53 protein-coding genes and 3 pseudogenes (2 of these 56 running past the window's edge) are annotated in these 54390 nt (G+C 70.7%); 33 read left to right on the top strand and 23 right to left on the bottom strand.

The features are described from left to right. A protein-coding gene (locus tag ACFWZ2_RS08495) for a PadR family transcriptional regulator (protein WP_384543684.1) crosses the window boundary here: on the bottom strand, positions 1 to 6 show its beginning. It extends 333 nt beyond the left edge of the window; the window shows 6 of its 339 coding nt (coding positions 1–6); it begins with the start codon at positions 4 to 6; its stop codon lies beyond the left edge, outside the window. A gap of 359 nt (positions 7 to 365) precedes the next feature. Then, positions 366 to 941: a CGNR zinc finger domain-containing protein gene (locus tag ACFWZ2_RS08490; protein WP_384543682.1), complete on the bottom strand. Its 576-nt coding sequence runs from the start codon at positions 939 to 941 to the stop codon at positions 366 to 368. 82 nt (positions 942 to 1023) lie between these two features. On the opposite strand from ACFWZ2_RS08490, the gene ACFWZ2_RS08485 reads away from it, so the two are divergent. The 3 genes and pseudogenes from ACFWZ2_RS08485 to ACFWZ2_RS08475 form a co-directional block, all read left to right on the top strand. Next, on the top strand, positions 1024 to 2196 hold the full coding sequence (locus ACFWZ2_RS08485; protein ID WP_384543680.1) for an epoxide hydrolase family protein: 1173 nt from the start codon (positions 1024 to 1026) through the stop codon (positions 2194 to 2196). A gap of 287 nt (positions 2197 to 2483) precedes the next feature. Next, positions 2484 to 2801, top strand: a complete 318-nt coding sequence (locus tag ACFWZ2_RS08480; protein ID WP_384543678.1) for a hypothetical protein — start codon at positions 2484 to 2486, stop codon at positions 2799 to 2801. Then, positions 2692 to 3060: pseudogene (locus ACFWZ2_RS08475) on the top strand (CHAT domain-containing protein); the annotation flags it as partial. The gene ACFWZ2_RS08480 and the pseudogene ACFWZ2_RS08475, both read left to right, overlap by 110 nt. Before the next feature lie 264 nt (positions 3061 to 3324). Here the strand turns inward: ACFWZ2_RS08475 and ACFWZ2_RS08470 are convergent. Continuing rightward, positions 3325 to 4689 (bottom strand): 8-oxoguanine deaminase, encoded by a 1365-nt coding sequence (locus ACFWZ2_RS08470; protein WP_384543676.1) that lies wholly within the window; start codon positions 4687 to 4689, stop codon positions 3325 to 3327. Positions 4690 to 5442: 753 nt separating this feature from the next. On the opposite strand from ACFWZ2_RS08470, the gene ACFWZ2_RS08465 reads away from it, so the two are divergent. Then, positions 5443 to 6024, top strand: a complete 582-nt coding sequence (locus tag ACFWZ2_RS08465; protein WP_384543674.1) for a snapalysin family zinc-dependent metalloprotease — start codon at positions 5443 to 5445, stop codon at positions 6022 to 6024. 228 nt (positions 6025 to 6252) lie between these two features. Here ACFWZ2_RS08465 and ACFWZ2_RS08460 read toward each other — a convergent pair whose 3' ends face one another. Further along, complete coding sequence (locus tag ACFWZ2_RS08460; RefSeq protein ID WP_384543672.1) at positions 6253 to 6627, bottom strand: MerR family transcriptional regulator; 375 nt, start codon at positions 6625 to 6627, stop codon at positions 6253 to 6255. A 92-nt stretch (positions 6628 to 6719) separates the two neighbouring features. Here ACFWZ2_RS08460 and ACFWZ2_RS08455 point away from each other — a divergent pair, with 92 nt between their 5' ends. Further along, on the top strand, positions 6720 to 7925 hold the full coding sequence (locus tag ACFWZ2_RS08455; RefSeq protein ID WP_384543670.1) for an MFS transporter: 1206 nt from the start codon (positions 6720 to 6722) through the stop codon (positions 7923 to 7925). Between the two features lie 50 nt (positions 7926 to 7975). Here ACFWZ2_RS08455 and ACFWZ2_RS08450 read toward each other — a convergent pair whose 3' ends face one another. Next, positions 7976 to 8398 (bottom strand): hypothetical protein, encoded by a 423-nt coding sequence (locus ACFWZ2_RS08450; protein ID WP_384543668.1) that lies wholly within the window; start codon positions 8396 to 8398, stop codon positions 7976 to 7978. A gap of 40 nt (positions 8399 to 8438) precedes the next feature. Next, positions 8439 to 9267, bottom strand: a pseudogene (locus ACFWZ2_RS08445) (IS5 family transposase); the annotation flags it as partial. 144 nt (positions 9268 to 9411) lie between these two features. Here ACFWZ2_RS08445 and ACFWZ2_RS08440 point away from each other — a divergent pair. The 3 genes from ACFWZ2_RS08440 (at position 9412) to ACFWZ2_RS08430 (ending at position 11839) form a co-directional block, all read left to right on the top strand. After that, positions 9412 to 10470: a phosphotransferase gene (locus tag ACFWZ2_RS08440; RefSeq protein WP_384543666.1), complete on the top strand. Its 1059-nt coding sequence runs from the start codon at positions 9412 to 9414 to the stop codon at positions 10468 to 10470. Between the two features lie 181 nt (positions 10471 to 10651). After that, positions 10652 to 11599 carry an SDR family NAD(P)-dependent oxidoreductase gene (locus tag ACFWZ2_RS08435; RefSeq protein ID WP_384543663.1) on the top strand — a complete coding sequence of 316 codons (948 nt, stop codon included), beginning with the start codon at positions 10652 to 10654 and terminating at the stop codon, positions 11597 to 11599. 108 nt (positions 11600 to 11707) lie between these two features. Further along, entirely contained in the window at positions 11708 to 11839 is a 132-nt protein-coding gene (locus ACFWZ2_RS08430; protein ID WP_384543661.1) for a hypothetical protein, read from the top strand. On the opposite strand, the gene ACFWZ2_RS08425 is transcribed toward ACFWZ2_RS08430, so the two are convergent. Further along, positions 11826 to 12419 (bottom strand): dihydrofolate reductase family protein, encoded by a 594-nt coding sequence (locus ACFWZ2_RS08425; protein ID WP_384543659.1) that lies wholly within the window; start codon positions 12417 to 12419, stop codon positions 11826 to 11828. The genes ACFWZ2_RS08430 and ACFWZ2_RS08425 overlap by 14 nt on opposite strands. A 498-nt stretch (positions 12420 to 12917) precedes the next feature. Here ACFWZ2_RS08425 and ACFWZ2_RS08420 point away from each other — a divergent pair, with 498 nt between their 5' ends. After that, on the top strand, positions 12918 to 13244 hold the full coding sequence (locus ACFWZ2_RS08420; protein WP_384543657.1) for a thioredoxin family protein: 327 nt from the start codon (positions 12918 to 12920) through the stop codon (positions 13242 to 13244). A 480-nt stretch (positions 13245 to 13724) separates the two neighbouring features. Here ACFWZ2_RS08420 and ACFWZ2_RS08415 read toward each other — a convergent pair whose 3' ends face one another. Together ACFWZ2_RS08415 and ACFWZ2_RS08410 are read right to left on the bottom strand one after the other, a co-directional pair. Beyond that, positions 13725 to 14303 carry a sigma factor gene (locus ACFWZ2_RS08415; protein ID WP_384543813.1) on the bottom strand — a complete coding sequence of 193 codons (579 nt, stop codon included), beginning with the start codon at positions 14301 to 14303 and terminating at the stop codon, positions 13725 to 13727. A 58-nt stretch (positions 14304 to 14361) separates the two neighbouring features. After that, positions 14362 to 15216, bottom strand: a complete 855-nt coding sequence (locus ACFWZ2_RS08410) for a hypothetical protein (RefSeq protein WP_384543655.1) — start codon at positions 15214 to 15216, stop codon at positions 14362 to 14364. A 260-nt stretch (positions 15217 to 15476) separates the two neighbouring features. On the opposite strand from ACFWZ2_RS08410, the gene ACFWZ2_RS08405 reads away from it, so the two are divergent. Next, complete coding sequence (locus tag ACFWZ2_RS08405; protein WP_384543653.1) at positions 15477 to 15638, top strand: hypothetical protein; 162 nt, start codon at positions 15477 to 15479, stop codon at positions 15636 to 15638. On the opposite strand, the gene ACFWZ2_RS08400 is transcribed toward ACFWZ2_RS08405, so the two are convergent. Continuing rightward, the gene (locus tag ACFWZ2_RS08400; RefSeq protein WP_384543651.1) at positions 15628 to 16515 is read right to left on the bottom strand and encodes an XRE family transcriptional regulator; all 888 of its coding nucleotides are present in this window, start codon (positions 16513 to 16515) and stop codon (positions 15628 to 15630) included. The two genes, ACFWZ2_RS08405 and ACFWZ2_RS08400, sit on opposite strands and share 11 nt — an antisense overlap. Before the next feature lie 306 nt (positions 16516 to 16821). Here ACFWZ2_RS08400 and ACFWZ2_RS08395 point away from each other — a divergent pair, with 306 nt between their 5' ends. After that, positions 16822 to 17253: a hypothetical protein gene (locus ACFWZ2_RS08395; RefSeq protein WP_384543649.1), complete on the top strand. Its 432-nt coding sequence runs from the start codon at positions 16822 to 16824 to the stop codon at positions 17251 to 17253. Between the two features lie 449 nt (positions 17254 to 17702). On the opposite strand, the gene ACFWZ2_RS08390 is transcribed toward ACFWZ2_RS08395, so the two are convergent. Further along, positions 17703 to 18221, bottom strand: a complete 519-nt coding sequence (locus ACFWZ2_RS08390) for a hypothetical protein (RefSeq protein ID WP_384543647.1) — start codon at positions 18219 to 18221, stop codon at positions 17703 to 17705. A 465-nt stretch (positions 18222 to 18686) separates the two neighbouring features. On the opposite strand from ACFWZ2_RS08390, the gene ACFWZ2_RS08385 reads away from it, so the two are divergent. The 6 genes from ACFWZ2_RS08385 to ACFWZ2_RS08360 are packed head-to-tail and all read left to right on the top strand — an operon-like array spanning position 18687 to position 25997. Then, positions 18687 to 20054, top strand: coding sequence for a KamA family radical SAM protein (locus ACFWZ2_RS08385; protein WP_384543645.1), 1368 nt, complete (start codon positions 18687 to 18689; stop codon positions 20052 to 20054). After that, complete coding sequence (locus ACFWZ2_RS08380; protein ID WP_384543643.1) at positions 20051 to 21961, top strand: GntG family PLP-dependent aldolase; 1911 nt, start codon at positions 20051 to 20053, stop codon at positions 21959 to 21961. The genes ACFWZ2_RS08385 and ACFWZ2_RS08380 overlap by 4 nt, the downstream gene beginning before the upstream one ends. Before the next feature lie 28 nt (positions 21962 to 21989). After that, positions 21990 to 23090, top strand: a complete 1101-nt coding sequence (locus tag ACFWZ2_RS08375) for an EamA family transporter (RefSeq protein ID WP_384543641.1) — start codon at positions 21990 to 21992, stop codon at positions 23088 to 23090. Next, the gene (locus ACFWZ2_RS08370; RefSeq protein ID WP_384543639.1) at positions 22994 to 24016 is read left to right on the top strand and encodes a diiron oxygenase; all 1023 of its coding nucleotides are present in this window, start codon (positions 22994 to 22996) and stop codon (positions 24014 to 24016) included. Before ACFWZ2_RS08375 ends, ACFWZ2_RS08370 begins: the two co-directional genes overlap by 97 nt. 8 nt (positions 24017 to 24024) lie before the next feature. Further along, the gene (locus tag ACFWZ2_RS08365) at positions 24025 to 25083 is read left to right on the top strand and encodes an Ldh family oxidoreductase (RefSeq protein WP_384543637.1); all 1059 of its coding nucleotides are present in this window, start codon (positions 24025 to 24027) and stop codon (positions 25081 to 25083) included. Positions 25084 to 25085: 2 nt separating this feature from the next. Further along, the gene (locus tag ACFWZ2_RS08360) at positions 25086 to 25997 is read left to right on the top strand and encodes a branched-chain amino acid transaminase (protein ID WP_384543635.1); all 912 of its coding nucleotides are present in this window, start codon (positions 25086 to 25088) and stop codon (positions 25995 to 25997) included. A 27-nt stretch (positions 25998 to 26024) separates the two neighbouring features. Here ACFWZ2_RS08360 and ACFWZ2_RS08355 read toward each other — a convergent pair. After that, positions 26025 to 26502 (bottom strand): annotated as a pseudogene (locus ACFWZ2_RS08355) (SDR family oxidoreductase); the annotation flags it as partial. Between the two features lie 403 nt (positions 26503 to 26905). On the opposite strand from ACFWZ2_RS08355, the gene ACFWZ2_RS08350 reads away from it, so the two are divergent. The 3 genes from ACFWZ2_RS08350 (at position 26906) to ACFWZ2_RS08340 (ending at position 28791) form a co-directional block, all read left to right on the top strand. After that, positions 26906 to 27070, top strand: coding sequence for a hypothetical protein (locus ACFWZ2_RS08350; protein ID WP_384543634.1), 165 nt, complete (start codon positions 26906 to 26908; stop codon positions 27068 to 27070). Positions 27071 to 27412: 342 nt separating this feature from the next. Next, on the top strand, positions 27413 to 28243 hold the full coding sequence (locus ACFWZ2_RS08345) for a hypothetical protein (protein WP_384543632.1): 831 nt from the start codon (positions 27413 to 27415) through the stop codon (positions 28241 to 28243). Positions 28244 to 28377: 134 nt separating this feature from the next. After that, positions 28378 to 28791 carry an SsgA family sporulation/cell division regulator gene (locus ACFWZ2_RS08340; protein ID WP_384543630.1) on the top strand — a complete coding sequence of 138 codons (414 nt, stop codon included), beginning with the start codon at positions 28378 to 28380 and terminating at the stop codon, positions 28789 to 28791. A 41-nt stretch (positions 28792 to 28832) separates the two neighbouring features. On the opposite strand, the gene ACFWZ2_RS08335 is transcribed toward ACFWZ2_RS08340, so the two are convergent. The 6 genes from ACFWZ2_RS08335 to ACFWZ2_RS08310 form a co-directional block, all read right to left on the bottom strand. Beyond that, on the bottom strand, positions 28833 to 29339 hold the full coding sequence (locus tag ACFWZ2_RS08335) for a hypothetical protein (RefSeq protein ID WP_384543628.1): 507 nt from the start codon (positions 29337 to 29339) through the stop codon (positions 28833 to 28835). Between the two features lie 46 nt (positions 29340 to 29385). Beyond that, positions 29386 to 29547: a LuxR C-terminal-related transcriptional regulator gene (locus ACFWZ2_RS08330; RefSeq protein ID WP_384543626.1), complete on the bottom strand. Its 162-nt coding sequence runs from the start codon at positions 29545 to 29547 to the stop codon at positions 29386 to 29388. Continuing rightward, positions 29547 to 30239, bottom strand: coding sequence for a hypothetical protein (locus tag ACFWZ2_RS08325; protein WP_384543624.1), 693 nt, complete (start codon positions 30237 to 30239; stop codon positions 29547 to 29549). Before ACFWZ2_RS08325 ends, ACFWZ2_RS08330 begins: the two co-directional genes overlap by 1 nt. A gap of 191 nt (positions 30240 to 30430) precedes the next feature. Further along, positions 30431 to 31630 carry a serine hydrolase domain-containing protein gene (locus ACFWZ2_RS08320; protein WP_384543622.1) on the bottom strand — a complete coding sequence of 400 codons (1200 nt, stop codon included), beginning with the start codon at positions 31628 to 31630 and terminating at the stop codon, positions 30431 to 30433. Positions 31631 to 31830: 200 nt separating this feature from the next. Then, positions 31831 to 33546: a chitinase gene (locus ACFWZ2_RS08315; protein WP_384543620.1), complete on the bottom strand. Its 1716-nt coding sequence runs from the start codon at positions 33544 to 33546 to the stop codon at positions 31831 to 31833. Positions 33547 to 33731: 185 nt separating this feature from the next. Continuing rightward, positions 33732 to 34850 carry a hypothetical protein gene (locus ACFWZ2_RS08310; protein ID WP_384543618.1) on the bottom strand — a complete coding sequence of 373 codons (1119 nt, stop codon included), beginning with the start codon at positions 34848 to 34850 and terminating at the stop codon, positions 33732 to 33734. 586 nt (positions 34851 to 35436) lie between these two features. Between ACFWZ2_RS08310 and ACFWZ2_RS08305 the strand changes: the two genes are divergently transcribed. The 4 genes from ACFWZ2_RS08305 to ACFWZ2_RS08290 all read left to right on the top strand — a co-directional run bounded on the left by ACFWZ2_RS08305 (position 35437) and on the right by ACFWZ2_RS08290 (position 40861). Beyond that, complete coding sequence (locus ACFWZ2_RS08305; RefSeq protein WP_384543616.1) at positions 35437 to 36927, top strand: xanthine dehydrogenase small subunit; 1491 nt, start codon at positions 35437 to 35439, stop codon at positions 36925 to 36927. After that, positions 36924 to 39374 carry a xanthine dehydrogenase molybdopterin binding subunit gene (gene xdhB / locus ACFWZ2_RS08300; RefSeq protein ID WP_384543614.1) on the top strand — a complete coding sequence of 817 codons (2451 nt, stop codon included), beginning with the start codon at positions 36924 to 36926 and terminating at the stop codon, positions 39372 to 39374. Before ACFWZ2_RS08305 ends, xdhB begins: the two co-directional genes overlap by 4 nt. A gap of 1 nt (position 39375) precedes the next feature. Continuing rightward, positions 39376 to 40209, top strand: coding sequence for a xanthine dehydrogenase accessory protein XdhC (xdhC, locus tag ACFWZ2_RS08295; protein WP_384543811.1), 834 nt, complete (start codon positions 39376 to 39378; stop codon positions 40207 to 40209). Positions 40210 to 40327: 118 nt separating this feature from the next. Further along, positions 40328 to 40861, top strand: coding sequence for a hypothetical protein (locus ACFWZ2_RS08290; RefSeq protein WP_384543612.1), 534 nt, complete (start codon positions 40328 to 40330; stop codon positions 40859 to 40861). A 46-nt stretch (positions 40862 to 40907) separates the two neighbouring features. Here the strand turns inward: ACFWZ2_RS08290 and ACFWZ2_RS08285 are convergent, their stop codons facing one another. Continuing rightward, complete coding sequence (locus tag ACFWZ2_RS08285) at positions 40908 to 42548, bottom strand: nitronate monooxygenase (RefSeq protein ID WP_384543610.1); 1641 nt, start codon at positions 42546 to 42548, stop codon at positions 40908 to 40910. Positions 42549 to 42831: 283 nt separating this feature from the next. Between ACFWZ2_RS08285 and ACFWZ2_RS08280 the strand changes: the two genes are divergently transcribed. The 3 genes from ACFWZ2_RS08280 to ACFWZ2_RS08270 all read left to right on the top strand — a co-directional run bounded on the left by ACFWZ2_RS08280 (position 42832) and on the right by ACFWZ2_RS08270 (position 45431). Beyond that, complete coding sequence (locus ACFWZ2_RS08280; protein WP_384543608.1) at positions 42832 to 44463, top strand: FAD-dependent oxidoreductase; 1632 nt, start codon at positions 42832 to 42834, stop codon at positions 44461 to 44463. A gap of 65 nt (positions 44464 to 44528) precedes the next feature. Next, entirely contained in the window at positions 44529 to 45104 is a 576-nt protein-coding gene (locus tag ACFWZ2_RS08275; RefSeq protein ID WP_384543606.1) for a rhodanese-like domain-containing protein, read from the top strand. Positions 45105 to 45161: 57 nt separating this feature from the next. Further along, positions 45162 to 45431, top strand: a complete 270-nt coding sequence (locus ACFWZ2_RS08270) for a metal-sensitive transcriptional regulator (protein ID WP_384543604.1) — start codon at positions 45162 to 45164, stop codon at positions 45429 to 45431. 79 nt (positions 45432 to 45510) lie between these two features. On the opposite strand, the gene ACFWZ2_RS08265 is transcribed toward ACFWZ2_RS08270, so the two are convergent. Continuing rightward, on the bottom strand, positions 45511 to 46104 hold the full coding sequence (locus ACFWZ2_RS08265; protein ID WP_384543602.1) for a GNAT family N-acetyltransferase: 594 nt from the start codon (positions 46102 to 46104) through the stop codon (positions 45511 to 45513). Positions 46105 to 46244: 140 nt separating this feature from the next. Here ACFWZ2_RS08265 and ACFWZ2_RS08260 point away from each other — a divergent pair, with 140 nt between their 5' ends. Next, the gene (locus ACFWZ2_RS08260; RefSeq protein WP_384543600.1) at positions 46245 to 47483 is read left to right on the top strand and encodes a hypothetical protein; all 1239 of its coding nucleotides are present in this window, start codon (positions 46245 to 46247) and stop codon (positions 47481 to 47483) included. On the opposite strand, the gene ACFWZ2_RS08255 is transcribed toward ACFWZ2_RS08260, so the two are convergent. Together ACFWZ2_RS08255 and ACFWZ2_RS08250 are read right to left on the bottom strand one after the other, a co-directional pair. Next, entirely contained in the window at positions 47387 to 48538 is a 1152-nt protein-coding gene (locus ACFWZ2_RS08255; protein ID WP_384543809.1) for an MFS transporter, read from the bottom strand. The two genes, ACFWZ2_RS08260 and ACFWZ2_RS08255, sit on opposite strands and share 97 nt — an antisense overlap. Positions 48539 to 48570: 32 nt before the next feature. Then, positions 48571 to 49131 carry a Chromate resistance protein ChrB gene (locus ACFWZ2_RS08250; protein WP_384543598.1) on the bottom strand — a complete coding sequence of 187 codons (561 nt, stop codon included), beginning with the start codon at positions 49129 to 49131 and terminating at the stop codon, positions 48571 to 48573. 109 nt (positions 49132 to 49240) lie between these two features. Between ACFWZ2_RS08250 and ACFWZ2_RS08245 the strand changes: the two genes are divergently transcribed. The 5 genes from ACFWZ2_RS08245 to ACFWZ2_RS08225 all read left to right on the top strand — a co-directional run bounded on the left by ACFWZ2_RS08245 (position 49241) and on the right by ACFWZ2_RS08225 (position 54321). Beyond that, on the top strand, positions 49241 to 49945 hold the full coding sequence (locus ACFWZ2_RS08245; protein WP_384543597.1) for an ABC transporter ATP-binding protein: 705 nt from the start codon (positions 49241 to 49243) through the stop codon (positions 49943 to 49945). Then, positions 49942 to 51291, top strand: coding sequence for an FtsX-like permease family protein (locus ACFWZ2_RS08240; protein WP_384543595.1), 1350 nt, complete (start codon positions 49942 to 49944; stop codon positions 51289 to 51291). The genes ACFWZ2_RS08245 and ACFWZ2_RS08240 overlap by 4 nt, the downstream gene beginning before the upstream one ends. Before the next feature lie 74 nt (positions 51292 to 51365). Then, the gene (locus ACFWZ2_RS08235) at positions 51366 to 52832 is read left to right on the top strand and encodes a sensor histidine kinase (protein WP_384543593.1); all 1467 of its coding nucleotides are present in this window, start codon (positions 51366 to 51368) and stop codon (positions 52830 to 52832) included. A gap of 54 nt (positions 52833 to 52886) precedes the next feature. After that, a complete protein-coding gene (locus ACFWZ2_RS08230) occupies positions 52887 to 53534 on the top strand; it encodes a response regulator (protein ID WP_384543807.1) in 648 nt (215 codons plus the stop codon). Between the two features lie 157 nt (positions 53535 to 53691). Further along, positions 53692 to 54321 (top strand): DUF4232 domain-containing protein, encoded by a 630-nt coding sequence (locus ACFWZ2_RS08225; protein WP_384543591.1) that lies wholly within the window; start codon positions 53692 to 53694, stop codon positions 54319 to 54321. On the opposite strand, the gene ACFWZ2_RS08220 is transcribed toward ACFWZ2_RS08225, so the two are convergent. Beyond that, positions 54318 to 54390, bottom strand: partial view of a MerR family transcriptional regulator gene (locus ACFWZ2_RS08220; RefSeq protein WP_384543589.1) — the final stretch only. Its footprint extends 674 nt past the window's final position; the window shows 73 of its 747 coding nt (coding positions 675–747); its start codon lies off the right edge, out of view; the stop codon is at positions 54318 to 54320. The genes ACFWZ2_RS08225 and ACFWZ2_RS08220 overlap by 4 nt on opposite strands.

Genomic DNA, 54390 nt, shown 5'->3' with positions numbered 1-54390 from the left:
AGTCATTCTCGGACTACCCATACTCGTACTCTACATAGCCTGTATACGAGGTGTCTAGAGCTAGGCGCGCGGGCCGCCCGCCGGTCTTGACCCTGCCGCCGTCTCGTAGCCCATCGGCACCGCGTACCGGGCGCCGAGGATCTCCGCGGCTGCAGGTGCGGTGCGTCGACCACCGCGCCGCTGGCGGTCGCGGCCGCGTACAGGCTTCCTGCCAGAGAGGCACGTGACGTGAGTACACGAAGCACGAACGACCTGGCCTCGAAGACGAACGCCCCGGCGGGCACCTCCGCCCGTGCCGTCAAGCGCACCCAACACGGCATGTGTGTCGCGGGCGTGGGGCCCACGTGGACGTACCGAGGTGACGATCACTCCGCTGATCTGGGTTCCCTGCGCTGGTTGGCGTGGAAGCGCGCCTTCTTCTGACGATTCCCGCACGTGTTCATGTCACACCATTTGCGGGTGCGGCTTTGACTGGTGTCGAAGAAGGCGGCTCGGCAGGTCGGTGATGCGCACAACGCGAGCTTTCCGTCCCGTTCGCCCGCGATGATGCCGATCGCGTCGGCGGCGATCACGCCGAGGGCATCTTCCACGCAGGAAGCCGGGCTGAGCCGCCATTGCCGCTTGCCCTCGGGCGTCAGGATCGCCGCGGCCCGACCCTGAGCACTGCGGTCATTGATGACTTGGACGGCAGTTGCAGGGAGAGCGTCCCCGACCGCGGCCGCCGTCGCGGCGGCGTGAATCGACTCCCTCAGTTCCCTGGCGAGGTCGAGCTGGGCGGTGGTGCAGGAGTCCACGGCGAGGCCGCTCACTGCCAGCCAGTCGACGAGTCGATGCGGCACGGGAATGCGCTCCACGGCGTCGCCATGACGCTCCGACAGAGTCCCCGTGAAGCTGGTCGCCAACACGTTGCCGAGGCGGAAGTCAGGGAATCCGGCGCGCATGGAACCACCTTAGCTGGTTGCTGTGTGGCTCAGAGAGCTGCTAGAACCGTCTTAGCCGGTTCCGCGATGGCCAGGAGGTCTCATGTCCCGTCCAACCAGCGACGTGCAAGCATTTGAAGCCCACGCAACCGACGCCGACCTCGACGATCTGCGCGCGCGGCTGGCCGCGGCGCGACTGCCGGAGGCCGAGACGGTCCATCGCGCCGCGCCCGGCCCTCCCCGATGGGAACAGGGCGTCCCGCTCGCCGACCTCGTCGATGTCGTGAACTACTGGCGCACCGGGTACAACTGGCGGTCGTTCGAAGAGCGCCTCAACCAGATCGGCCAGTTCCGTACGACCATTGATGATCTGGGAATCCACTTCCTGCACCGCCGATCCGCGCGCGCGGACGCCACTCCGCTGATCTTGACGCACGGCTGGCCGGACAGCATTGCCCGGTTCATCGATGTGGTGGACGAGCTGGCAGATCCGAAGGACGCAGCCGCACCGGCGTTCCACGTCGTGGTCCCTTCACTGCCGGGCTTCGGCTACAGCGACAAGCCGGCCACCACCGGGTGGGGAACCGAAAAGATCGCGGCCGCATGGGTGGAGCTGATGGGAAGGCTCGGCTACGGCAGGTTCGTGGCCCACGGCGGCGACTGGGGCGGCAACATCACCACGGTTCTCGGCGGCAGGTTCCCGGAGCACGTGCTCGGCATCCACACGACGTTCGCGGAGGGGCCGCCCGGTCTGACAACGGACGGGCTGACGGCGGTCGAGCGCACATGGGCCGAGGAAACCCGCGATTTCTGGCGCCATCGCGCGGCGTACGCGAAGCAGCAGGCGACCCGACCGCAGACCATCGGCTACTCGCTCGTCGACTCACCGGTCGGGCTCCTTGCCTGGATCCTCGACAAGTTCGCCGAGTGGTCGGACACCGAGGACAGCCCGTTCGAGACGATTTCCAGGGACCGCATTCTCGACGACGTCACCCTGTATTGGCTGACGCGGACCGGCGCGTCGTCGGCCCGCATTTACTACGAGAGCCACAACTCGCTCGATCCCGAACTTCGGGTCACCGTCCCGTCAGCGATCACTATGTATCCCCGCGACGTCGAGAAGTGTCCGCGCCCCTGGGCACAGGCGCGGTACCGGCAGATCGTCCGCTGGGGGTCGCCCGAACTCGGAGGACATTTCCCGTCGCTGGAGGTTCCCGAGCTTTTCGTCAAGGACCTGCAGGAAGGCCTCGCGGCAGTGCTGGCCGCCGATCGGTGAACGCGGGGTGTGACCGTCGTCGTACCGGCACGGCCCACGACCCGGCCCCACTGACATCGATCGGGTGCGGCCCCGAGGCGAGCAGCGGGTGTAAGTCCCAACTCCCTGGCCTACGCTGAGGTATGGCACGCGCAGGCCGCCTTCGTCCAGTCGTTCTCGCGGCGGCGGGGATGCTGGTGGTCGTCTCATGCACCGACCGGCCGACCACGTCAGCTCCGACGTCGGCCGCTTCGAGTACTGCGGCCTGTCGGCCCGGCCCGCGAAGCACCAACTCCGGAACCGGGCTGGTGGAAGTCGAGGGATCGGGCCGGAAGGCCACCTTGTGGGCACTGGTGTTTGGTACGTCCGACATCAGGCGGGGCGAGGAGGTCAAGGTCGCCTTGCGGATGGCCGGCGCCGGGCAACTCTCGCTCCGCGCGACCGGTCCCGGCGCTGCCACCCTGGGCCCGGACTGGGGCCCCGAACCGCACGGCTCGAGCAACTGGCATCGCCCCGGTGACGAATGGGGCACCGGGTGGACCTTCCCGACCCCCGGCTGCTGGACCATCCACGCAACCCGCGCCCAGAGCGGCGACGGCGAGGTCAGTTTCGACGTCGCCGCCTGACGGGCCCCGCCTGCACCCCCACGTCCGCGCCCTCCGCCACGCCCCTCTCCACCTCACCAGCGCATTCCAATTGGTCGGGTTCCCCCACGTCATCGGAACGCTGTGGCCCATCGACGACCGCCTGGCCGTCGAGATCGCCGCGTCCTTCTACACCCGTCTCTCCACCGGGGAACCGGGAACCCTCACCCCCGAGCACGCCGCCACCGCTCTGCACCACACCATCGAGGCGGTGCACGATCGCTACCCCGCGACCCCCTCGCTGTGGGCCGCCCAGAGGACGGCACCTGAGCCGTACGGGCACCGCTCAAGGACCGGCTACCGCAGGCCACTTGCCAGCCGGTGGCCCGGGAGAGGGCCTCACTCGTCCGGCGTGCCGTCCACCGCTGCTCGCCGGTGGGGTCGCGCTCGTGGGCGGGTTGGGCGTACGACGGCACGTCGCGACATCCGCGCGCAGCCCTGGCACAGCGTGACCCTCGTGACCCGTACACCCCCGGACTTCCTGATGCCGCGCACGCGATGCCCCTCACCGGTCGAGGGCCTGGAGGCGGCGGGAGATCCGCGCGTGCTCGGTGAGCATGTCCCGGACGTGCGGGAGGGTGAGCCGCCCGTCCTCGACGATCGGCCTGCCGTGCACGAGCGTGTGCCGCGGCCGCACGGGACCGCAGCGCAGCCATGCCTCGACCAGGTCGGTGTGCGCTCCGGCGAAGGCGATCTCGTCGAGTTCCCAGACGACGAGGTCAGCGGGCCGCCCGGCGCGGATCCGTCCGAGTTCGTCGGCGCGGCCGAGGCAGGCCGCCGACCCGACGGTGGCGATCTCCAGGATGTCGCGGGCGGTCATGGACGCGGAGCCGCCCCGGCCTTTGGCCACGAGCAGGGCAGTACGCGCCTCGAGCCACAGGGAGGCGTGGTCCGTCGACGCCGAGCCGTCGCAGCCGAGGCCGACCGGAACCCCGGCCGTCCGCAGGTCCTTGACCCGCGCGGTGCCCGCGCCGATCAGCATGTTGGACGAAGGGCAGTGCGCGACGCCGGTACCCCACTGCCCGAGCCGGGCGATCTCGTCGTCGTCGGGATGGACGCAGTGCGCCACCCAGGAGCGGTCGCTGCCCCAGCCGACGTGCTCGAACTGCTCGACGGGCCGGCGTCCGAACTTCTCCAGGCAGAAGGTGTCCTCTTCGCGGGCCTCCGCGAGATGGGTGTGCAGGCGCACATCGAGCCGCTCGGCGAGTTCGGCGGTGGCGGTCATGAGCTCGGGCGTCACGGAGAACGGGGAGCACGGGCCGAGCGCGATCCGCACCATCGCACCCGGTGCCGGGTCGTGGTGGGCCCGCACGGCCCGCTCGCAGTCGGCGAGGATCTCGTCGTCGCTCTGGACGACGGAGTCCGGGGGCAGCCCGCCGTCCTTCTGCGACAGGCTCATGGAGCCGCGGGCGGGATGGAAGCGCAGGCCCACCTCGCGCGCGGCGCGGATCTGGGCGTCGATGAAGCCGGGCCGGGGGTGGACGTAGAGCAGGTCGGTGGTCGTGGTGCAGCCGCCGAGGGCGAGTTCGGCCAGTCCGACCCACGTGGACACCTCGATGGCCTCCTCGTCGAGGTTGGCCCACACCGGGTACAGCACGGTGAGCCAGTCGAAGAGTTCGACGTTCAGGGCGGGCGCGAAGGAACGGGTGAGGTTCTGGTAGATGTGGTGATGGGTGTTGATCAGACCGGGGGTGACAAGGCTGCCGCGGGCGCTCAGTGTCCGCGTGGCGGCGGGCTCCTCCCCCGGGCGCCCGACGGCGGACACCAGGCCGTCGCGGATCGCGACCCAGCCGCCCGGGATGTCCGCACGGTCCAGGGTGACGACAAGTTCGGCGTCGCGTACGAGGGTGTCGGCGGGGGCGTCGGTCATGGTGGGCACTCCTCGGCGGTCGCGTCGTGGGACACGGCGTACGGCGCGCGTCGCGTGAGCGAGTACGCGCCGCGCCGCGATCCGCGGATACCGCGAAGGATGCCCTGACTCGGCCGCGGCATCACGCGTCTCCCCGACACACGTCGCCGGTGGCCGGGACTCGACGGTGTACGCCGCGAGGCGGGCGTCGACCAGATCGCGGGCAACTCCGCGGCACTGCCGCCGCGGTGAGGGTCTGATGGGCCTGGCACCCGGCGGCGTAGGCATCGGCGCCCCCGCCCACGCGCCGTCCGCAGGATTCCGGATCAGGTTCTGAACACGGCTCGGCAGAGGGCGAGTCGGGCGCCGGAAGGCACTCGTGTGCGGACTCCGGTTCATCCTTCCTGCACGACTGGGTGCCGTACGGAAATTTCTCAGCCCTGGAGCCAGCACCGTTCGCACTTGACGATGTACCGTCATGAATGAGCGTTGGTGGCACGGCGCGGAATGGAGCGGCTCATGCCCGGTCTCCTGCACCGAGTTGGCATCTCGACGACGCACTCCGCCCGGCGGACGACGCCATTCCGGGCGCCCTCCTCGCCTGCAGCAGGCCGACGACGTCACGTTCCGGTCCCGGCACGGCACCCCTACCGCCGCCACAACGGTTCAGCTTCCGCCAACCCCCCTGCCCGACCGGCGAGTTGGGCCCTCACCAGCACCCCCCACTCTCGGCTCCGGACGGAGCCGAGCCCTTACGCAACCGAAAGGACAACGATGCTGCACTTCAGACGGCTGGCCATAGCCATCGCGACCGCAGCGGCCGCCTTAACCATGGCACCTGCGGCGAACGCCGTGTCCGCCCCGGATACGACCGCGACCGAGACCACGTCCGCCGTGGTGACGCTTCGCTACGACGACAGCCAGGCCAGGGGCTGGGAGACGGCGATCTCTGCCGGAGTCGCCTCGTGGAACGCCAACGTGGAGAACGTCAAGCTGACCGAGGCCCAGCCCGGCACCCGGGCCGAGATCCAGATCGTGGCCACCACCGGCTGGCCGCAGGCCACCATCGGCCCGGTCCGGCCGGGCGGCCGCGGCCGAGTCGAGCTCGGCAGCCAAGCGGTCACCCAGGGATACGACAAGACACGCATCGCCGCCCACGAGATCGGCCACAACCTGGGCCTGCCCGACACCAAGCCCGGCCCGTGCTCCCAGCTCATGTCGGGCTCCACCGCGGGCACCAGCTGCAAGAACGCGGTACCCGACGCGGCCGAGCAGGCCCGCGTCGAGAGCTTCTACGCCAACGGCGCCGCATTCCACATCCCGACTGACGGCCGCCTGATAGTCGACGCGCCCTAGCCACTAGTACGTCCCCGGCGCACCGGTGCCCGGTCATGAGGCCCATGGCCGGGCACCTCGAGGGGCGGGGAGCAACTGGCCTCGCTCTTAGTGGGTGTTCTGCGGGTGTTCGGCAGAGTCGTAGTGCTTGAGGGCTGGTTGTCCGGTTCGAGGGCTTCCCGGCCGAGGCTGCCTCGCCGAGACCGGCCTTACGATCACCGGCCACCTCCCGACCCCACACCGAAAACCTCAGGAGGAGGCTCGGATATCGCGGGGTACGGCGTCGAGGTATTCGGTGATGGCCCGGTGGTTCTTGGTGAGGAATTCGATTTTTTCGGCCATGCGGTCGCGTTCGTGCTCGAGCGTTGCGACCATGTCTGGCGTGACGTAGGGCATGTGGATCGTGCGGGGGGTGTTCAGGCAGGGCAGGATCTGCTTGATGATCCGTGTGGGCAGCCCTGCGTCGAGCAGGCCTCGTACCTGGAGAACCCGGTCAACGACGTACTCCTCATAGTCCCGGTATCCGTTGGGCAGTCGATCTGAGGCGATCAGTTCCTGCTCCTCGTAGTAGCGCAGCAACCTCACCGGAGTCCGCGTGCGCGTCGACAACTCACCGATCCGCATATCCCTCTCCTCGCCCTCTGTGGCTGGCGTTGCGTGACTCAGCGGACACCGATTTGACCCTCACACTAATGTCACCCTTCGATCATAAGGCCATGACACGAACACGTGCTGTGCCGTCTCCCTCGATAACGAACGCCCGGCTCCCACTGGCGGGTCTTCTGGCCTTGGCCGCCACCGGGTTCATTACGCTCCTGACCGAGACGATGCCCGCCGGGTTGCTTCCCGGGATGAGCCGAGACCTGGGTGTGAGCGAGAGTGCTGCCGGGCAGAGCGTCACCGTCTTCGCGATCGGGGCGATCCTCGCCGCGATCCCGCTCACCAAGGCGACGATCGGCTGGCCGCGCCGACACTTGCTGCTGGTGGCGATCGCAGGATTCGCGATCGCCAATACCGTCACCGCGCTCTCCGAGAGCTTCGCACTTACGCTAGCCGCCCGATGCCTCGGCGGCATCGTCGGCGGGTTGCTCTGGGCGCTGTTGGCCGGGTACGCGGTTCGGATGGTTCCCTCACATCAGCGCGGCAAGGCAATGGCGATCGCGATGGGGGGCGCAATCGTTGCCCTGTCCGTCGGAGTTCCTGCTGCGGCGTTTCTGGCCAAGCTCGTCGAGTGGCGATACGCGTTCGGGATCATGACCGTCCTCACGCTCGCGTTGATCGTGTGGGTCGTCGCGGCGGTGCCGAACTTCCCCGGACAGCCCAAGGGCTCACGGCTCCCGCTCACCCGTGCCTTCCGCATTCCCGGCGTAGCGCCCGTGCTCTTCGTGACCCTCACGTTCGTGCTCGCCCACAGCATCCTCTACACCTACATCGCCCCGTTCCTCAAGCCGCTCGGCATGGCTGGTCAAGTCGACGCCGTGCTGCTCACCTTCGGTCTGGTGTCGCTGGTGAGCATCTGGATCGCCGGAGCGCTCGTCCATCGGCGCCTGCGCCTCCTCATGATCCTCGCGTGTGTGCTCTTCGCGACATGCGCGCTGCTGCTCGGCATCTTCTCCGGCGTGCCTTCGCTCGTCTACGCCAGCGCGGCGCTCTGGGGGCTCGCGTTCGGCGGCACCTCTACCCTGTTGCAGACCGCAGTCGCCGAAGCAGCAGGCGACGCCGGCGATGTCGCCCAAGCACTCCTCACCACCGGATGGAACGTCGGAATCGCCGGTGGTGGCATCATCGGTGGCATCGCCCTCAGTGGATTGGGTGCATCCTGGCTGAGTTGGGTCACGCTCGCACTGCTCGTCCCTGCACTCGCCACTGTGCTCGCGGCACACAAATACGGGTTCACCAAGGGAGAGCTCGGCAGCCGCTAAACCACCGCTGCCCCTGACTGAGTGGGTGTTCTGTGTTGTTTCGCTGGACTTCAGGTTGAGTTGGGGGCCGGGGTGGCCGGTGCGGGCCGGGCGGGGGTGAACAGGCCGGGTTCGGGTTCGGTGAGGATGTCGCGGTCGACCAGGCGTTTGGGCTTGGCGCGGACGCTCTCGGTGTGCCGCGGCTCGGTGCCGATGCCCAGGATCTCGCAGATCTCCTTGACCCGGAGGCCGTGCCCGGCCTGCTCGAAGGCGGCGAGGACCTCGCGGTAGCCGGGCGGCAGCGGCTCGGGCGGTTCGATGCCGTCCTCGGCGGCCACTTCCAGCATCGTCTCACGGGTGATGTCCAGGCGTTGAAGGGTGCGTTCGGCCGCGGCAAGCTGTTCGGTCAGGAGCGCGATCTGCTCACGCAGGTGCCCGGCTGTCTCGCGTACCAGCTGCTGCCGGGCCTCGATCTTGTCCAGGAGATGCTTCATCGAGGCTCCTGCCCGTCGGGAGTGCAGGGTGCTGGGCGGGCGGGTCGCGCCAGGTCGTGGTGGTGGTGCGGGTCAGACGGCGGAGCATGACGCCGGTCATGGACCAGTGGATCCACGCCACTGAACTGGCCGGCCTGCTCTCGTAGTCACGCACGAGACGCCTGTGCAGCATGAGGGTGCCGAGCGTCTGCTCGACCACCCACCGCTTCGGCTCCGGCGTGAACCCCCTTCATCCCCGGATCGCGCTGAACGATCTCCACATCAATGCCGAGACGGGCGCCGTGCTCCACGACGGTCTCCTTGAACCCGGCGTCCACCCCACGCCTTCGTCACCGCCGGCGCGGCGCGAGCGACCTTGTCCAGCAGGGCGGTTCCGATGGCGTTGTCGTGCACGCTCGCGGCGACGACAATCACGGCGATGACCAGGCCGAGGACATCTGTGGCGATGCCTCTTTTCCGCCCCGGGCTCCGTTTGCCCGGATCCAGCCCGGTCGTCTCCTTCGGCGCGTTCACCGAGGCCCGCACCGTCTGGGAATCCAGCACGACAGCGGTGGGGTCCTCGCGCCGCCGACGCATCTCCCGGGCCAGGCACGCAGCAGCTCGTGGATGGTCTCGGCGGTCCCGTCATCACGCCAGAGGCCGAAGTAGTAGTACACCGCACTCATGGGAGGCAGGTCATGGGGCAGGTAGCGCCACTGGCAGCCGGTCCGCGCCTGATACAGCAGCGCGTTCACGATCTCCCTCATCGCGTACTGGCCCTCGTGCCCGCTGACCGAGGGATGCCTCGCCTTCCACGCAGTGATCACCGGCCGGACCAGCTCCCACGCCTCATCCGACAGGTCGCTCGGGTACGGCTCGCGTCCGTCCACACTCACAGCGCACCGCACCCCCGGCTGACCGGGAAGCCCTCGAACCGGACAACAAGCCCTCAAGCACTACGAATCTACCGAACACCCGCAGAACACCCACTTAGGGTGATGCGCCCGTACTGTGTCTCAACGTAGATTCACCCAATGCAGATAGGACAGTTGTTGGGCTCTGGGCGCAGTGCCGATGTGTTCGAGCTCGATGACGATTGGGTGCTACGTCGCTATCGCCATGGCGGCGACGCCGCGGCAGAAGCGGCCGTGATGGCGCACCTCTCGGCGCGCGGTTTCCCGGTCCCGGCCGTACGTTCAACGGGCACGCCCTCAGAGCTCGTGATGCAGCGGCTGTCCGGGGCGACGATGTTGCAGGCGTGGAGGGACGGCGCGATCACCGAAGAGGATGCGGCCGCGGTGCTGGCCGAGCTGCTGCACCACTTGCATTCGGTCCCGGCCCGGGTCTCCGCCCTTCCCGAAGACCGGATCCTTCATCTCGACCTGCACCCGGACAATGTGATGCTGACGCCGCAAGGCCCGGTGGTGATCGACTGGTGCACTACGGAGGAGGGCCCGCCAGGGTTGGACTGGGCGATGTCAGCTCTGATCCTCGCGCAGGTCGCGGTCGGCCCGTCGACCGAGGTGGCGGCAGGAGCCCGTTCGATGCTGACAGCCCTCATGGGGCATGCGGGCACCTTTGTGGATCTCGGTGATGGGCAGGCCGGTCCTCTCGCGCAGGCCCGGGCGAGGAGGGCCGCCGATCCCAACCTGAGCTCCCAGGAGCTGGCACTTCTGGACGATGCGGTGGCCCTGGTGAGCTCACGCAGAATTGTGGCCATGACCGTCTTCTCGTGCAGTGCCTGTCAGCAGCGAATCACTTCCGGCCTCCGGGAAGTTCCCCTGCCGTCTCCCGTGACGGAGGACGTGCCGGGACACAGGTTTCTGCCGTCCCTGATGCCGCGCGGGTCGTATGCGGTCAGCCCGCACACCGGCGTGTTCGTCCTCGATCCCGACGACATTTCGGGGGTGGCCAGGCACCCTGACCGTGGGCGCCTCAACGGCTGTTGTGGGCTCGACGGCTTGGACGGTCCCCATCTCGTGTGCGATGCCTGCGGAGCCGAGGTCGCGACCCAGCAATCGGATTGCTGGTCCCAACAGCTCGTCGCGCTGATCCCCGACGCGGTGACCATGGCCGTTTCGTCCTCCGCCTGAATTCGTGGAACGAGCACCCCGTCGGCAGGATGTCGGCCGGTCGGCGGGCTGTCGGTGATCCGTAGGCGATGTGTCGAGGGCCGTTGGAACTGTGAGCTGTAGGTGCCGGGCTGTCCTGTAGGGCAGCCGCAGCCACAACCGCAGCCACAGCCGCCTTCAACAGCGAGGGAGCCTCGCCTCCATGTCGTCCACGTCCTCCACCCCGCCCTGGGATGTTCACCGGCTGCCCCGTGCCGATGGCAGCGTCTTCCTGGTCACCGGCGGCAACGCCGGAATCGGGTACTTCGTCGCGGAGCAGCTGTCCACGACCGGAGCCACTGTCGTACTGGGCAGCCGGAATCCCGCGAAGGCCGACGTCGCCACGGCCTCGATCCGGTCGCGGGTCCCTGGTGCGCGGGTGCGGGTCGTACGGCTGGATCTGGCCGACCTCTCGTCGCTCAGAACAGCGGTGGAATCACTGGGCGTTGAGCACCTCGACGCGGTGGTGCACAACGCCGGTGCCGCGCTCGACGCCCCGCCGCGCCGGGAGACCGGGGACGGTCACGAGCTCATGTTCGGCACGAACCACCTCGGGCACTTCGCGCTGACCCACTGGCTGATGCCGCTGCTGTCGGCCGCACCGGCGGCCCGCGTCGTGACCATGGGCAGCTTCGCGGCGAAGTCCGAGCGGCTCGACCTCGACGATCTGCAGTCCCGGAACGACTACCGGCCCAAGCGCACCTATGGGCGTTCCAAGTTGGCGCAGATGCACTTCGGCCTCGAACTCGACCGCCGCCTGCGTGCCGTCGAGAGCACGGTGGCCAGCGTGGTGGTCCATCCCGGCGGCGCGCTGGACTCTCTGACCCCGTCACGGCCGCCGGTCCATGTGCGGACCGCTGGTGCGCGGCTCTGCGGGGCGCCGGCCGCTCTCCTCGTCCAGGGCAAGCACGCCGGCGCGTGGCCCGCGGTCCGAGCGGTGCTGGACCCCGCCGTGCGCGGAGGGGAGTTGTGGGGGCCGCATGTCCTCGGTCTGCGGGGCAGGCCCCGGCGTGAACGGGCGTGGAACCACCTTGCCGACGCCTCCGTAGCGGCGCGGTTGTGGGACGCCAGCCGTGATCTGACGGGTGTCGACCTCGGCATCGCCTCCTGACCTGCCGCCTTCTCTGCGCCCGATGGTCGGTGCCGTGCTGCGCGGCGTAGACATGACCGCGTTGAGGGCTTCGGACATGCCGCTCTTTGCCGTGGCGTGGTGGATGAAGTGTTCCATCCACGTCCGGGTGGCCTCGGCGGCCGGGTGCTCGGCGATGGCGGCGGGCGCAGTGTCCAGCCCCTGCTCGGCGAAGACCTGCGCGGCGACCTCCAGCAGGCGCTCCTGCCTAGCGGCGAGTGAGGCGGGTGAGGGTGACTCCGTTGGCGAAGGTGGTGCGCTCGGCAACGTCGAAGACGGTGGGGTCGAAGGGACCGTCGACTACCGGGATCCCGGTTCCGGCAATGACCGGATACGTCTTGATCAGCAGCTCGTCGATCTCGGGCAGCAGGGCGCCGGCGAGCTTGCCGCCCCCGCAGAGCCAGATGTCCAGGCCGGTACCCGCCTCGCTCTTGAGTTCGCGGACGAGGGCGAGCGGGTCGCCCGGCACGATGGTGACGGCTGGGTCGGTGTCCGGCTTGAGGGTGCTGGACACGACGTACTGGCGCAGGTGCGCGTACGGGCTGGTGATCCCGTTGCCGAGGGGCAGGCGGTAAGTGCCGTGGCCCATGACGACGGTGTCGAAACGCCGGTTGGGTGCGTGGCCGACGCCGGCGGCCGAGCGGTAAGCCGTCGGGACGGTCTCCGGGTACAGCGAGTTCATCCAGGCCGAGTAGGCGGCGGCCTGCTGCTCGTCGCCCTGCGGAAAGAAGTCGAACTCATCACTGGGGCCGGCGATGCGGCCGTCGAGTGAGATGCCGATGTAGTAAACGAGTTTTCGCATAGCGTTCCCCCATGCACAGCACTCTACTTGTAGTGGCTTGAATGTAGTACTACGCCTAGAGTGGTGTCAATGGTGAGGCGCGCGAGCTGGGCAACTGGTGACGGCCGCAGTGGAGCGCATCGTGACTGCGGAGTAGCCGCCCGGCACCGGGCTGGCTCCGGGCGCCTGCGGTGGGCTCCGCAATCGCCGCCCTGGGAAGTACGCCCCCGGGCCCGCCAAGGCGGTCTGCAACACCGTCTTTCTGGACAGTCCTGCGATGACCGAGAACTCGCCCTGACACTCCGTGAGTTCCCACCTACGGTGAGGGCGCGCCGTGTATGGCGATCTAGGCCCGGACTGCCGCTGCGTATCTGCACCCACCAGATCCACCCGGCCGGGGGCGGGCATTCCTTCAACAGCAAGGGCGCCATCCGGAACGACACGGGCGACATCGCCGAGGCCCGCAACTCCGAGGGCTCAGTCGTCGCCCGCTTCCCCCTAGACCGAAAGGATCCCCTCGTGGCAGGCACTGTTGTCGACGTGACCGACGCGGACTTCGAGACCAAGGTGGTCAAGGCCGCCGGGCCGGTCCTTGCCGTCTTCCGCGCCGAATGGTCCAGCGTGTGCCGGGCACTCGACCCGATCCTGGCCGACGTCGCCAAGGAGTACTCCGGTCGGCTGACCGTCGCCCGGCTCGACATCGACCAGAGTCCCGAGACACCTCCCAAGTACAACGTCACCGCCATTCCGACCCTCTACGTCTTCAAGGGCGGCAAGATCGTCGCCACGCGCATCGGGCCCGCCACCAAGAGCAACGTGGTCGACCTGGTCAAGCCCCACGTGTGACCAGAGGTGCCAGGTGGTGTCGGCCCGTTGGCACGTCGGCCGCGGGCGTCCCCAGTAGCGGAGGTGGCGGTGACCTGCGTAGAGCCAGGTGAGGGTCAGTGTGATCCCGAACGCGGCGATCACTCGGGCCGCGTTGTGTGACTCTGCGGTCGTCGTGCTGCAGGCGACGGTCAGGAGCGACTGGGCGACGAGGAACAGGTTCCCCCGCTGGAAGAGCATGGTGTCTTCGTGGAGGCCGTGCTGCCAGAGGCGGTCGTTCGCCGCTACCTCCGTGCGGGGATCTCCTGGTGCGGGTTCTGCCATGGGCTGGGATTTCCCCTGCGGAAGCCGGAGGTACCGCGTCCGCGCGTCACTGTTTCCGCGAAGTCCTCCCTGTGCACACTGTCGCGCCGAACCGGTCGGCATATCGACCACTCCGGCCTCATGGCCGCCGAACACGCAGACCGCCGGAGGCCCTGAGCGCCTGTCAGGTACCTCTCCCTACTCCTCGGCGAGCGCCCGCAACCGGCTCAGCGCGCGGTGCCGGGCCACCCGCACCGCCCCGGGCGACATCCCCAACATCTCCCCGGCCTCCTCCGCGGTGAGCCCGACGGCGCTGAGCAGCACGCGCTCCTCGGGGCCGAGAGAGTCGTCGGGCCGCTCCGGCATCTGGTCGGAGGGCACGGCCGTGGATCCCGGGTGCCGCATCGCCGCCCGTTGCAGATCGGCCACCTTGTGGGCGGCGATCGCGAAGACGAACGCCTCGAAGGGACGCCCCGTCTTCTTGTAGCGCGGCAGCGCGAGCAGCACCGCGACACACACTTCCTGCGCCAGGTCCTCCACGAAGTGCCGTGCGTCACCCGGCAGTCGGGACAGTCTCGTACGGCAATAACGCAGCGCCAGAGGGTGCACATGCGCCAGGAGATCGTGCGTGGCCTGCTCGTCACCCTCAACGGCGCGAAGGACGAGGGCGTCGACCGAAGAGCTCGTCTCCGTGGTCGCGCTGGGGGTGGCGTGCCCCGTCGCATCGGCGGGATGCGACGCTTCGTGGGCCGTGGCGGCGGAAGTGCGCGCGCGCAGTGCGCGGGCGGCGTCGCTGCCCAGGGACGAGTCCTGGAGCAGCGCATCAAAGTCGTCGTCACGCGCTGGCATCGCTCTCCCCCTTCCTGTCCTTCTGCCCTTTCGTCCTCCACCGATACAACAAGCCTTCGACGGCGCGGACCGTGGGTATGCCCACTATCTCCCGGATCTCTTCCTGGGAGTAGTCGTCCAGGGTCAGGGCCACGACGGCGCGCAGGCGCGGGTTCTCGATCGCTTCGAGTTCGTCGAGGACAGCCAGGTTGTCCAGGACCTCTTGAGCGACCGTGCAGGTGCTGACGGGCGGCTGGTAGAGCTCCTTCTCGCGGGACACGGCGCGGCGGTGGCGGGCTTCGCTGGTGCGGTGGCGGCGCCACTCGTTGGGGAAGTAGTAGGCGCATTTACCCATGAAGTAGGTGGTGATCCGGGCCCCGCCCTCGATGTTCCAGCCACCGTCGACCAGGGAGTCCTTGCGGAAGCGGGGCAAGGCTCGGGCGATGGTCATGTGGGCCAGCTCCTGCCTCAACTCGCTGTCGGTGGCCAGCTCTTCAAGGTCACGTTCGTGCGGGCTGAGGCTGAAGCCGCGCTGCGTGACGAGGTCGAAGATGTAGCCGGAGCGCATCCAGCCGCACAGGACGGAGATCCCGTAACGGACGAGTTCTTCCTGGAACCGGTCGTAACGCGGCCCCGCGAAACCGTCTTTGGCCAGCAGCGCCACCAGTCGGCCGTCCGCTGCTCGCCGGTCGATGTCTTCCTGGGCCTGCCAAGTCGTCCTGGGCCGACGGTCGTCCACCGTATGCAGGTGGGGAGCGAGGGGCGCATCGAGCCGGGCGCCATCATCCATCGGCTCCGCGGCAGGCCGCAGGTTGTGGGCATGTGCAGCGGCGGACATCTCTCCCGCACCGTCGCCCTGCATGCACGTCCCCCTTCCGGTGGTCGTCGTCCGCGCCCTGCCCTGCGCGAGGGGGGCTCCTTCGAACCTCCTCTCCTTGTACGTGCGGTGCTCCCGGTCGCCCCACGGACTGTTTCAAAGTTCTTTTCCGGCGCGGAAAACTACGGTCCTGGCCGTGGGGCGGGCTGTCCGGCGGCACTTAGGAGCAGGCGTCCGTACGAATCGACACGCGGGGAGACACCGTGAGCTCGCCCATCCCGACACCGCCGGACCAGGCTCCGTTCATGACCGTGCACACCGCCATCGTCCTCCTGATCGCGGTCGTCCTCGGCCTGATCGTCGGAGGTCTCACCTTTCTCAGCGCACACGGCATCGCCCCAGCGGTCCTTGCCGGCCTCACGGCGGCGGGCACCAGTGTGCCGGTGCTGCGATCTCTCATTCAGTAGCCTCCGCCCGGACGAGGAACCGCTGGTCCCCCGCGCCGGTGCAGCGTTCCTCGATGGCCTCGGCGCCCACGGTGGTGTCGTCGTCGACGATGCCGATGCATCTGCCGCTGGTGACGGGGTGCAGGAGGAAGGCTCCCGCGGCGGGCTCCACGCGGAAGAGGGTGCCTTGGGCGCAGTTCCGGCGGGGTTCGAGCATGCCTTTGATCTGGTCCTCGCCCATGACGGTCAGGCATCCCTTGCCCATCTGGGGGTGGTGCCACTGGATGCGGTAGAGGCCCTCCCCCATCGGTTCGAGGTAGGTGCGCGGCACAGGTGCCTGGGCGCAGGGAAGTTGGACGGCCACCGCGCTGTCGTAGGCGCCTTTGCGGTCGCGGCCGTCGGTCAGGCAGAGGTCAGGGGTACGGGCGGGGCGGATGGTCACCCAGCCGTCGTCGGGAGAAGTCGCAGTGCCCGACTTGGCGGAGTCCCCGGAGAGCACCCACCAGGCGGCCAGGGCAAGCAGCGGGACCGCGAAGGTGGCGCTGGCGACGGTAGGGCCCCTGTGCCGGCGGGATCGTGTGAGCGCAGCCGACTCGGTGTGTATCGGGAGGTCGGTTTCGGCGTCGCGTGCCGGGGCGGGTGCCGTAACGGTGCGGGCCGGGGCGGGTGCCGCTGCGGTGCGTGCCGCGGCGAGGCGGTCCCTGACGGCCAGCCAGACATCGACCCGCGCGCCCTCTCCGCAAGCGCGGACGAACGCGGCCAGGACCTCGGGGCGTGGCAGGCTCTTCCGGTTCAGTACGTCGGCGAGCGTGCTGCGTGCCAGGACGTCGCCGCGGCGGGCGGCTCGTTCCTCCAGCTCGCGGTACGTCAGCCCCGACCGTTCCTTGAGCCGTTGCATCGACGCGATGAAGCCGGCGTTGTCCCGGACTTCGTGCGGAGCCCCGTCTTCGTACGGTGGTAACTCCCCCAGGTTCCCCATGCATGCCATCCTGCGGCGCCTTCGTAGAAGAGACAACGACGCATTCCGTCATGTCCGGCTGTCCGGGCCGAGGTTCGGACAAGGCTCCGACCAGCCCGGACAGCCCGCGCCTGTCCGGGACACGGGCTTTGACTGTGCTGCCGCTTCGGCGTCGGCAAGCCTGTTCCCCGTCCAAGCGCTGACACCACAGCGCACCGCTCGCACACGTCACACGAGGGAGCAGCAGTGGAGAAGAAGACGGGTTTGGCGTCGCGGATGGGGAAGGCGGGTATCGGGGTCGGCCTGGCCGCCGCGGTCACCGTCGCCTTTTCAGGCACGGCGCAGGCGGCCAGCGTCTACGGGGAGACCACCAACGGCTGCGCGGACGCCGGGGGCACCTACAGCTACACCTGGACCGGCAGTGCCCAGGGGCGTGACACCTACAACGCCTATTTCAACATCACGGTCCGGGACAAGTGCCCGGGCGACGGCTGGGCGGGTGGCCTCTACCTGAGCTACTGGAAGTACCAGAACGGCCAGTGGAGCTGGACCTCCGGGAAGCGGGTCAAGGTCAACGGGACGTACACCACTCCGCTGTCCAATGTGGAGGGCGTGCAGATCAACGTGTGCAACTACTACCCGGAGAAGGCCCCTTCCGGCTGCAGTCGCGTCAAGTGACCTCTCCCACCGGGGTGTGCGTGCCGTACGCCCCGGTGGTGACAGGTCCTCGCATGCACAGGAGATTGGATGAACCATGCGCATTCGTCATGTACTTGTCGGCGCACTCGCCGGGACCGCTCTCGCATTCAGTTCCATGGCTGTCCCGGCCCAAGCGGCCCCCGCGGCCGGTGGGACCGCGCCCGCCTGCGTCAAGCGCGATGTGTCCTACACCAGTCAGGGCTTCTTCGTGTTCCTTGAGAACACGTGTTCCCGCGCTATGACCGTTCAGATCATCCGGTACAACGCTCCCCCCAGCTCGTGCATCAGCCTGGGGAAGGGCGCCACCGCGGCGCCCTTCTTCACCCAAGGCACCTACGCGCAGACGGCCGTCTGCTGACCGGCACGCGCACGATGCGGGAGATCGGCCGCGGACCGTGCACCGTCGCAGGTCGGTCTTCCGCACGCCATCAGCGCAGGATTTCGGCGCGCAGCCTCTCCTTCGGCGTGCCGATGTCCCAGTAGCGGGCGGTGCCGCGGGCGCCGTTGAAGGCGCCTGTGCCACCGGTGATGGCCATGTCGAGCGACGTCTCTTCGTTTTTCCGCAGCGATTGCATCGTCAGGGTGCCGCGGTCCAGATCTATCGTGATCACGGACTGCTCCGTGGTGTTTCCTCCGTCGAGGGAAACGACTTGCGACGTCCCGGAGCCACTTCCGACTTCGCGTCCGTTCTCCAGGGCGGTGCCGCAGTAGACGCCCATGTCACCGAGGCTCGGCCCCTTCGCGCCGACGTCCACGGCCTCGTACTTGAGGTCCTTTATCTGGAGTTCGACGACCTCGACCCGGTCTCTTTTCGAGGTATTCGAGGTATTAGAGGTATTCGAGGTATCGGCATCCGCGCTGCCCACGGCGAAGACGCCGACCGCGGCGGTGACCAGCGACAGGGCGCCGAACTTCCTGAGCATGGGCCGGATGTTGTTGTTCCCCACGTGAAACCCCCTCGTTGAGATCTTGATGTGCGATCAACTTGACGCTATGGGGCACGAGTTAGGGCGTCCAAGACCAATGCCGCTATGACGTCATTGCGCCGGGGGCATGAGGCGTGAGGATGCCCCACTGGTGCTCTCGGCCTGATCGACGAAGTTCTGGGTTCAAGGAATCCGGACAGGTTGCTGTCGGCACAGGGGTCACGGCAGGCGTGCTGCGGCTCTGCCGTCTCCGGTCAGCTGGGCAAAAGCGCCGGGGGTGGGTATCGGTCGGCGCCCGGTTTGTGCGGGGGGTGGTGGACCAGTGGGGAGGGAGTGCCTAGGCTCGGGCGCCACTGTGTTCCTGTCCGGCGTGCGGCGTGAACGTGGACGGCGTGAAGCGTGGGCGCAGACATGGACGTGCAGGTGTGCAGGCCGCAGCCGCGCTGCCGATGAGGGCCGCGACGTGAGCGGATGGGGGCCGCTTCGATGACTGAGCCGCGTCCGGGCGGAGATCCTGTCGAGCGTTTCCACGCCTATGGGCCCGGCGCGCTCGACCGGTTGGCCGCGCGCTATCCGATCCCGCGGGAGACGCTGGAATCGGTGCGGGTGGTATCACTCGTGCTGCCGTTCCGCGTCAACCGTTATGTGCTGGACGAGTTGATCGACTGGCGCGCGGTTCCGGACGACCCGATGTTCCGGCTGGTGTTCCCGCAGCCGGGCATGCTCGATGCCGCAGAGCGCGGGCGGCTGCGGAAGCTGGCCGGGCTGCCGGGGCGGAGGGCGGAACTCCGCGCCGCCGTCCGGGAGATCCGTGAGCGGCTCAATCCGCATCCGGACGGGCAGCGCGAACTCAACGTGCCCGCCGGGGCCGACGGGGCCGTTCCGGGTGTTCAGCACAAGTACCGGGAGACGGTGCTGTACTTCCCCGGGCAGGGGCAGACGTGTCACGCCTACTGCAGCTACTGCTTCCGGTGGGCCCAGTTCGTCGGCGAGCCGGAGTTGCGCTTCGCCGCGCCGAACCCGGCCGGTCTCATCGCGTACGTACGCGGCAAGCCGGAGGTCACCGACGTGCTGATCACCGGCGGCGATCCACTGGTCATGTCCTCCGCGCGGCTGCGCGACCACCTCGAACCGCTGCTGTCCCTGGACACCGTGCGCACCATCCGGCTGGGCACCAAGGCGGTGGCGTACTGGCCGCAGCGCTTCACCACCGACCGGGACGCGGACGACTTGCTTGCCCTGTTCGAGCAAGTGACCGTCGGTGACCGGAACTTGGCGGTGATGGCGCACTACAGCCATCCCCGCGAGCTGGACACGCCGGTCGCCCGGCACGCGCTGCGCAGGATCCGCGCCACCGGCGCGCTGGTGTACTGCCAGGCGCCGCTGATCGCCGGGGTCAACGACAGCGCGGGCACGTGGGCGCGGCTGTGGCGGGCCGAGGCGGCGGCGGGCGCCATCCCCTACTACCAGTTCGTGGCCCGCGACACCGGACCGCGGGACTACTTCAAGGTGCCGCTGGCCGCGGCCGTCGACATCTTCCGCCGTGCCTACCGCCAACTGCCCGGGCTCGCCCGCACGGTGCGCGGCCCCGTGATGTCCACGACCGCGGGCAAGGTCCTGGTCGAGGGCTGCGAGGCGCACGGCGGCGGGCATCGCCTGCGGCTGCGGTTCCTCCAGGCCCGGGATCCGTGCCTGGTGGGCCGCTCCTTCCAGGCGTACGACCCTGGCGACGCCGGATGGCTCGACGAGCTGGCCATCGCCCCCGACACCCCGCCCGACCTGCGCGCCGCCACCGAGAACGCCGAACAGAGCGCATACGACGCCGTGTCAGCAGTCGCGGGAGGAACCCGATGAGCACCGGCACGCACCGGCCACCGGTCGAACTGCGCAGTGACACCTTCACCCTTCCGACCCCCGAGATGCGCGACGCCATGGCCCGGGCACCCGTCGGCGACGACGTGTACGGCGAGGACCCCACCGTACGGCGGCTCGAGCGGCGCGCGGCGGACCTGCTCGGCAAGGAGGCCGCGTGCTTGATGCCCAGCGGGACGATGGCCAATCTGGCCGCGGTACTCGCGCAGACCCCGCGCGGCGGCCGGGTGCTGGTGGGAGACGCATCCGACCTCTACTGCTGCCAGGGCGGCGGTGCCTCGGTGGTCGGCGGGGCCGTCTACCATCCGCTGCCCACCGCCGGGGACGGGCGCATCGAACCGGCCGAGCTGGCCGTGCCTTTGGCAGAAGACCGGAGTGATCCGCAGTATGCGATCCCCGCACTGATCTGCCTGGAGAACACCCACAACCGGCGCGGCGGCGCGGTCCTGCCCCCTGGATATCTCGCGGAGGTCGCGGAGTTGGCGCGGGAGCGTGGGGTCGGCCTTCACCTCGACGGCGCCCGGATCTTCAACGCCGCGGTGGCGCAGGGCGCCACCGCCGCGGAACTCGCCGCCCCCGCGGACACCGTGCAGTTCTGCCTGTCCAAGGGCCTTTCGGCACCGGTGGGTTCCGTGGTGGCGGGCGGTGCCGAGGTGCTCGCCGGGGTGCGGCGCATCCGCAAGATGCTCGGCGGCGGCATGCGTCAGGCGGGGGTGATCGCGGCCGCCGGGCTCGTGGCACTCGACGGGATGGTCGAGCGGCTTGCCGAAGACCACGCCAACGCGCGCCGCCTCGCCGACGGGCTCGCCGGGCTTCCCGGGGTGCGCGTGCACCGTCCCGTACCGACCAACATCGTGCTCTTCGAACTCACTGACGTGCACAGCGCCCGCGACGCCTTCCCGGACCGGGCCGCCTTCCTGGACCGGGCGCGGCGGGCCGGGGTCGCCCTGTCGGCGCCGGGCCACCGGTACTTCCGCGCCGTCACCCATGCCGGGGTCGACGCGGCGGACATCGACCGTGCGGTCGCGGCCATCGCCGACGTGCTCAACGCGGGCGGCATCCCCGACGCCGCGCGGACCGCAGGGACGTGGGTCGCGCCTGTCGCCCCCGGCCACCGGAGCGGTTCGCGTGCCCAGGTGCGAACCGATCCCGCGGCCCATCCCGCAACCGGACCCCCGGACGTCGAGGCGGCCAGGGTCGCCCTCGACAAGGACGGCTACGTCCTGGTCGCGTCGCTGGGCGGGCAGCGCCACGCGATCGGTCTGCTGCAGCAGTTGGGGCGGCTCATCCCGCAGTACAGCGGTGCGCTGGAACACGAGGTGGTGTACCGGCCGGGCAACGACCACCGCGCCTACTCGCAGAGCCGCAATGCCATCCGCGCCCACACCGAGGCGCCGGGCTGGCACCCCAGCCCCCGCTACCTGGCGCTCTACTGCCACCGGCAGGCCCGCTGCGGGGGCGGCCACACCGATCTGCTGGACATCAGGCGACTCCTTGAGCTGCTTGAGCCCGCCGATGCGGAGCTGTTCACCGGCCCCGTCATGGTCTTCCCCGGTCCGGAGTCCCAGGCGGCCGGGCCCGGCCCGGTCACCGTCCCGATGCTCACCCGGGAGGGCGACAGGAGCGTCCTGCGGTTCAGCTACAACCTGTTGACGGCCCATCACTACGATCCGCCGCTGGATGCCGCTCCGCCTCCGGAGCAGTTGCCGCTCGGCGCGCGCGGCGTCGAGCTGGCCCACCGGGTCGCCGCGCTGTTCGACGAGCACCGCGAGCAGCACCTCATCCCGGACGACGGGCTGCTGGTGTGGGACAACCAGAGAATGCTGCACGCGCGGTCGGAGTACGCGGACACCGCGCGCCACCTGACCCGGTACTGGGTGGGGGCATGAGTGGTCCCGACCTGCCGTCGACGCGCCGGTGCTGAGCGCCCGCCGAGACCGTCCGCCATGGCCGGGAAGCCGGTCGGGAAGCCGGTCGGGGAAACGGTCGGGGCGCTGGGCCGGAACCGGTCTCGCCGTGCTCTCCGCCTGCTGCTTCGGCACGGTGGGACCGGTGACCAGGCTGCTCACCACCGCGGGTCTGACGGCTCTTCAGGTCGCGCAGCTCCGCCTGACCGTCGCCGCCGCGCTCCTGTTGGCGTACGGGGCCGCGACCGGGCGCAGGCTGGTTCCGAAGCGCCGCGAGTGGCCGGCCGTGGCCGTGCTCGGGCTGATCTCCTTCGCCGCGCTGCAGGTCCTGTGCGGGGTGTCGGTGGCCCGGATCCCGATCGGGATGTTCGTGGTCGTCCAGTATCTGGCGCCCGCTCTGGTGGTGCTGTGGGTCCGCACCGTGCGGGGCACGGCGCAGCCGCGACGGGTGTGGGCGGGCGCGGCGCTGGTGCCGGTCGGGCTGCTGCTCGCGGGCCAGGTGTGGGGGAACTGGCGGCTCGACCCGCTCGGGGTGCTGGCCGCGGCCGGGGTGGCGGCCGCCCTGGCGGTGCGCTTCCTGGTGGTCGGCAGTGCGCTGGCCCGCAGCGACCCGCTGACCCTGGCCACCGCGGGGCTGACCGTCGGCGCCGTGGCGGTGAACGTGTGGTCGCTGCCGACGTCGTTCCCCTACCCGGTGCTCGGGCAGGCGGTTCAGTACGGCGGCCTTGTCTTCCCGGTGTGGGCGCTGGCCTGCTGGGTCGCCCTGGTCGCGACGCTGCTCGCCTATCTGACCGGCATCGCTGCCCAGGTGCACCTGCCGCCCACGGCCGCGAGCCCGCTCGCCTCCCTGGAAACCGTGGCAGGGGTGGCGACCGCCGCGCTGCTGCTCGGCGAGGAGGTGAGCGCCGCCCGCACCGCCGGACTTGCGATCGTGCTGACCGGAGCGCTGATCGCCCAGAACTCGATGCGTACCCAGCCTCCCCGCCGATCCGGCGACCGGAAGGAGCCCACCCCATGGACGAGCCCGGCACACTCGACGAGCGGTTCGCCACCAACAGGGAAGAGGACAGCCTCGGCGAGATCCTCTTCGCGGACGTCGAGAACCCGGTGATCCAGCGCCTGGCGCTGAACTGGCAGCGACGGGCCACCGTCAAACGCGACGACCCGGCACTCCTTGACATCTTCGACGTCGAGGCGTTCGACTACCCCGAGGACATCATTCCGTTCGCCGACCACCCCACCTATCTGGGGCTTTCACCGGAGCAGCGCGGCGAGATCCTCACCTGGGCGATGATCGCCCTGAACCGCAACACCGAGTTCTCCGAACAGAACGTCGTCAACCCGGCCTTCGCGCTGATCCTGCAGGGCGAGTTTCCCGGACTGCGGGGCGAGGCACTGGAACTGTCGCTGCTCCAGGCGATGGTGGACGAGCAGTACCACATCCTCATGCACCGGGTGGCCAGCTACGTCACCCGCACCAAGCGCCGCCGCCCCTACCGGGACTCCGACCTGCCGCTGCCGCACTACTCGCGGGTCCATCTGGATCTGACGGGCCGTGCCGTGGAGCGCTGGCAGCGCAGCCTCCTGACGATCGCCTTCGCCACCACCACCGAACTGTCCATCGGCGCCTACCTGCAGCTCCTGGCCGGGGCCGACGGATTCCAGCCGATGAACATGGCCCTGGCCAAGCTGCACCGGCACGACGAGACCTGCCACGGATCGATCAACGGCGAACTCCTGAAGGTGCTGTACCCACAGCTCAGCAAGGAGCAGGGCAGCTTCCTGCTGCGGGCCCTGGTGCACGCCCTGGAGGCGTATTCGGCCAACGACTACCGCACCTGGGAGACCATCATGCGGCTGACCGGGGTCGAGGGCGGCGACGAGATGCTGCGCAACTGCCGGGAGAGCGGCCGCTCGGCACTGCTGCGCGACTACAGCGGACTGCACCGGGTCTTCGAGGAACTGGACGTGCTCGACGAGATCGATTTCGACTGGTCCAGCGTGAAACTCTCCGGCGACCTTCCCTATCTGCTCTAGGAGCGGGCGTGACGACGCGGATGCATACGGGAACGGTCCGAGAACTCGTCGTACGCGAACTGGCCGCCCGGGACGTGCCGGAGGAGGACGCGGCCGCCGTCGCGGACGCACTGGTGGAGAGCACCGCCCGCGGCATCGACACCCATGGCGTACGGCTGCTGCCGCGCTATCTCGACGAACTCGACCAGGGCATCGCGCGGCCCCGGCCCCAGATGCGGGCCGTCCGGGACGCCGGGGCCGCCGCGCTCCTCGACGCGGACTCCGCGCTCGGACCGGTGGCCGGTCTCGCCGCGGTCCGCGAAGCGCTGCCGCGCGCCAGGCGGTACGGGGTCGGTGTGGTCGTGGTGCGCAACTCCAACCACTTCGGTGCGGCGTCGGTGTACAGCAGGGCCATGGCCCGGCAGGGCACGGTCGGTTGGGCCCTGACGTCGGCCGCGTCCCGGGTCGCCCCGTACGGCGGCCGTACACCGCTGTTCGGCACCAATCCGATCAGCGTGGCCGCCGAGGGCGCCGACGACGAGTTCGTCCTCGACATGGCGTCCAGCGAAGTGTCCATGGGGCGGATCCAGGAGTACGGGCGCAACGGCACTCCGCTCGAGCCGGGCTGGGCCAAGGACGCGCGGGGCCTCGCGGCGCGGACGGCCGCCGATGCCGCCGCGCTGACCCCGGTGGGCGACGGGTACAAGGGCCAGGGACTCGGCATGCTGGTGTCGCTCCTGACGGCGGCGCTCGCCGGGGCGCCGCTGGACTGGGAGCTCGACCACTTCGGCGGCTCACCGTCCGGGCGAGGAAGGGAAGTCGCGCACTTCCTGCTCTGCCTGGACCCGGTGGCCTTCGCCGGGCCGGACCGCTTCCGCGCCCGCCTGGGCGACCTCCTCCACGCCACCCGCGACGCGCCCGCCGTGTCCGGTACGACGGTTCGCTGCCCCGGGGACCCGGAGCGCGACCACGCCAGGGACGTCGAGCGCCACGGCCTGCCCGTGGACCCCCGCACGGCCGACCGGCTGCGGGAACTCGCCCGCCGGTACGGCATCGAACGCGCACTCATGGCGCCGGGAAGGGGATGACCGTGTCGGAGCTGAAGCCCGCCAAGTGCATCTGGATGGATGGCGCGTTGGTGCCGTGGGAGGAGGCGCAGGTCCACGTGCTGACCCAGTCGTTGCACTACGGCTGGGCCGTCTACGAGGGCATCCGCGCCCACTCGACCGGGGCCGGGCCCGCGGTGTTCCGTCTGCCGGACCATCTGGCCCGGCTCCGGGACTCGGCGCGGGTCTACCTCATGGACCTGCCCTACGACGCGGACGAACTCGCCCACGCCGTCGTGGAGTTGATCCGCGCCAACGGCACAGGGCCGCGCTATGTCCGGCCGCTCGTCTACCTCGACCACGGCAGCATGGGCATCGCCCTCGACCTGAGCCGGGTCCGGGTGGCGATCGCGGCATGGGAGTGGGAGGCCGCCCCGCCCCCGTCCGGCTGGCGGCTCATGACCAGTGGCTGGCGCCGCAACCGCCACGACGCGATCCCGCCCTTCGCCAAGGCCACCGGCGCGTATCTCAACTCCTCGCTGTGCAAGCTGGCCGCGGTCCGCGCCGGATACGACGACGGGCTGCAGCTCACCGGCGCCGGATGCATCGCGGAATGCTCGGCCGCCAACTTCTTCCTCGTCAAGAACGGTGTGCTGCACACCCCCGCGGTCTCCGAGGGCATCCTGCCCGGCATCACCCGCGACACCGTCCTCCGGCTCGCCAGGCACGCCGGCATCGAGACGGCCGAACGACCCATCGCCCACACGGAGGCCTACACGGCGGACGAGGCGTTCGTGACCGGCACGTCGATCGGCGTGGTGCCCATCGCCTCGGTCGACGACCGGCCGACCACGGCGGGCATCCACGGCCCCGTCACCGAGCTGCTCAGGTCGGGCTATCAGGACGCGGTCACCGGACAGCAGGGTGGCGGGGAAGGGTGGCTGACACCGGTGTAGTGCGCGGGGCCGGGAGGGCGGGTGAGGTCAGCTCTGGGCGGCGGGCCGGACGACGATGTCGTTCACGTCGACCGAGGCGGGCTGTTCGATCGCGAAGGCGATGGCGCGGGCGATCGCGCCGGGCGGGATCGCGATGTCGTCCCGCACCTTCGTGATGTCCGCCCCGACCCGGCTGTTGGTCGACGCCTCGGCGAAGTCGGTCGCGATCGCACCAGGTGAGACGGTGGTCACCCGCAGGGAGTCGCCCGCTTCCTGGCGCAGCCCTTCGCAGATGGCCCGGACCGCGACCTTGGTCCCGGCGTAGACGGCCATGGCCGGCACGATGCGCGGCGCCGATCCCGTGCAGCACGCCCTTCACGTTGACGTCGACCATGTGGTCCCACTCCTCGACGCGCAGATCGTCGAGCGGCGAGATGGTGCCGACTCCTGCGTTGCTGACGAGTACGTGGAGTCGGCCGAAGCGCTCACCGGCCAGCGCGACCAGGGCCCGCAGGTCGTCCCGCCTGTGCTCGCACACCAGTCTCGGAGAGGCTCAGCCTGGTATCCAGACCGTACTTATTCTGGAACTGAAGGTGTCATCCGTCATGCCCCCCGCAGCCGGAACAACGCCGTCAGCTGAGTGCGTTCCTGCGCAGCCGGAGAGCGCGCCTGACCCCTGAGGAGTCGGGCCTGCCCCGGTCACGCGCCTCAACCTCGGCCGAGGAACCCGAACCGCTGACGGCCGAGGCAGGTGCCGTCCCCTTCCTGCTGCAGCCGAACCCGGCGTACATCATCGACGGCACCTACGACATCCTCAGCCACGACCAGGCGGCCCACGAGCTGTTTCCGGGGCTCATCACCGACGCGGACCGGCCCGCTGACTTCGTCCGCTGGGGCTGGTCGAGGATCTCCACGAGGGGAGCCCCGAAGTGCGGGACTGGTGGCCCAAGTACCCCCAGTACGAGGTGCAGGTCCGGCACAGCGGCCGGGAACAGCTGCGACACCCGCGACGGGGAACCGTCGATTACACATACACCGCTTTTCATCTGGCCGAGCAGCCGGAGCAGACGCCGGTCATCTATTTCGACAGCTGAAGGGCCCCGGTTTAGGAGGAGTACGCGCTTGTGCTCACGGAACCGCGGACGCCACCATCGCTGATAGCGGATCAGCGCGCTTCCGGCAGCTGTGGGCGCGGAAGCCCGTGCTGAATCAGCGCCGAACCACGGGGGCGGCCTTCTCTGCGCGCCGGGCGCGAGTCCTTCGCTTTCGACTTTCCCCTTCAGTCCGCCCCGTTGGGCCCGTGGGCCCTGTTCCGCAGCCGGTGTTTCAGAGAACCTCTTTCACATCGCCCGCACCGAGCGGAAGTTCGGCTCGGCGGAATGCAAGCGCCTGGGAGCGGCACACGCCGCGGCAGGCCGGACCCCAAGGAGTTTCCGGTGGCAGTCACGGAATTCATCGAGCGGACCGAAACGTCCTCACCCGTGCGGCCCGCGGCGCTCCGGCCCCAGACCAGGCAGCCGATTTCCCTTCCTCGCCACCTTTCCCCGCAGCACCGGCGGCCGACGACCAACTGGACGCGGGTCGGCGTGCTGATGGCCGCGGGAGCGCTGCCGGTGGCCGCCATCCCGCTCTACATACTCGGTGCTCTGCCGATGAGTTGGGCCGCGCTGCTGGTGATTCCGCTGCTGGCCGCGAAGACCGTGCTGATCAAACGGGGTTCTGCGGAGGGCCGCCTGGCTGGTCACGGAATGGTCGCCGGACTCGCCGCGGTGACCGCCTACGACGGGCTGCGGATTCCGGTGGCCTATCTCACGGACGCCTGGCCCGACTTCATCCCGCGCCTCGGCGGCTGGATCACGGAATCCGACTCCGGGAACGTGCCGGTCGGATACCTGTGGCGCTACATAGGTGACGGCGGCGGAATCGCGGTGGCCTTCTTCGTCTTCTGCGGCGTACTGATGAACTTCCGCCCTTCGCTGGTCCGCCGCCACCCGGTCCTCCTGTCCCTCGGCTACGGAGTGTTCATCTGGCTCGGTCTTCTCGCCACCGTCGTCCTGCTGCCCCGCGGCACGGAATTCCTGTTCGTCCCGACGGCCGAGATCATCGTGCTCAGTCTCCTGGGACACCTCATCTACGGCGCGGTCCTGGGGCTTTTCCTCAGCCGGATCGTGCGTCGCATGGACAAGGCGGAGCGCCCCGACATCACCACGGCCCGCCGGACGCTGCCGACCCAGCCCACCGCCTCCTCCGCAGCCGGACGGAATTGAGAGAAGTGCGGAAAGAACAGAAGAAGCAAGAGAAGAAGCAAGAAGGGAGCCTTGTGAAGCTCTTCCGAAGCCGAAGGGGTCACACGCCTCGCACCACCCGGACCGGCCGCCGTCGGCAGAACGGAGTCACCGCCATGGGATCTCGTCACACACGCGTATCCACCGAGACAGTCTTCGAACTCGTCGAGCCGGACGGAACGGCCCCGGTGGACGTGGGCCTGACGTACGACACCAGGGACCCCTACTCGGTCGCCATGGAACTGGAGATCCGCACCAGCCACCGGCCGTCGGTCTGGGTCGTGAGCCGCGGCATGCTGGCCGAAGGACTCCTGGTGCCGACGGGGCTGGGGAACGTACAGATCACCCCTGCCACACCAGAGTTCGTCCTGCTGCAACTGGGCGCGGACGACGAGCAGGCGTCCCTGTGGATGTCGCTGCCGGAGATCGAGGAATTCCTCGAGAGCACCTACGACGTGGTGCCGATCGGCGAAGAGGACCAGTGGTGGGAGGTCGACGACATGGTGCGACGGCTCCTGGAAGCGGCCTGAGCCTGTCGTTGTCCCTGGAATGTTCCTGGAACGTTCCTGGATCAGGCGCCGGGCAGTGAGGAATGGATGCGGGCGATGGCCCGCAGCACCTCGTCGCGGTTCTTGGCCTGCTGCATCCATGCGGGCAGACGGGCCACCGCGGTCATCTTGCGGCCGTGGTCGTGCCAGGGAATCCCCTCACGCAGCGACGCCTGCACGAATCCTTTGATCAGGTCCAGGTGTTCCAGGTCGTAGGCCCATACCCACCCGTGCCGGGTTTCGGTCTGCAGCCACAGGCGGGCGCCGAAGTACGGGTCTGTGGCCGGGGCATGCGGATCCCGGTGCAGGACCACACCGCCACGGCTCCACTCCCTGGCCGTCCCGCAATTCCGGCAGACGAGACGCCTGGCCGCGAGGTGGTCCGGGTCGTGCGCTCCGGCCGGCTCCGGTCCTGCCACGACGTGCGCGGCCTTGTCGCAGCCGGGGCAGCGCACCAGGACGGACGTCAGGAAGTCGTACGTGGTGCTCCGTGGGTCCCGGAAGCGGTGCGGCGCGGAGATCGGACTCATGGGGGCCAGTATGCGAGCCCGGCGGCGTGCCGCCAAAGGCTCCGGGTCAGTCGTCGCCGGTCGGGGACCACGCCAGGACTGCCTGGACGCGCGTCCGTACATTCAGCTTCGAGAAGATGCGGTTGATGTGGTTCTTGACCGTCTTCTCCGTGAGTCCGAGGGCGGAGGCCACCTCGCCGTTGGTCCGCCCGTCGGCCACCAGACTCATCACGTCGTTCTCCCGCCGTGACAGAGCCGCACGCACCACGCCGTCCCCGCCCGGCGTCCCACCCACCGGGCTCGGTAAGCCGGCGTCCCACCCACCGGGCTCGGTAAGGGTGAGGGAGGGTGCGGCGGCCTGGCGGCGCGCTTCGGGGGGCGGGGCAGTGCGCCGGGAGCGTTCCGGGCGGGCAGGGCGGGCGGACCCGCCGTGGAGGTCCGCCCGCCCCTCGGAGGTGCGCTCACCGCGGCACTCCGCACGGCGCGTACGACATGAACATCCGCCGACTCGTCGTACACGAGCACCTCCGCGACTCCCCGACGCCGCGCGAGCTGCGCGAAGTTCGCGTCATGGCGCCGGGAGATCAGCACGACCCCGCTGTGTTCGGTGAGCACGGGCAGATACGCGAAGCACTGCGCCGGGGTGCGGCCCATGTCGAGGACGATGACCTTGGGACGGATCGTCGTCGTCGCGGTGACCGCCTCGCTGAGCGTGGTGGCCTCGGTGACGCTGACGTCGGAGAAATCGCTCCACCTCTGCTGTTCGACCGTCCACCGCAGCCCGTGCGCCACGAAGACGTCCGCGCTGCTCACGACGACGTCGAGACTCTGATTGCGCCACCCCTCCGCTCCCCCGCCGGGGAATGCCGCGTCATCCGTGCCGCCGACGGCCCGCCGCATTCCATTTCGCTCGTGCTCCACGGTGTGCTGCCTCCCCTTGCTCCACGCCTCGCCGGACGGGGCTCATCCCAGGCGTACGCGTACCGTCCCGCCCGGGAATCCCCCTCCTGTTGGACGCTCGAACCAACGACCCCGTTCTCGCATTCCGGAGCCGCCGCAGCACACGAATTTCTCACTGAACGGACCGTCGCCCCAGGATTCCCGGGCTCCGCTCAGGGGCGGTCGGTCCGCGCCGGGACCTTGCCGCAGAACTCGGCCTCGACGACGTCGGTGTACATCGAGCCGTCCCGCAGCCAGTCGCCGTTGATGTTGAACGTCAGCTGGTGCTTGCCGTCGGGCGTGCCGACCATCGCCGACAGCGAGCCGTTGGTGCGGCCGCTCTTGCCCACCACCTGCACCCCGCAGGACAGCTGGGCGAACTCGACGCCGAGCCCGTAGCCGATGCCCTCGCCGTCCGGCACTTCGTCGAGCATCTCCTTCATCTGGGCTTGCGGCAGCAACTGGCCGCGGATCAGGGCGCGTTGGAAACGGTTGAGGTCGCCGGTGGTGGAGATGACGTCGCCCGCCGCGCCCAGCCACGTCATGTTCTGCTCGGTGGCGTCGACCACTTCGGCGTCGGGGGCCTTCTGATGGAGCCGGGAGTATCCGACGGGGTGCGGGTCCGGCAGCCGCGGCGACGTGCCGGGGAACGACGTGCCGCGCAGCTTCAGCGGGCCGATGATCCGCCGGGTGGCCTCCTGCGCGTACCCGTGGCCCGTCGCCTTCTCGATGACCATCCCGGCGATGACGTAGTTGGTGTTCGAGTACAGCGGCGACTTCTCCGGCTCGGGGTGCGGCGGATGCTTCAGCGCGACCGCCACGAGCTGTTCGGGCGTGTAGGTGTCGTACCGGTGCTCCGCGAAGCCGGGGCCTGCGGAGTTGTGGGCGATGACGGGGTCGTCGGTGTAATTGGCGATGCCGCTCGTGTGGTTGAGCAGACTGCGCAGTGTGATCGTGCCGCCGTCGTATCCGTTGCCCCGGATCAGGCCCGGCAGCCATGCCTCGACGGTGTCGTCCAGGCTCAGCCGCCCCTCCGCCTCCAGCTGGAGCAGGACCGTCGCGATGAAGGTCTTGGTGATGCTGCCCGCACGGAAGTGGTCGGCGTCCGTCCGCTCGCGCCCCGTGCCGGTGTCGGCGTACCCGGCCGTGGCGAACCACCTCCCCTTGCTGTCACGGGCCTTGGCGGCGACACCGGGCAGCTCCCCCTGCTCGACCAGCGCACGCAGCGCGGTCCGGGTCGCTTCGTGCCCCCGGTCCCCGCGGTCCGCCCGCTCCGCCGCATGCGCCGAGGGGGCGACGGTGGCCGCCCCCATCAGTGCGGTCACCGTCACCACTGTCGCGAGTGACGTCGTACGCGCAGCCCACCGCTTCATGGGTGTTGCCTCCAGGTCATCGTCTCCGAGGGGCGGGATGTGCCCCTGTGCTGCGTGTGACGTCGGCCTTGGGCTGCGTGGTTGACCTCTGGATCAAGGACGGGACCGTGGTACTACGCGAACAGGGCCAGGGGGCCACGGAGTTGCGGCAGGTTGGTACCGGGGCACGATGAGCGTGTCCCGCCCCGCCAGGGCGTTCGTTACGGAAGGCCGTGCACCTTGGGGCCGACGGAGTTCGACCAGGCGCTGCCCGCCGTCGCGTCCCAGTTCGTGGACCAGGTCATGGCGCCGCGCAGCGCCGGGTAGGTCTTCGAGGGCTTGAAGGTGCCGCAGCCGGTGCCGCGGGTGAGGCAGTCGAGGGCGTTGTTCACGACCGAGGGGGCCACGTAACCGCTGCCCGCCGCACGTGTCGACGCCGGGACGCCGAGACCGACCTGCGAGGGATCGAGGCCGCCCTCCAGCTGGATGCAGGCGAGCGCGGTGAGGAAGTCCACGCTGCCCTGGCTGTAGACCTTGCCGTCGCAGCCCAGCATCGAACCGCTGTTGTAGTACTGCATGTTGACGACCGTGAGGATGTCCTTCACGTTCAGCGCCGTCTGGAAGTAGCCGCCGGACGTGGACTGCATGTCGATGGTCTGCGGCGCCATCGTGAGCACCAGCTTGGCGCCGGCCTTCGCGGAGAGCTGGCGCAGTGCCTTCGTCATGTAGGTGGGGTTGAGGCCGTTCTCCAGGTCGATGTCGACGCCGTCGAAGCCGTACTCCTGCATCAGTGCGTAGGCGCTGTTCGCGAACGCCGTGGCGGAGGCGTCGCTGTTGACCGAGATGGTGCCCTTCTCGCCGCCGACGGAGAGGATCACGGACTTGCCCGCGGCGTGCTTCGCGGCGATGTCCGCCTTGAAGTCGGCGGTGGAGGGGTAGCCGACGGCCGGGTCGAGGTTGAAGGTGATCTGGCCCGGTGTGGTGGTGGCGTCGGCGAAGGAGACGGCGATGATGTCGTACTGCGACGAGACGTCCCGCAGTTTCTGCACGGTCGCGCCGTTGTTGAAGTTCTGCCAGTAGCCGGTCAGGGCGTGTCTGGGCACGGTGCCGTTGCCGCCGTCGCCCTTGGCGGTCCGTGCGGACACCGCCGTCGACTTCGCGGACTCGCCCGCCGCGTTCGAGGCGCTCACCTGGAAGCTGTAGGCCGTGTCGGGCGTGAGTCCGGTGACGGTCGTGGAGGCGCCGCTGACCGCCGCGACCTTCGTGCCGTCGCGGTAGACGGTGTAGCCGGTGGCGGTGGACACGGGGCTCCAGGACAGGTCCACCGTCGTGGACGTCGTCGTGCCCGCGGCGAGTCCTGTCGGTACGGCCGGTATCTCCACCGGGTCGGTGCCGCCGCCCCCGTCGGGCCCGAAGACGCTCACGTCGTCCACGTAGTACGCGCTCTGCCCGTACCAGCCGTGCGTGTACACGGTGACCGACGTGGTGTTCGCGCCGGTGGTGAAGCTGGTGGAGAGCTGCTGCCAGGCCGAGGTGCCCGGCGTCCAGGTCGACACGTCGGTGGTGCCGGTGCCGCGGGCGCCGAGGTAGGCGTAGCTGCCCTGCACCCAACTGCTCAGTTTGTACGTCGAGTTGGGCTTCACAGCGACGATCTGGGAGCACTCGGCGGTGTCCTGGTTCGAGGGGGTGGCCTTGAGCGCCTTCGTGCCGCCGTGCACGGGGGACGTGACGGCGGCGCCGCTGTTCGCGGTGCAGGTCCAGTTGCTCAGGTCCGCCTCGAACCCGGCGTTCTTGGCGACGTTGACGTCGGCGGCGATGTCCGCCGACTGCGCGGGTGCGGCGAGCGCGGTGACGGTGAGCACGGCGGCCGCACCGATGGCGAGCGCCGCGCCGATTCTCCGGCGACGGCCGGGTCTGCCCTGACGTACACGGTCCACGGGGTGCCTCCAGGAAGAGGTGAAGGGCGGATGTGAACGACGGTGGCCACCGCTGCTGTGCGCATAGTTGGTCCAGACCAATGCAGTTGTCAAGGCCTCCGGCAACCGCGGCGCGGGTGGCGTCGCGGTCGGGAGCGGGGCGGGTGGCGTCGCGGTCGGGAGCGGGGCGGCCGCGTACGGGTGGGTCAGTAGAAGCGGCGTACGAAGATGTCCGTCTTGCCGTTGGTGTCGCCGGGCACGATGTCGTCGGTCGCGGACTGGAAGACCACGTCGCGCCCACCGGCGCTGACCGCGTCGGTCCCGGCCGAGGCGGGCTGGTTCGAGACGATCTCGTCGGTGCCCGCGCGCAGGTCGCGCAGCGTGAGCGACGGTCCGCTCGTGTCGTGCGGGGCGTACAGCAGATAGCGGCCGGTGGGGTCGATCGCCAAGCCCCGTACGTTCGGCACCAGTTGGGCGGTGCCCGTGCTCACGTCGTGGACGTAGGTGTCGGAGCCCGAGAGGTAGACGGCCTTCCTGCCGTCGTTGCTGAGCTGGACGAGCGTCGCCTCCGCGGACGGCCCTTCGATGGGTCCTGAGGTGGTGCCGCCGGTCCGGTCCCACACGAAGACGTCCTTCGCCTTGCCGTCCTGGTAGGCGACGTAGCGGCCGTCGCCGCTGATGGACGGGCGGGACGGCTGGGTGTGGTCGAAGGTGGCGACGGTCTCGTTGGCGCCGCCGTTGTTCCAGTCCTGGACCAGGACGCGCTGGCCGAACGACGGTTGCCTGATGGAGCGGATCACATGGGCGGTGTAGCGGCCGTCCGCGCTCAGCGACGGCTGGTCGCAGGTGTACGCCGAGCAGTTGAGGGAAGCCGTCGCTCCCGTGCGCACCTGATACTGGCGGATCCGCACGTCGTTGATCCACTGATGCGCATAGCCGAGGTACTCCCCGTCACCGCTGATCACCGGGGGCTGGGTCGGGGCGAGGTTCCCCATCCGCTGGTTCTGCTGCGTCCGCCGGTCGCGGAGGAACACCCGCTCGCCCCCGGTCGAGGCGTCGGGCGTGAGGTTCTTCGCCGACGAGGAGAAGACGATGCGGCGGCCGTCGTGCGTGATCGAGGCGCCGGTGGAGTTGTCGTCGGCCTGGATGCCGTCGGCAGCGACGCTGATCCGCTCGACACCGGCTCCGCTGTCGTCGGTGACGCCCGCCGCGGGTTCGGCCGAGGCGGTCGCGGGCAGCGCCGCCGTGACCGCGCAGGCCGCGACCGCCGCGCTCAGGGCGGCCCGCACACGTCTGGCACGTCTGGTGGTGCTGGGTCGGTTCACGTTGGCACTCATGTTCCCCCCAGGTAAGAAGTGTCCCCTCCTCCGGCTCCCCACCGGAGGACCACCAGCATGCAACCGCGATCGCCTTGTGGGGTCAATGCGTCACATGACGTATTGAGATGCGCAGTTACGGACATGTGAGAGCGGTCCGCTTCTCGGCCGCATGAGGCTCCCGGCGACCGGCCGACCGAGACGTTCCGGCAGACCGCGATCAGGCGGCGATCCCTTGACCTCGGTGGCCCCGGCCACTACTTTTCGGTAATCGCCGACCCATGACCAGCGAAAGGAGGCGGCCAGCAGATGTACACCAGCTCTGATCTCGGTCGCCTCGCCCAGTGCACGGTCTGGGTTCCGGGTCGCATCGCGCACGGCTGCTGAGCACGCCGTACCGCTGTGCCGTCATGGCACATTCCGGGTTTTCCCGCCCCCTTCTTCCGGTACGTCGCTGATACGTGCCGTTTCGCGCCCGCTCCTTCGACCGCGCCCGCCCCTGCACCTACGGCCCGGCGCGTCCGCACACAGAAAGCTGCCTGACATTGGCGAACATCATGCACCGACCGATCACGCACCGAAGCGGAATCCCGTCATGACGGCCGCGCGCATCATCGTCAACGGGAAGGAAACGCCGATCGCACCGGCCGCGCCGCACACCACGGTGCTGGACTTCCTGCGCGGACGCGGCCTCACCGGCACCAAGGAGGGCTGCGCCGAGGGCGAGTGCGGCGCGTGTTCGGTCCTGGTGGCCCGTCCCGGGGTGGACAAGCCCACCGACTGGGTGGCGGTCAACTCCTGCCTGGTGCCGGCCGCGGCGCTCGACGGGCAGGAGGTCATCACCTCCGAAGGCCTCGCCACCGCCGACGAATCCGGCGCGCCGCCTTCCCTGCACCCGGTGCAGGAGGAGATGGCCGTCCGTGGCGGCTCCCAATGCGGTTACTGCACACCGGGGTTCATCTGCAGCATGGCCGCCGAGTACTACCGGCCGGGCCGCCGCGCGCACGGGGACTCGACCGGCACCACGGACTCGGCGGACCCCGCCGGCCACTCCGACGCCGAGCACGGCCCGAACGGATTCGATCTGCACGCGCTGAGCGGAAACCTGTGCCGCTGCACCGGCTACCGCCCCATCCGCGATGCCGCGTTCGCCGTCGGCACACCCACCGACGAGGACCCGCTGGCCCGGCGCCGCGAGCAGTCGCCACCCGCACCGGTCGCCACCGAGTACGCCCAGGACGACAGCGCGTTCCTGCGGAGGAACACCCTCGCCGAAACCCTTGAGTTGCTGCGCGAGCGGCCCGACGCCGTGCTGGTCGCGGGGTCCACCGACTGGGGCGTGGAGGTCAACATCCGCTCCCGGCGCGCGCGTTGCGTGGTCGCCGTCGACCGGCTTCCCGAACTGCGGGAGCTGCGCGTGGAGTCCGGCTCCATCGAGATCGGGGCGGCGCTGACGCTCACCGCGATCGAGCGCCGCCTCGACGGCGCCGTCCCGCTCCTCGCGGAGCTGTTCCCGCAGTTCGCCTCCCGGCTCATCCGCAACGGCGCGACCCTCGGCGGCAATCTGGGCACGGGATCGCCCATCGGCGACAGCCCGCCGGTGCTGCTGGCCCTGGAGGCGTCGCTGGTGCTCGCCGACGCCGACGGCGAGCGCGAGGTGCCGCTGGCCGAGTACTTCACCGGATACCGGCAGAGCGTGCGCCGTCCCGGCGAGTTGATCCGCGCGGTGCGCATCCCGCGGCCGCTGTCGCGGGTCACGGCCTTCCACAAGATCGCCAAGCGGCGCTTCGACGACATCTCCAGTGTGGCGGTCGCCCTCGCGCTCGACATCGAGGACGGGATCGTACGCAAGGCACGCATCGGCCTGGGCGGTGTGGCCGCCACCCCGATCCGTGCGCTCGCCACCGAGGCGGCCCTGGAGGGACGGTCGTGGTCGACGGAGACTGTGGAGAGCGCGGCCCGGGTGCTGCGCGGTGAGGGGACGCCGATGGACGACCATCGCGCCAGCGCCCTCTACCGTTCCGCGATGCTCGGCCAGAGCCTGCTGAAACTGCACGCACAGACCACCGAGGCGGTGTCGTCATGAGTCATCTGTCCCAGCGCCCCGAGAAGCCGGTGGTCGGCGTCCCGATGCCGCACGAGAGCGCCACCCTGCACGTCACCGGCACCGCGCTCTACACCGACGACCTGGTCGCCCGCACCAAGGACGTGCTGCACGCCTACCCGGTGCAGGTCATGAAGGCCCACGGCCGGATCACCGCGCTGCGCACCGCGCCCGCGCTCGCCGTGCCCGGTGTGGTCCGCGTGCTGACCGGCGCCGACGTGCCCGGCGTCAACGACGCCGGGATGAAGCACGACGAACCGCTGTTCCCCGACACGGTCATGTTCTACGGCCACGCGGTCGCCTGGGTGCTTGGCGAAACCCTGGAGGCCGCCCGGCTCGGTGCGGCGGCCGTCGAGGTGGACCTCGACGAACTGCCCTCGCTGGTCACGCTGCAGGACGCGATGGCGGCCGACAGCTTCCACGGCGCCCGGCCGCAGATGGTGACCGGTGACGTGGACGCGGGCTTCGCCGACTCCGCGCACGTGTTCACCGGGGAGATCCAGTTCTCCGACCAGGAGCACTTCTACCTGGAGACACATGCCGCCCTCGCCCATATCGACGAGGGCGGCCAGGTGTTCGTGCAGAGCAGCACCCAACACCCGTCCGAGACCCAGGAGATCGTCGCCCACGTCCTTGGTCTGCACAGTCACGAGGTGACCGTGCAGTGTCTGCGGATGGGGGGCGGTTTCGGCGGCAAGGAGATGCAGCCGCACGGCTTCGCGGCCGTCGCCGCGCTCGGCGCCAGGCTGACGGGACGCCCGGTCCGGCTGCGCCTCAACCGGACCCAGGACCTGACCATGTCCGGCAAGCGGCACGGCTTCCACGCCCGGTGGAAGATCGGATTCGACGCCGACGGGCGCATCCGGGCCCTGGACGCCACCCTGACCGCGGACGGCGGCTGGAGCCTGGATCTGTCCGAGCCGGTGGTGGCCCGCGCCCTGTGCCACATCGACAACACCTACTGGATCCCCAACGCCCGCATCGCGGGCCGCATCGCCAGGACCAACAAGGTGTCCAACACCGCGTTCCGTGGCTTCGGCGGACCGCAGGGCATGCTGGTGATCGAGGACATCATGGGCCGGTGCGCGCCCCTGCTCGGCCTGGACCCGATGGAGCTGCGCGAGCGCAACTTCTACCGGCGGGGCCAGTCGACGCCGTACGGCCAGGAGGTCGTCCAGCCGGAACGGATCGCCGCCGTCTGGCAGCAGGTCCAGGAGAACGCCGCGGTCGCCGAGCGCAAGCGCGAGATCGCCGCCTTCAACACCGCGCATCCGCACACCAAGCGGGGGCTCGCGGTCACCGGCCTCAAGTTCGGCATCTCGTTCAACCTCACCGCCTTCAACCAGGGCGGCGCGCTGGTCCTGATCTACAAGGACGGCTCGGTCCTGATCAACCACGGCGGTACCGAGATGGGGCAGGGGCTGCACACCAAGATGCTGCAGGTGGCCGCGACCACCCTGGGCATCCCGCTGCACAAGGTGCGGCTCGCCCCGACGCGGACCGACAAGGTGCCCAACACCTCCGCCACCGCCGCGAGCGCCGGTGCGGACCTCAACGGGGCGGCGGTGAAGAACGCCTGCGAGCAGTTGCGCGAGCGGCTGTTGCAGGTGGCCGCCACCCAGCTGGGGTCGAGCGCATCGGACGTACGCATCGCCGAGGGCGTCGCACGCGCCCTGGGCAACGACACGGAGCTGGCCTGGGACGACCTGGTGCGCACCGCGTACTTCCAGCGGGTCCAGCTGTCGGCGGCCGGTTTTTACCGGACGGAGGGGCTGCACTGGGACGCGAAGACGTTCCGGGGCACGCCGTTCAAGTACTTCGCCCATGGCGCCGCGGCGGCCGAGGTGGAGGTGGACGGCTTCACCGGTGCGTACCGCATCCGCCGTGTGGACATCGTGCACGACGTGGGCGACAGCCTGTCCCCGCTGATCGACATCGGTCAGGTGGAGGGCGGTTTCGTGCAGGGCGCGGGCTGGCTGACGCTGGAGGACCTGCGCTGGGACTCCGGTGACGGGACGGGCCGGGGCCGTCTGCTCACCCAGGCCGCGAGCACCTACAAGCTGCCGAGCTTCTCGGAGATGCCCGAGGAGTTCAACGTCACGCTCTTGGCGAACGCCTCCGAAGAGGGCGCGGTGTACGGGTCCAAGGCGGTCGGTGAGCCGCCGCTGATGCTGGCGTTCTCGGTGCGTGAAGCGCTGCGGCAGGCCGCTGCCGCGTTCGGGCCGAGCGGTGTCGCCGTCGAACTGGCCTCGCCCGCGACGCCGGAGGCGGTGTTCTGGGCGGTGCAGGCCGCGCGCGAGGGCACCGCCTCGTCGAACGGTCATGCACGCGGCGGGGTTGCCGCGGGCGGCGACACCGGATCGGGGCTGCCCGGGCATCCCGGGGGCGGCACGGTGCGCGTCGGCGCGGAAGCGTTGAGCGGTGCCTGACATGACGTGGGTCGCCGCGGTCGCGCGGTTGCGGGCACGCCGGGAGCCCGGCGTCCTGGTCACCGTCGCGACCGTGCGCGGCCATGCGCCGCGCGAGGCCGGTGCGAAACTCGTCGTGGGGCGGGGCGAGACGTGGGGGTCGATCGGTGGCGGCAACGTCGAGGCCGTCGCGATCGACCGGGCCCGGGACATGATGGGCGCGGCCAAGCCGGAGCCCGAGCTGCTCGACTTCGCCCTCAACGACAAGGTGACCAACCGGCATGGTGTGCAGTGCTGCGGCGGCACGGTGTCGGTCCTGCTCGAACCGCTGCCGGTGGTACGGGCGGTCGCGGTCTTCGGCGTCGGGCACGTCGGCCTGGAACTGGCACGCATCCTGGCCCGCCAGGACCTCGACCTCCATCTGGTCGACAGCCGGTCCGACATGCTCGCCAAGAAGCGGCTCGACGTCCTTGTGGACGCGGTGGCGCAGATCCATGCGCATCACACGCCGCTGCTGCCCGAGGAGGTCCTCGAAGAGCTGCCGCACGGCACCCATGTCCTGATCATGACCCATGACCACGCCGAGGACGCCGCGCTGTGCGACGCCGCCCTGCGCGCCCCGCATCTCGGCTCCGTCGGGCTGATCGGGTCGGCGGCCAAGTGGAGCCGGTTCCGCACACGCCTCGCCACCGAGGGCGGCCATGACGAGGCGACCATCGACCGGATCAAGACCCCGATCGGCCTCGCCGACATCACCGGCAAGGAACCCGCCACCATCGCCGTGAGCGTCGCCGCCGATCTGCTCCGCACGTTCGAGAGCGAGGGGAACTGTCCCGCTCCCCCGGACGGCGGGTGAACGTTCGCCGGGCACGAGGGACAGCCGAGCACGAGGAACAGATGCAGATGCTCGGCCGAAGGGCCCGCCTCCGAGGGCTGGACCAGGGCCTTTGTACGGCGCCGCATAGAATCCCACCGTGGACACCAACAACTGGTTCGAGGTCGAGGACCCGGAGGAGTACGGCGAGGAGCCCTGGGACTTCACCGAGGCCGAGCTCGCCTTCGTCGACGCCCTGCGCACCCGGGCCGCCGCCTGGCGGGTGCCGCCCGCGCACAGCAGTGTCAGCCGACCCGAGGACGACTCGTCCCTCCTGGTCCACGTCGCGCTCCTCGACGACGCGCGTCCCTTGGTGCTCGGCGAGTGGGCCGTGCACTTCCACGGCACCCATGTGCGGGCGGGGAAGGTCAGCGACCAGCTCTTCCACCTCCACATGGCGCCCGAGCGCGGCTACTTCGAGGCGTCCGGCACGGTCGAGGAGCTCGCGGAGCGGTGCGCCGACTGGTTCGAGCGCCTGCTGAGCCGACCTGTCGTCCGCCTCGAATGGCCCTCCGAGAACGGGATGCACGGAACCCGTTGGGAGTTCGCCGATACGGGCGAGGGCCTCGTGTCGAGTTTCCCCCGCGGCGCCGAAGGCTCGCCCCCGGTCCGCCGGGTCCCGGTCCGCCCCTGATCCACGAAGGCCCCCACGCCTCGCGCCCGGCCGGCCGCGTCCCGCCTCACGTGCCGGTCAGCCACTCCACCACCTCGACCGCCCCGTAGGGGCCGCCGTCCGGGCTCAACTCCGCCAGGAATCCCAGGTCTTGCCCCAGCGTGACGACCGGGGGCTCATCGCTGCCGCGGGGGTGGCGCTGGCCGAGGCCGACGGTGGCCAGCAGCCCGTTGCACAGGCAGAGCCGTCCCTCGGTGTCGGTGACCGAGCCGCCCTTGCGGTGGAAGGCGGCCTCCGGTTCGGCGGGGCAGCGGTAGCCGATCCCGCCCTTGGCGGTGCGGTAGGGGACGCGCAGATAGCCGAGGTCGCACACGCGGCGACGGGTCGTACGCACCGCAGGGTCGGACAGTGTGCCCGGCAACTCGGCGACCTTGAAGGGAAAGTCGGTGGGGGACGCCATCGGGTCGTTGCGCACCCGCAGCGTCCCGGCGCGGGCCCTCGTCCGCAGCTCCTCGCGCAGACCGGCCGCCAGGCCCGACTCCTCGCAGAGCGCGAACGCGCTGCCGACCTGCACACCGGCCGCACCCGCGGCACGCGCCGCGGCGAGCCGCTCGGGGTGGGCGACGCCACCCGCGAGCCAGAAGGGGATGCCGAGCGCCGCCATCTTGGCGAGGTCGGGGTGGTCGCGCGGCCCGTAGACGGGCTCCCCCTGCGCGTCGAGCTTCAGGGCGCCCCGGGGCGGAGCGCTGTGGCCGCCCGCGCCATGGGTCTCGATCACGAACCCGTCGGGCGTCGTGGCGTCGTCGCGGGCCAGGTACGCGGCGAGGAGCGGCAGCGACACGATGGCGAGAACGTCCGGCCTGCGCAGTGATCCGGCGAGTCCGTTCGGTCGAGGCAGTCCGTTCGGTCGAGGCGTAGAGGACTGTCGGGCGGCGGGCGGCTTCGCGGCCGGGGCGAGCGGTTCGATCCGCACATCCTGTCCGCGCCGCTCCCCCGCGATGCCCTTCGCCGAAGCCGCCCCACGGCACCCGGCCGCCGCTCCCCCGCCCCCGCCCCCGCACTCACAGCCTTTGTCCACCAAGGGACTTGCGCGGCCCAGCAGCGCAGCGGGATCGAAACGGTGGTCGCAGTCCTCCTCGGCCCCGTCGAGCCTGATGCGCACGCTCACCGGTTCCATCCGCGCGAGCCGCCGCGCCAGCTCGGGTACGTGGCCGGGGACGCCCGCGCCGACCAGGACGCAGTCCACCCCGGCGAGGATCGCGCCGAACAGGCCGGGGGCGAGGCCCAGTTGGACCTTCTCCAGGTAGTTGATCCCGACCGGGCCGTCGTGGCCCTCCTTGGCGAGCCACACCTCGACGAAGTTCCCGATCACGGTGAGCAGTTCGGCGGGCTCCCCGCGCTCGACCCGCAGCATCGGCTGTGCGCGCAGGCGCTCCTGCTCGCCGATGCCGCCTTCGACGTAGCAGCGGTCGAGGACGGCGGACGCCAACTCCGGTACGGGGAAGGCCGCCAGCGCGCGGCGCACGTCACCGCCCGGGTCGCCGAGCTGGAGTCGGCGCGTCAGGAGCGCGTCGAGCGCCGTGCCCGACACGACGCCGAGCTGCCCGGCGCGGCTGACGGTGCGGGCCAGTCGCCAGCCGGAGACTCCGACGCCCATCCCGCCCTGGATGACCTGGGGCAGTTCCCCGTCCACCGTGACCATCGGCATACCGCGCACCTCACCGCTCGAACTCCACAACCTACGGTTCCGTAGGTTCGGCCAGGAGGCCAGTCTTGGCCACGGGGCCCCCGGGACCACACGCCGAAGGGCCCGACTGGTGGTGACCAAAGGCCACCCGCGCCGGGCTCTTGGCCCCTGCCGTGCCCGGCAGGGGCGGCGGGATGAGATCCATGTCTCCCCGTCCGAATGCGCAGTTCAGATACCCCCTCCCGTATTGTTCGATACCGGAGGGGGTATCGCTCGACTTCGGATTCGGACTGTGGAGAAGCGCATGAAGGTCGTCATCATCGGCGGAGTCGCAGGCGGCATGTCCGCCGCGACCCGGCTGCGTCGCCTCGACGAGCACGCGGAGATCGTCGTGCTGGAGCGCGGCCCCCACATCAGCTACGCCAACTGCGGACTGCCCTACTACATGGGCGGCGTCATCGAGGAGCGGGACGCACTGCTCGTCCAGACGCCCGAGGCACTGCGCACCCGCTTCCGGCTGGACGTGCGGGTGCGCAGCGAGGCCGTCGCGATCGACCGGGCCGCCCGCACCGTGCGGGTCCGCGACCTGGAGTCCGGTCGCGCGTACGAGGAGACGTACGACGAGCTGGTGCTGAGCCCCGGCGCCCGCCCCTTCGTCCCCGACCTGCCCGGCATCGAGCGCGCCCGCACCCTGCGCGACGTGACCGACGTGGACCGCGTCGTCGCCGACCTGGCCGCCGGGGCCCGTACCGCCGTGGTCGTCGGCGGCGGCTTCATCGGCGTCGAAGCGGCCGAGAACCTGCGCGCACGGGGCCTCGATGTGACGCTCGTCGAACTCGCCGACCAGGTGCTTCCCCCGCTGGACCCGGAGATGGCGGGCCCTCTCACCGCCGAACTGCGCGCGCACGGCGTCCGCGTGGAGCTGGGCACGCAGCTGGCCAAGGTGGCATCGGACACGGTCGATCTCGCCGACGGGCGTACGCTGCCCGCCGATCTGGTCCTGCTCGCCATCGGCGTACGCCCGGACACCGAGCTCGCCCGTGCGGCCGGTCTGGAGACGGGCCCGCGCGGCGGCATCGCCGTCGACGAGCGGCTGCGCACCAGCGACCCCCACATCCACGCGCTCGGTGACGCGGCCGAGAAGCGCGACGCCCTGACCGGCGAACCGGTCCTGATCCCGCTGGCCAACCTCGCCAACCGCCACGGCCGACTGGTCGCCGACATACTCGCCGGGCGGTCCGTCGTCCCCCGCCCCGCGGCCGGTACCGCGGTCGTGCAGGTCTTCGGCCGTACCGCCGCCGCCACCGGCTGGAACGAGAAGCGGCTGCGTGCCGCAGGGCGCCGTCACCAGGCCGTCCATCTGCACCCCGGTTCGCACGCCGGGTACTACCCCGGGGCGGCCCCGATCGCCCTGAAGGTCCTCTTCGACCCCGACGACCTGCGCATCCTGGGAGCTCAGGCGGTCGGGACGGACGGCGTGGACAAGCGCATCGACGTCATCGCCACCGCCATGGCCGGTGGCCTGACCGCCCCCGAACTCGCCGACCTGGAGCTGGCCTACGCTCCCCCGTACGGCTCCGCCAAGGACCCGGTCAACCTGGCCGGCATGATCGCCGAGAACGCCGCCACCGGCACCGAGCGGCTCGTCCAGTGGCACGAGGCGGCCGACGCCCAGCGGCACGGCGCGGTCCTGCTCGACGTCCGCACCGCGGCCGAGCACGCCCGCGGCGCCCTGCCCGGGGCCGTCCACGTCCCGCTCGACGAACTGCGCGGCCGTGTCGCCGACATCCCCGCCGGTGACCTGGTCGTTTACTGCCAGCAGGGGCTGCGCGGTCACGTCGCCGCGCGCCTGCTCACCCAACTCGGCCGTACCGCGGCCAATCTCGACGGCGGCTACGCCACCTGGTCCGCGGCTCAGCCCTCCCCCGCCCCCTGAACCGACCCCGACGCCACCCAGCCTCAGCAGACGTCAGCGCACGTCAGCACACGGAAGAGAAGCCCATGACCTTCGGCAGTTCCCTCACCCCGGCCCAGCTGGAATCCCGTATCGACGAGGGCGTCCTCGTCATCGACGTGCGTTCCGCGGGCGAGTACGCCCAGGGCCATGTGCCCGGCGCGGTCAACATCCCCCTCGACTCCGTACAGGAGTTGCTGCCGGAACTGCGGCAGGCCGCCGACCGGCGCGGCCTCGCCGTCGTCTGCGCCGCGGGGCCCCGCTCGCAGACCGCCTGCGCGCAGCTGGCCCGGGCCGGTGTCGAGGCCCTGAGCCTGGACGGCGGCACCAGCGCCTGGAGCGCGGCGGGCAGGCCCGTCAGCACCTCCGCCGAGCCCGGCGGCCGTCAGGTGTGGGCGATGGACCGGCAGGTCCGTTTCACCGCCGGGGCCCTGGTCCTCAGCGGTCTCGCCCTCGGTCTGCGGGCCCCGCGCGCCCGGCTCCTGTCCGCCGCCATCGCGAGCGGCCTGATCTACTCCGCCGTCAGCGGCACCTGCGGCATGGCCGCACTCCTGGGACGCCTCCCCTTCAACCAGGCCCCGCCGACGACACTGGACGCCGCACGCGAGGCCCTGCGCGGCTGATCCGCCGGGCTCCGGACCGACCGACACCTCACACGCGTACGACAGACAAGGGATCCCATGGCCACGGGGAACGAAGAATCGATGACCGCCGTCCTGAACCGGCTGCGGCGGGCGCAGGGTCAACTCGCCGGAGTGATCGCGATGATCGAGGCGGGCCGGGACTGCAAGGACGTGGTGACCCAGCTCGCCGCGGTCTCCCGTGCCCTGGACCGCGCCGGATTCAAGATCATCGCCTCCGGGATGCGGGACTGCCTCAACGCGGCGGACGGCGAGCAGCCGCCCTTGACCGAGGCGGAACTGGAGAAGCTCTTTCTGGCCCTCGCCTGAACCGCCGGCTCCCGCCGGGTGGCGGTCCGCTTCCGCTGGGGAGGGGCGAGCCTCTTCCGCTGGGGAGGGGCGGGCCTCTTCAGGACGCGACCGCCCCCGGCTGGCGATCATGTACCCGGGCTCGGTACCACTGCTCCCGGGTGGTCGCATACTCGACGGTGCGCAGGTCGGCGCCCGGCGGGAAGTCATCGGCGTCCGCCTCGAATTCACGGACGTACCGCAGTCCGAGACCGGTCAGCGTGGCCCGCGATGCGGTGTTGGCCGCCGCCGACATGGCGCAGATCCGGGTCAGCCCGAGGTCCTCGAACCCATGCCGGAGCAGCTCGTGGGATCCCTCGCTGCCGAGTCCCTGCCGCCAGAAGCGCCGCATGATCTTGCATCCGAGTTCGCCCTGCCCCGCCACGGGTTCCTGGTCGGCGGGTCCCGGCGGCCGCAGCAGCCAGTAGCCCGCGAAGCCGCCCTCGACGAACCCGGCCCAGTACCCGAGGCCCGCGGCCCGGTCCGCGTCCGCGAGGTTCCCGCGCAGGGCCGCCTCCACCTGTTCACGGCGGCGCGCACCGCCCAGGTGACGCATCACCTCGGGGTCGGCGTCGAGTTCGACCTGATGCTCCAGGAACTCGTCGGAGAGCGGGACCAGATGGACCCGTTCGGTGCGCAGGATCGCTTGGGACATGGCGCCAACCCTCTCAAACAGCGTGATCGGCGATCAAGAAGAATTTTTTTGTGCGCGCGGTACGGCTGCGTCAGCGTCACACCGCGCCGGGGCCGGTAAATCGGTGGAGGCGCCGGATCGCGTACCCGTACCGTCCCCGCATGGGTTCTCTCCCCCTTGCCCCTTCGCTCCCCGTCCTGTGGTTGTGCGGGCCGCCGGGTGTCGGCAAGACCGCGGTCGGCTGGGAGATGTTCTCCCAACTCGCGGGTGGCGGGCGAGACATCGCGTACGTCGACATCGATCAGTTGGGAATCTGCTACCCCGAGCCCGCGTCGGATCCGGGGCGTCACCGGATGAAGGCGCGGAACCTGGCTGCGGCGGTGGCCAGGTTCCGGGAAGCGGGCGCCCGCTGTGTCGTCGTGTCCGGTGTCGTCGACTCCGAACGCGGGGTGCCGGGCGGCCAACTGCCCGGGGCCGTGCTGACGGTGTGCCGGCTGCGTGCCGACCGGGGTGAGCTGCGGGAGAGGTTCCTCGGACGCGGTGGGCCCGGTGAGGTGGTGGATGCCGTGCTGCGGGAAGCCGATGTCCTGGACGCACGTGCCTTTGCCGACGTGTGTGTTGACACCAGTGGGCTGAAGGTGGACGGGGTGGTGTGCCTCGTGCGGGAGCGCACGGGTGGATGGCCGGATGCCGCGGCAGTCGTAGATCCGCATCGGCCGTCCGGACCGGCACAGCGTGGCGGGCGCGCTGTCGACGCCGATGGCGGGCAGGTCCTTTGGCTGTGCGGCGCCACGGGGGTGGGGAAGTCGGCGGTCGGCTTCGAGGTGTTCCAGCAGGTCCTGCGTGCCGGGCGCACGGCGGCGTACGTCGACCTCGACCAGCTCGGGTTCTGCAGCCCCGCCGCAGATGATGGTCCCCGCCTCCACCGGATGAAGGCCGAGAACCTCGCGGCCCTGTGGCACGCCTACCGCGCAGCGGGAGCCGAGCGTCTGATCGTGACCGGTCCGGTCGAGAACGACGCCGCGGTCGGGGCGTACACCGCCGCGCTGCCCACCGCGACGGTGACGCTGTGCCGACTCCATGCCGGACGTGAGCAGCTCACGCGGCGCATCATGGCGCGGGGGCGGGGCGGCAGTTGGCCGCAACCGGGCGACCCACTGCGCGGGCAGCCCACCGCCCGCCTGCTCCAGGCAGCCGACGCGGCGGTGGCGCAGGCGGACGCCCTGCAACGCGCCGCGATCGGCGACCTGTGCGTCACGACCGACGACCGCACCGCCGAGGAAGTCGCCGCCGCGGTCATCGATCAGGTCCCGTCAGCCGCCTTGGCGGGAGTGCGGCAACGGACGAGGGCGAACAGCGTGCCGGTCGCCAGCAGGACGGCCAGGGCGGCGTACCCGTAGGTGAGGGTGGCGGTGGCCGCGACGGCGCCGACCATCAACGGACCGCCCGCGTCGCCCAGTTCACGGCCGAGTTCGGCCGATCCCATGGTCTGGCCGAGCCGTTCCGGGGGTGTCGTGGCGGCGAGCGCGGTGAATCCGAGCGGGGTGATCAGGCCGGTGCCGATGCCGATCAGCGTGGCGCCGAGCAGTACTCCCGTCAGTGCGGGCAGCGTCGCGGCCGCGAGTCCGGCAGCGGTGAGCGCGAGCCCGGCCACCAGGCCGGTACGTGTCGTGAAGCGCCCGGCGTCCAGCGCCTTGCCCGTCCAGGGCTGCACGATGGCCGCGCACAGCGCCAGTACGGAGACCGCGGCCCCGGTGCCGACGGTGCCGAGTCCGGCGGCGGCACCGGACACGGGCAGGAAGCCGACGCCGACCGAGAGTGCGGCGGTGGCGGCGGCCAGCGCGGCGGTCGGGCCGAGGAACGCCGGTTCGGCCAGACGGCGGGCCAGGTCCAGGACGGTCTGCCGGGCGCGCGGCAGCGGAGGTACGTGCGGCACAGCGGCGAGCACCCAGACCGCGACGGCCGCGCCGAGCAGGGCCATCACCGTGAACAGCAGCCGCAGCCCGCCGGCCCAGACGAGCACGCCGCCGAGCAGCGGGCCCAGGGTGTAGCCGATCGACTTGTAGAAGCCGTACGAACCGAACGCCCGTCCGTGCTTGGCCGCCGGGTTGAGCCGTGCCACCAGGGACGAGGCTGCGGGCGAGAACGCGGAGGCCGCCGCGCCCTGCCCGAGCCGGGCCGCCCACAGCCAGCCGGGGCTGTCCGCGACCGCGTACGCGGACGAGGCGAGCGCGAATCCGACCAGACCGCCGATCATCACCGGGCGGGCTCCGATCCGGTCGGCCAGCGTGCCGAACAGCGGCTTGAGGAGCACCTCGGCCCCGTCGTACAGGGCGAGCAGGCCGCCGAGCACCAGCAGCGAGGTGACCGCGTCGGCGGAGAAACCACCGAGGTTGGCGGCGATGCCGTGAGCGCCGAACGCGGTGGTGAACCCGGCCGCGTACAGCGGCCACATGACGCGGCGTGGCGCGGCCTCCGCCTGCACGGTCATGTGACATCCCCTGAGGTCTGGTGCAGGGCGGCGAAGACGCGTTCCGCGTAGTCCTCGCAGGCCGCCGCGCATTGCTTGAGCCGGTGGGTCGCCTGGGCCGCCTCCGGTGAGCCGAAGACGTCCCGGGCGGTCAGGTCCCGGTGCCAGCGGCGCAACCGCTCCAGGCTCTGCTCTTCCTCCTCGAGTTCGGCCAGGGTGAACTTGGCCGTGCGGATCTCCTTGGCCAATTCTTCTTCGAACTTCCCGCAGTCGGCCAGGAATTCGGCCCAGTCCTCGGCCCGGGCGACGGCGAACAGCTCTTTGAGCCGTGCGGCGTCGGCGTCCGTGCGTCCGGTGGCCGCCAGCGTCACCACGTCGCCGCCTGCCTCGTCGGCGAGTCGCGCCGCGCGCGCGAGGCCGTCGGCGAACACCGGAACGTCGGGGACGGCCCAGGTGCCCTGCCCCAAAGACAGCGCACCGATCCGGCGCAGTTCCCGCCAGACGGCCACACGGTGGCGGGAGGGGGCGGCGGGGAGCCGCACCAGCAGCACCACCCATGCGGAAGAATCATCAGTCACGCCGGTGAATGTAGCAGTTGTTACATCCCTGGGTTCGGAAGAACCGAACCCCCTTTTCGGGGGAGTCCGCCATGGCGGCTCCGGCCTGTGCATTCGTAGCGTCGATGGCATGAACGACACCGTGCTTGAGCTGGCGAGAGTCAGCCGTTCCTACGGCCGCGGCAAGCGTGCGGTGCACGCCTTGTGCGAGGTGGACGTCCAGGTGCCGCCACACTCGCTCACGGCGGTGATCGGCCCGTCCGGCTCGGGCAAATCGACGTTTCTGCAGTGCGCCGCCGGTCTCGACCGGCCCACCTCGGGGGTGGTGCGCCTCGGCGGCCGGGTGATCAGCGAGATGAGGGAGCGCAGCCTGTCCCGGCTGCGGCGTACGCACATCGGGTTCGTCTTCCAGTCCTTCAATCTGCTGCCCGCGCTCACCGTGCAGCAGAACGTGCTGCTGCCGCTGCGTCTCGACGGACGCGAGGACGCCCGTCCCGGCGAGCTCTCGGGCGGGCAGCAGCAGCGGGTGGCCATCGCCCGGGCCCTGATCACCGGGCCCGAGGTGGTCTTCGCCGACGAACCGACCGGGTCCCTCGACCAGGAGACCGGCACCGACATCCTGAACCTGCTGCGTGAGGCGGTGGACCGGCAGGGCGCGACCGTCGTGCTGGTCACCCACGACCCGTCGGTGACGGCCCGGGCGGACCGGGTGCTGCGGCTCGCCGAGGGGCGGCTGGTCGAGGACAGCTGGGCCGCAGTCGACGCGGTGAGCGGTGTCCGGGCCAGCCACGTCACGCGCGCCGCCGTGGCAGCGGAAAAGGGGCGGATCCGATGAGTGTCCTGCGTCCCACCGGTCTGGCCACCGCGGCCGTCCGCTCCCGCCCGTCCGCGCTGGCGGGCACCTTCGCGGCGCTCGTGCTCACCGCGACCGTGGTCACCGCGTGCGTCGCCCTCACGGTCTCGGCGTCGACCGCGCCGCCGGGGGCCGGTCCGGCCGCTCGGGCACAGCTCGCCGAACTCTCCGACATGGGCATCGCCTTCAGCCAGATGATGGCCTACCTGGGCATCTTCGTGATCGGTCAGGCGATGGCGCTCGCGGTGGCCCAGCGCCATCGGGAGAGTGCGCTGCTGCGCGCGATCGGCGCCGAGCCCCGGCAGGTCCGCCGGATGGTCGCCGTCGAAGCGCTCGGCGCCGCGCTCGCCGCGCTGCCCGTCGGATACGGCCTCGGGGCGCTGCTCGGCCGCTTCTGGCTGGACGGCCTGAGCGCGCACGGCATGGCCCCCGACGGGGTCTCCTTCCGCCTCGGGTGGCAGTCGCCGGTCACCACGGCCTCGGTGCTGCTGGTCTGCGCGCAGCTCGGCGGTCTGATCGGCGGCTGGCGGGCGTCCCGTGCCCGGCCGTCGGCGGCGCTCGCCGAGACGCTGGTCCAGGGCGGTGAACGAGCGGGCACGGTCAGGGGGACGGCGTCCCTGGTCGCTCTGACCGGTGCGGTCGCGATGACCGTCGTCGCCGCCGCGGGCCCGGCCGAGGACGCGGGCGAGGTGATCCCGGCGGTGGTGTTCGCCCATCTCCTCGCGATCGGCCTCGCGGGGCCGTGGATCGGGCGGTGCACGGTCGCGCTGTGTGCTCCCGTGCTGCGGGCGTTCGGCGGGGCGCCCGGCGAACTGGCGGAGGCCGGCACACGGGTACGGGTGCGCCGACTGTCCGCGGCGATCACTCCGGTCGCGCTGGTCACGGCGTTCGGGGTGACGCAGGTGGCCTCCTTCGCCGGATCCGGGGAAGGGGCCGGGGACTGGGGCGCGGTCTTCGGCACGCTGCTGTACGTCGGCTTCGCAGGGCTGGTTGCCGCCAACACCCTGGTGATGCTGACCTTGGAGCGGTTGCGCGAGTTCTCGCTGCTGCGCGCGGTCGGTGCGGAGCGCCACCAGATCGTGCGGACGGTCGCGGCCGAAGGCGCGATCGTCACGGTGGCCGGGGTCGGTGCGGGGGTGGCCGCGGGCTGCGCGGTGATGCTGCCGCTCGGCACCCGTGTCGGAGCGCCGCTGAGCGGGGTGCCGGTATGGGCCTGGCCCGCTGTCGCGCTGTGCGGGGCGGTCCTTGTCGGGGTCTCCTCGGGCGCGCCCCTGCTGCGGATGCTGCGGGTACGTCCGATGGACGGCCTGACCCGCCACAGCAGTTGACGACCCGCCAGCAGCGCGGTCGGTGAACACGAGAGCCGCTGCGAGGCGGCGCACCACGCCGAGAGAGAGGACCGATGAACCTCACACCCCACCGGCAGGGACCCGACCGCCCCCGGTCCGCCGAGCCCGCCTCGGCGAGGGCGGCCGACTCCGGTGCCGGGGCGGCCCCCGCCCCTTCAGGACAGCGGCACCCCCGGATGCGACGGCTGACGCGGCGCCTGCTCCGCGCGACGCTCGGCACGCCACGCGAGGCCGCGTACACGCTGCTCGCCCCGCTGCCCGGGGTCTTCTGCGGGACCGTGCTGCTGGTGTTGCTCGCCTCGGGTGTGCTCGGGGCGGTCGTCCTGGTCGGCCCGGTGCTGCTGATCGGTGTGCCGTTCGCGGCGCGCGGCGCCGGGGCCGTGCACCGCGCGCTGCTCGGCGGACTCCTCGGCGAGCGGATCAAGGCGCCGCCGGGTCGCCCTCGGTCGTACGGCGGGCTGCTCGCACGCGCCCGCGTCGCGCTGACCGACACCGACGGCTGGCGCGCGGCCGCCTTCGCCCTCGCCTTCCTTCCGGTGGCGGCGCTCCTGCTGCTGGTATCGGTGACGATCCGCGTGTTCGGACTCATCACGCTGACCTATCCGATCTGGTGGTGGCTGCTCCGGTCCGACGACGGCGGGCGCGGTCTCGGCTTCGGCGGCGCCCCACTCGCCACCTGGCCGACCGCGCTGCTGACCGGCCTGGCCGGGCTCCTGCCGATGGCGCTCGCCACCTGGTGCACCCGGGGGCTGCTCGATCTGGCCGTCCGGCCGATGGCCAGGGCCCTGCTCGGGCCCGGTCGGCTGGAGGCCCGCGTCCACGTCCTGGAGGACACCCGGGCGCTCGCCGTGCAGGACTCCGCCGCGACCCTCCGCCGGATCGAGCGTGACCTGCACGACGGCGCGCAGGCGCGGATGATCGCGGTGGCGATGACGCTCGCCCGGGCACGCGAGCGGCTTGCCCTGGTGTCCGGCGCGGAGCCCGAACTCGCCGCCGGGCGCGAGCTGGTGGACACCGCGCTCGCCGAGTCCAGGACCGCGATCGGCGAACTGCGCGAGCTCATCCGCGGCATCCACCCGCCCGCCCTCAACGACGGTCTCGACGTGGCCCTGGAGACCTTGGCCGCACGGGCCGGGATCCCGGCGACCGCGGAGACCGAGCTGCCCCTGCGGCTGCCGGAGGCGATCGAGTCGATCGCCTACTTCTGCGCGGCCGAGCTGCTCGCCAACGCCACCCGGCACTCCGGAGCCACTGCCGTCCGCATCGGCGCGCGCCTCGATACCGCGCCCGCCCACGCCGTACTCCGCCTCACCGTCCGGGACGACGGCCGCGGTGGCGCGCACCTGCCCCGGCACGGTACGACGCGGGTCGCCGGCGGAACGGGGCTCGCCGGTCTCGCCGAGCGGATCAGTACCGTGGACGGGCAGTTGCTGATCGTCAGCCCGGACGGCGGCCCCACCACCATCACCGTTCAGCTGCCGTTGCCCGCCAAGGGGCCGACGCCGAGTCGGACGTCCTGACGCGGGCGCGGTGCGTACCGGAGCCAGGGAGAGCGCATGCCACCCACCGCACCGCTGCGGATCGTCGTCGCCGAGGACGCGGCAGTCGTCCGCGAGGGCCTGGTGCAGATCCTGCGCGACCGCGGTCTGGACGTGGTCGCCGCCGTCGGTGACGCCGACGCTCTGGTCGCCGCCGTCGAGGAGCGGCGCCCGGACGCCGTGGTCGCCGACATCCGGATGCCGCCGACCCATCGCGACGACGGCCTGCGCGCCGCGCTGACACTCCGTGAACGCCATCCCGGGCTCGGCGTACTGCTCTTCTCGCAGTACATCGAGACCCGCTACGCCGACCGGCTCGCGGCCGACGGCCTCGCCGGACTCGGCTATCTGCTCAAGGAACGCGTCCTGGACATCGACGAGTTCGTCGACGCGCTGCACCGGGTCGCCGACGGCGGCACGGCGCTCGACCCAGAAGTGGTCACCCAACTCCTGGCCGCGCGCCACACGGCCGAGGCACTCGCCCCGCTCACCGCACGAGAACGCGAGGTGCTGTCCGCCATGGCCGAGGGCCGCACCAACGCGGCCATCGCGGACACGCTCGGCGTCTCCCGGCGGGCGGTGGAGAAACACACTGCCGCGATCTTCGACAAACTGGGCCTGCCCCGGACCGACGCCCAGCACCGGCGCGTCCTCGCCGTCCTGCACTACCTCGACCGGCTCTGATCGCCTGCGGAGCAACCGCGTCGTGCCGCGCAGCACACGGCGGGCGCCTCGGTGCGCGTCCGGTCATCTGCCGTTGCTGCGGCCGGAGTTGGCGCCTCGGTGGGCCGTGCGGCCGATACGCCTGTGACAGAACGAAGACGTCGCGGGGGGGCTACCTGTGACTCGGTGCGGACTACAAATACTTCCGACCGCACGCACCGCGCCACTTCTGGGGGAATCCTCGTCGTCTGCGGATTCTTCGTCGTCGGACGGCGGCGCCACGTCGAAGGGCGGCGCGAAGCCGGAGAGCGGCTCGGAGGCCGGGGACGGGAAGTCGGGCTCCGGTGAGGACACCAAGTCCGGTACCGGCGCCGCGGACGGCACGACGAAGACCGAGGGCAAGGTCACGTTCTGCAAGACGACGGACCTGGCCATCGACGCCCAGGACGCCGCGCCCGACGAGAACACCGGCAGGATAGACATCACCATGATCAACCGGGGTGCGGCCACCTGCTCGGCGACGGGCTTCGCGGGCGTCGACATCAAGGACGCCGACAACACCTCGAACCCCATCGAGCGCGGCAAGGCCCAGCCGCGCATCACCACCCTGAAGCCCGGTGACGCCGCGGTCTTCAACCTCTCCTACGACATCGACAGCAGCGGCGACAGCCTCGCGTCGCCGACCACCCTCCAGGTGACGCCCCCGAACGAGACCCACACCGTGGACCTCAAGTGGCCCGCGGGCGCGGGGGACATCAAGGGCGCCTACACCGACGTCGAGGTCTACCCCACGCACACGACCAACTAGGGGTGGCTCGTGCCGCCTGCCTCTGGTGCGCGCAGGAGCGTGTCGATTCGCTGCCACGCCGGGGACGAG

Source organism: Streptomyces sp. NPDC059002, assembly GCF_042740435.1.
In the GTDB taxonomy this organism is placed as follows: Bacteria; Actinomycetota; Actinomycetes; order Streptomycetales; family Streptomycetaceae; genus Streptomyces.
This window is presented reverse-complemented; position numbering and strand designations above follow the sequence as displayed.

Excerpts from the sequence above, each read along its gene's own strand:
- ACFWZ2_RS08270 (WP_384543604.1), top strand. The coding sequence starts at position 45,162 with ATGGCCACGGGGAACGAAGAATCGATGACCGCCGTCCTGAACCGGCTG.
- ACFWZ2_RS08385 (WP_384543645.1), top strand. The coding sequence starts at position 18,687 with ATGACTGAGCCGCGTCCGGGCGGAGATCCTGTCGAGCGTTTCCACGCC.
- ACFWZ2_RS08320 (WP_384543622.1), bottom strand. The coding sequence starts at position 31,630 with ATGAAGCGGTGGGCTGCGCGTACGACGTCACTCGCGACAGTGGTGACG.
- ACFWZ2_RS08460 (WP_384543672.1), bottom strand. The coding sequence starts at position 6,627 with ATGCGGATCGGTGAGTTGTCGACGCGCACGCGGACTCCGGTGAGGTTG.
- ACFWZ2_RS08440 (WP_384543666.1), top strand. The coding sequence starts at position 9,412 with ATGCAGATAGGACAGTTGTTGGGCTCTGGGCGCAGTGCCGATGTGTTC.
- ACFWZ2_RS08235 (WP_384543593.1), top strand. The coding sequence starts at position 51,366 with ATGAACCTCACACCCCACCGGCAGGGACCCGACCGCCCCCGGTCCGCC.
- ACFWZ2_RS08485 (WP_384543680.1), top strand. The coding sequence starts at position 1,024 with ATGTCCCGTCCAACCAGCGACGTGCAAGCATTTGAAGCCCACGCAACC.
- ACFWZ2_RS08435 (WP_384543663.1), top strand. The coding sequence starts at position 10,652 with ATGTCGTCCACGTCCTCCACCCCGCCCTGGGATGTTCACCGGCTGCCC.
- ACFWZ2_RS08260 (WP_384543600.1), top strand. The coding sequence starts at position 46,245 with ATGGGTTCTCTCCCCCTTGCCCCTTCGCTCCCCGTCCTGTGGTTGTGC.
- ACFWZ2_RS08335 (WP_384543628.1), bottom strand. The coding sequence starts at position 29,339 with ATGAGTCCGATCTCCGCGCCGCACCGCTTCCGGGACCCACGGAGCACC.
- ACFWZ2_RS08240 (WP_384543595.1), top strand. The coding sequence starts at position 49,942 with ATGAGTGTCCTGCGTCCCACCGGTCTGGCCACCGCGGCCGTCCGCTCC.
- ACFWZ2_RS08465 (WP_384543674.1), top strand. The coding sequence starts at position 5,443 with ATGCTGCACTTCAGACGGCTGGCCATAGCCATCGCGACCGCAGCGGCC.
- ACFWZ2_RS08470 (WP_384543676.1), bottom strand. The coding sequence starts at position 4,689 with ATGACCGACGCCCCCGCCGACACCCTCGTACGCGACGCCGAACTTGTC.
- xdhB (WP_384543614.1), top strand. The coding sequence starts at position 36,924 with ATGAGTCATCTGTCCCAGCGCCCCGAGAAGCCGGTGGTCGGCGTCCCG.
- ACFWZ2_RS08405 (WP_384543653.1), top strand. The coding sequence starts at position 15,477 with ATGACCGTGCACACCGCCATCGTCCTCCTGATCGCGGTCGTCCTCGGC.
- ACFWZ2_RS08410 (WP_384543655.1), bottom strand. The coding sequence starts at position 15,216 with ATGCAGGGCGACGGTGCGGGAGAGATGTCCGCCGCTGCACATGCCCAC.
- ACFWZ2_RS08275 (WP_384543606.1), top strand. The coding sequence starts at position 44,529 with ATGACCTTCGGCAGTTCCCTCACCCCGGCCCAGCTGGAATCCCGTATC.
- ACFWZ2_RS08380 (WP_384543643.1), top strand. The coding sequence starts at position 20,051 with ATGAGCACCGGCACGCACCGGCCACCGGTCGAACTGCGCAGTGACACC.
- ACFWZ2_RS08330 (WP_384543626.1), bottom strand. The coding sequence starts at position 29,547 with ATGAGTCTGGTGGCCGACGGGCGGACCAACGGCGAGGTGGCCTCCGCC.
- ACFWZ2_RS08450 (WP_384543668.1), bottom strand. The coding sequence starts at position 8,398 with ATGAAGCATCTCCTGGACAAGATCGAGGCCCGGCAGCAGCTGGTACGC.
- ACFWZ2_RS08425 (WP_384543659.1), bottom strand. The coding sequence starts at position 12,419 with ATGCGAAAACTCGTTTACTACATCGGCATCTCACTCGACGGCCGCATC.
- ACFWZ2_RS08265 (WP_384543602.1), bottom strand. The coding sequence starts at position 46,104 with ATGTCCCAAGCGATCCTGCGCACCGAACGGGTCCATCTGGTCCCGCTC.
- ACFWZ2_RS08455 (WP_384543670.1), top strand. The coding sequence starts at position 6,720 with ATGACACGAACACGTGCTGTGCCGTCTCCCTCGATAACGAACGCCCGG.
- ACFWZ2_RS08285 (WP_384543610.1), bottom strand. The coding sequence starts at position 42,548 with ATGCCGATGGTCACGGTGGACGGGGAACTGCCCCAGGTCATCCAGGGC.
- ACFWZ2_RS08280 (WP_384543608.1), top strand. The coding sequence starts at position 42,832 with ATGAAGGTCGTCATCATCGGCGGAGTCGCAGGCGGCATGTCCGCCGCG.
- ACFWZ2_RS08305 (WP_384543616.1), top strand. The coding sequence starts at position 35,437 with ATGACGGCCGCGCGCATCATCGTCAACGGGAAGGAAACGCCGATCGCA.
- ACFWZ2_RS08490 (WP_384543682.1), bottom strand. The coding sequence starts at position 941 with ATGCGCGCCGGATTCCCTGACTTCCGCCTCGGCAACGTGTTGGCGACC.
- ACFWZ2_RS08255 (WP_384543809.1), bottom strand. The coding sequence starts at position 48,538 with ATGTGGCCGCTGTACGCGGCCGGGTTCACCACCGCGTTCGGCGCTCAC.
- xdhC (WP_384543811.1), top strand. The coding sequence starts at position 39,376 with ATGACGTGGGTCGCCGCGGTCGCGCGGTTGCGGGCACGCCGGGAGCCC.
- ACFWZ2_RS08245 (WP_384543597.1), top strand. The coding sequence starts at position 49,241 with ATGAACGACACCGTGCTTGAGCTGGCGAGAGTCAGCCGTTCCTACGGC.
- ACFWZ2_RS08400 (WP_384543651.1), bottom strand. The coding sequence starts at position 16,515 with ATGCAACGGCTCAAGGAACGGTCGGGGCTGACGTACCGCGAGCTGGAG.
- ACFWZ2_RS08370 (WP_384543639.1), top strand. The coding sequence starts at position 22,994 with ATGGACGAGCCCGGCACACTCGACGAGCGGTTCGCCACCAACAGGGAA.
- ACFWZ2_RS08340 (WP_384543630.1), top strand. The coding sequence starts at position 28,378 with ATGGGATCTCGTCACACACGCGTATCCACCGAGACAGTCTTCGAACTC.